General features: G+C 65.0%; 61 protein-coding genes and 3 pseudogenes (2 of these 64 cut by a window edge). 28 read left to right on the top strand and 36 right to left on the bottom strand.

The genetic code is table 11. From position 1 onward, the window contains the following. The 5 genes and pseudogenes from JKL45_RS11535 to JKL45_RS11515 all read right to left on the bottom strand — a co-directional run. Nucleotides 1–221 carry the 5' portion of a (2Fe-2S)-binding protein gene (locus JKL45_RS11535; RefSeq protein WP_201861277.1) on the bottom strand. 88 nt of this gene lie to the left of the window's left edge, so only the first 221 of its 309 coding nucleotides appear in the window; its start codon is at nucleotides 219–221; its stop codon lies off the left edge, out of view. A 219-nt stretch (nucleotides 222–440) separates the two neighbouring features. Next, entirely contained in the window at nucleotides 441–701 is a 261-nt protein-coding gene (locus JKL45_RS11530; RefSeq protein ID WP_201861276.1) for a hypothetical protein, read from the bottom strand. Between the two features lie 199 nt (nucleotides 702–900). Beyond that, nucleotides 901–1532 (bottom strand): annotated as a pseudogene (gene trhA / locus JKL45_RS11525) (PAQR family membrane homeostasis protein TrhA); the annotation flags it as partial. A 37-nt stretch (nucleotides 1533–1569) separates the two neighbouring features. Continuing rightward, nucleotides 1570–1992, bottom strand: coding sequence for a hypothetical protein (locus tag JKL45_RS11520; RefSeq protein WP_201861275.1), 423 nt, complete (start codon nucleotides 1990–1992; stop codon nucleotides 1570–1572). 7 nt (nucleotides 1993–1999) lie between these two features. Beyond that, nucleotides 2000–2824, bottom strand: coding sequence for a TIGR02587 family membrane protein (locus JKL45_RS11515; RefSeq protein WP_210345745.1), 825 nt, complete (start codon nucleotides 2822–2824; stop codon nucleotides 2000–2002). A 240-nt stretch (nucleotides 2825–3064) separates the two neighbouring features. Between JKL45_RS11515 and JKL45_RS11510 the strand changes: the two genes are divergently transcribed. Beyond that, nucleotides 3065–3679, top strand: a complete 615-nt coding sequence (locus JKL45_RS11510; protein ID WP_312896948.1) for a YitT family protein — start codon at nucleotides 3065–3067, stop codon at nucleotides 3677–3679. A gap of 12 nt (nucleotides 3680–3691) precedes the next feature. Here the strand turns inward: JKL45_RS11510 and JKL45_RS11505 are convergent. The 3 genes and pseudogenes from JKL45_RS11505 to JKL45_RS11495 all read right to left on the bottom strand — a co-directional run bounded on the left by JKL45_RS11505 (nucleotide 3692) and on the right by JKL45_RS11495 (nucleotide 5374). Continuing rightward, nucleotides 3692–4214 (bottom strand): annotated as a pseudogene (locus JKL45_RS11505) (DUF488 domain-containing protein). Nucleotides 4215–4220: 6 nt separating this feature from the next. Then, complete coding sequence (locus JKL45_RS11500; protein WP_201861273.1) at nucleotides 4221–4661, bottom strand: PAS domain-containing protein; 441 nt, start codon at nucleotides 4659–4661, stop codon at nucleotides 4221–4223. A 110-nt stretch (nucleotides 4662–4771) separates the two neighbouring features. After that, nucleotides 4772–5374, bottom strand: coding sequence for a DUF2231 domain-containing protein (locus JKL45_RS11495; RefSeq protein ID WP_201861272.1), 603 nt, complete (start codon nucleotides 5372–5374; stop codon nucleotides 4772–4774). 286 nt (nucleotides 5375–5660) lie between these two features. Here JKL45_RS11495 and JKL45_RS11490 point away from each other — a divergent pair, with 286 nt between their 5' ends. Then, the gene (locus JKL45_RS11490) at nucleotides 5661–7397 is read left to right on the top strand and encodes a hypothetical protein (RefSeq protein ID WP_201861271.1); all 1737 of its coding nucleotides are present in this window, start codon (nucleotides 5661–5663) and stop codon (nucleotides 7395–7397) included. A gap of 16 nt (nucleotides 7398–7413) precedes the next feature. Here the strand turns inward: JKL45_RS11490 and JKL45_RS11485 are convergent. Then, nucleotides 7414–7755, bottom strand: a pseudogene (locus JKL45_RS11485) (carbon starvation CstA family protein); the annotation flags it as partial. Nucleotides 7756–7926: 171 nt separating this feature from the next. Here JKL45_RS11485 and JKL45_RS11480 point away from each other — a divergent pair. Both JKL45_RS11480 and JKL45_RS11475 read left to right on the top strand, forming a co-directional pair. Next, entirely contained in the window at nucleotides 7927–8562 is a 636-nt protein-coding gene (locus JKL45_RS11480; RefSeq protein ID WP_201861269.1) for a hypothetical protein, read from the top strand. 45 nt (nucleotides 8563–8607) lie between these two features. Further along, nucleotides 8608–8898 (top strand): DUF6522 family protein, encoded by a 291-nt coding sequence (locus JKL45_RS11475; RefSeq protein ID WP_201861268.1) that lies wholly within the window; start codon nucleotides 8608–8610, stop codon nucleotides 8896–8898. A gap of 39 nt (nucleotides 8899–8937) precedes the next feature. Here JKL45_RS11475 and JKL45_RS11470 read toward each other — a convergent pair whose 3' ends face one another. Further along, nucleotides 8938–9336, bottom strand: a complete 399-nt coding sequence (locus JKL45_RS11470) for a hypothetical protein (RefSeq protein WP_201861267.1) — start codon at nucleotides 9334–9336, stop codon at nucleotides 8938–8940. 152 nt (nucleotides 9337–9488) lie between these two features. Continuing rightward, on the bottom strand, nucleotides 9489–10586 hold the full coding sequence (nirK, locus tag JKL45_RS11465) for a copper-containing nitrite reductase (protein ID WP_246498483.1): 1098 nt from the start codon (nucleotides 10584–10586) through the stop codon (nucleotides 9489–9491). Between the two features lie 313 nt (nucleotides 10587–10899). On the opposite strand from nirK, the gene hemN reads away from it, so the two are divergent. Continuing rightward, complete coding sequence (gene hemN, locus JKL45_RS11460) at nucleotides 10900–12252, top strand: oxygen-independent coproporphyrinogen III oxidase (RefSeq protein WP_201861265.1); 1353 nt, start codon at nucleotides 10900–10902, stop codon at nucleotides 12250–12252. A 104-nt stretch (nucleotides 12253–12356) separates the two neighbouring features. Here hemN and JKL45_RS11455 read toward each other — a convergent pair whose 3' ends face one another. Together JKL45_RS11455 and JKL45_RS11450 are read right to left on the bottom strand one after the other, a co-directional pair. Then, entirely contained in the window at nucleotides 12357–12596 is a 240-nt protein-coding gene (locus JKL45_RS11455; protein WP_201861264.1) for a hypothetical protein, read from the bottom strand. 33 nt (nucleotides 12597–12629) lie between these two features. Next, nucleotides 12630–13097: an RrF2 family transcriptional regulator gene (locus JKL45_RS11450; protein WP_201861263.1), complete on the bottom strand. Its 468-nt coding sequence runs from the start codon at nucleotides 13095–13097 to the stop codon at nucleotides 12630–12632. Between the two features lie 77 nt (nucleotides 13098–13174). Here JKL45_RS11450 and JKL45_RS11445 point away from each other — a divergent pair, with 77 nt between their 5' ends. Further along, entirely contained in the window at nucleotides 13175–13618 is a 444-nt protein-coding gene (locus JKL45_RS11445) for a group III truncated hemoglobin (RefSeq protein ID WP_201861262.1), read from the top strand. Nucleotides 13619–13658: 40 nt separating this feature from the next. Here the strand turns inward: JKL45_RS11445 and JKL45_RS11440 are convergent, their stop codons facing one another. The 6 genes from JKL45_RS11440 to JKL45_RS11415 form a co-directional block, all read right to left on the bottom strand. After that, nucleotides 13659–15572: a nitric oxide reductase activation protein NorD gene (locus tag JKL45_RS11440; RefSeq protein WP_201861261.1), complete on the bottom strand. Its 1914-nt coding sequence runs from the start codon at nucleotides 15570–15572 to the stop codon at nucleotides 13659–13661. 14 nt (nucleotides 15573–15586) lie between these two features. Beyond that, nucleotides 15587–16399 (bottom strand): CbbQ/NirQ/NorQ/GpvN family protein, encoded by an 813-nt coding sequence (locus JKL45_RS11435; protein ID WP_201861260.1) that lies wholly within the window; start codon nucleotides 16397–16399, stop codon nucleotides 15587–15589. A 64-nt stretch (nucleotides 16400–16463) separates the two neighbouring features. Beyond that, complete coding sequence (locus JKL45_RS11430; protein ID WP_201861259.1) at nucleotides 16464–17810, bottom strand: cbb3-type cytochrome c oxidase subunit I; 1347 nt, start codon at nucleotides 17808–17810, stop codon at nucleotides 16464–16466. A 14-nt stretch (nucleotides 17811–17824) separates the two neighbouring features. Beyond that, nucleotides 17825–18277, bottom strand: a complete 453-nt coding sequence (locus tag JKL45_RS11425; RefSeq protein ID WP_201861258.1) for a c-type cytochrome — start codon at nucleotides 18275–18277, stop codon at nucleotides 17825–17827. A gap of 223 nt (nucleotides 18278–18500) precedes the next feature. Beyond that, nucleotides 18501–18776 carry a cytochrome C oxidase subunit IV family protein gene (locus JKL45_RS11420; RefSeq protein WP_201861257.1) on the bottom strand — a complete coding sequence of 92 codons (276 nt, stop codon included), beginning with the start codon at nucleotides 18774–18776 and terminating at the stop codon, nucleotides 18501–18503. Nucleotides 18777–18780: 4 nt separating this feature from the next. Beyond that, nucleotides 18781–19347 carry a cytochrome c oxidase subunit 3 family protein gene (locus tag JKL45_RS11415; protein WP_201861256.1) on the bottom strand — a complete coding sequence of 189 codons (567 nt, stop codon included), beginning with the start codon at nucleotides 19345–19347 and terminating at the stop codon, nucleotides 18781–18783. 20 nt (nucleotides 19348–19367) lie between these two features. On the opposite strand from JKL45_RS11415, the gene JKL45_RS11410 reads away from it, so the two are divergent. Continuing rightward, nucleotides 19368–19637: a hypothetical protein gene (locus tag JKL45_RS11410; protein ID WP_201861320.1), complete on the top strand. Its 270-nt coding sequence runs from the start codon at nucleotides 19368–19370 to the stop codon at nucleotides 19635–19637. Between the two features lie 47 nt (nucleotides 19638–19684). Here the strand turns inward: JKL45_RS11410 and JKL45_RS11405 are convergent, their stop codons facing one another. The 3 genes from JKL45_RS11405 to JKL45_RS11395 all read right to left on the bottom strand — a co-directional run bounded on the left by JKL45_RS11405 (nucleotide 19685) and on the right by JKL45_RS11395 (nucleotide 21095). After that, nucleotides 19685–20377, bottom strand: a complete 693-nt coding sequence (locus tag JKL45_RS11405) for an NnrU family protein (protein WP_201861255.1) — start codon at nucleotides 20375–20377, stop codon at nucleotides 19685–19687. A 131-nt stretch (nucleotides 20378–20508) separates the two neighbouring features. Next, a complete protein-coding gene (locus JKL45_RS11400) occupies nucleotides 20509–20754 on the bottom strand; it encodes a DUF2249 domain-containing protein (RefSeq protein WP_201861254.1) in 246 nt (81 codons plus the stop codon). After that, entirely contained in the window at nucleotides 20754–21095 is a 342-nt protein-coding gene (locus tag JKL45_RS11395) for a metal-sulfur cluster assembly factor (protein ID WP_201861253.1), read from the bottom strand. The genes JKL45_RS11400 and JKL45_RS11395 overlap by 1 nt, the downstream gene beginning before the upstream one ends. A gap of 190 nt (nucleotides 21096–21285) precedes the next feature. Here JKL45_RS11395 and JKL45_RS11390 point away from each other — a divergent pair, with 190 nt between their 5' ends. Next, entirely contained in the window at nucleotides 21286–21546 is a 261-nt protein-coding gene (locus JKL45_RS11390; protein ID WP_201861252.1) for a DUF1858 domain-containing protein, read from the top strand. 44 nt (nucleotides 21547–21590) lie between these two features. On the opposite strand, the gene JKL45_RS11385 is transcribed toward JKL45_RS11390, so the two are convergent. From JKL45_RS11385 to JKL45_RS11375, 3 genes are all read right to left on the bottom strand, one after another. Next, on the bottom strand, nucleotides 21591–22280 hold the full coding sequence (locus JKL45_RS11385) for a Crp/Fnr family transcriptional regulator (protein ID WP_201861251.1): 690 nt from the start codon (nucleotides 22278–22280) through the stop codon (nucleotides 21591–21593). 508 nt (nucleotides 22281–22788) lie between these two features. After that, on the bottom strand, nucleotides 22789–23367 hold the full coding sequence (locus JKL45_RS11380) for a UbiX family flavin prenyltransferase (protein WP_201861250.1): 579 nt from the start codon (nucleotides 23365–23367) through the stop codon (nucleotides 22789–22791). Then, a complete protein-coding gene (locus tag JKL45_RS11375) occupies nucleotides 23364–24881 on the bottom strand; it encodes a UbiD family decarboxylase (RefSeq protein ID WP_201861249.1) in 1518 nt (505 codons plus the stop codon). Before JKL45_RS11375 ends, JKL45_RS11380 begins: the two co-directional genes overlap by 4 nt. 113 nt (nucleotides 24882–24994) lie before the next feature. Between JKL45_RS11375 and ubiT the strand changes: the two genes are divergently transcribed. The 11 genes from ubiT (at nucleotide 24995) to JKL45_RS11320 (ending at nucleotide 34065) form a co-directional block, all read left to right on the top strand. Further along, nucleotides 24995–25558: a ubiquinone anaerobic biosynthesis accessory factor UbiT gene (gene ubiT, locus JKL45_RS11370; protein ID WP_201861248.1), complete on the top strand. Its 564-nt coding sequence runs from the start codon at nucleotides 24995–24997 to the stop codon at nucleotides 25556–25558. Beyond that, nucleotides 25549–26526 (top strand): ubiquinone anaerobic biosynthesis protein UbiU, encoded by a 978-nt coding sequence (gene ubiU / locus JKL45_RS11365; protein WP_201861247.1) that lies wholly within the window; start codon nucleotides 25549–25551, stop codon nucleotides 26524–26526. The genes ubiT and ubiU overlap by 10 nt, the downstream gene beginning before the upstream one ends. Nucleotides 26527–26544: 18 nt before the next feature. Further along, entirely contained in the window at nucleotides 26545–27444 is a 900-nt protein-coding gene (gene ubiV / locus JKL45_RS11360; protein ID WP_201861246.1) for a ubiquinone anaerobic biosynthesis protein UbiV, read from the top strand. Nucleotides 27445–27608: 164 nt separating this feature from the next. Further along, nucleotides 27609–28745, top strand: a complete 1137-nt coding sequence (locus tag JKL45_RS11355; RefSeq protein ID WP_201861245.1) for an NnrS family protein — start codon at nucleotides 27609–27611, stop codon at nucleotides 28743–28745. A gap of 219 nt (nucleotides 28746–28964) precedes the next feature. Continuing rightward, the gene (locus JKL45_RS11350; RefSeq protein ID WP_201861244.1) at nucleotides 28965–29384 is read left to right on the top strand and encodes a hypothetical protein; all 420 of its coding nucleotides are present in this window, start codon (nucleotides 28965–28967) and stop codon (nucleotides 29382–29384) included. A 19-nt stretch (nucleotides 29385–29403) separates the two neighbouring features. Further along, nucleotides 29404–29799 carry a YbaN family protein gene (locus JKL45_RS11345; protein ID WP_201861243.1) on the top strand — a complete coding sequence of 132 codons (396 nt, stop codon included), beginning with the start codon at nucleotides 29404–29406 and terminating at the stop codon, nucleotides 29797–29799. A gap of 120 nt (nucleotides 29800–29919) precedes the next feature. After that, a complete protein-coding gene (ccmE, locus tag JKL45_RS11340) occupies nucleotides 29920–30378 on the top strand; it encodes a cytochrome c maturation protein CcmE (RefSeq protein WP_201861242.1) in 459 nt (152 codons plus the stop codon). Between the two features lie 40 nt (nucleotides 30379–30418). After that, nucleotides 30419–31699, top strand: coding sequence for a TCR/Tet family MFS transporter (locus JKL45_RS11335; protein ID WP_201861241.1), 1281 nt, complete (start codon nucleotides 30419–30421; stop codon nucleotides 31697–31699). A gap of 109 nt (nucleotides 31700–31808) precedes the next feature. After that, nucleotides 31809–32027: a hypothetical protein gene (locus JKL45_RS11330; protein ID WP_201861240.1), complete on the top strand. Its 219-nt coding sequence runs from the start codon at nucleotides 31809–31811 to the stop codon at nucleotides 32025–32027. 62 nt (nucleotides 32028–32089) lie between these two features. Then, nucleotides 32090–33262: a cytochrome P450 gene (locus tag JKL45_RS11325; protein ID WP_376771027.1), complete on the top strand. Its 1173-nt coding sequence runs from the start codon at nucleotides 32090–32092 to the stop codon at nucleotides 33260–33262. A gap of 74 nt (nucleotides 33263–33336) precedes the next feature. Further along, nucleotides 33337–34065 (top strand): Crp/Fnr family transcriptional regulator, encoded by a 729-nt coding sequence (locus JKL45_RS11320; protein WP_201861238.1) that lies wholly within the window; start codon nucleotides 33337–33339, stop codon nucleotides 34063–34065. A gap of 186 nt (nucleotides 34066–34251) precedes the next feature. Here the strand turns inward: JKL45_RS11320 and JKL45_RS11315 are convergent, their stop codons facing one another. From JKL45_RS11315 to JKL45_RS11270, 10 genes are all read right to left on the bottom strand, one after another. Continuing rightward, complete coding sequence (locus JKL45_RS11315; RefSeq protein ID WP_201861237.1) at nucleotides 34252–34482, bottom strand: hexameric tyrosine-coordinated heme protein; 231 nt, start codon at nucleotides 34480–34482, stop codon at nucleotides 34252–34254. Nucleotides 34483–34627: 145 nt separating this feature from the next. Further along, nucleotides 34628–35047 carry a c-type cytochrome gene (locus tag JKL45_RS11310; RefSeq protein ID WP_201861236.1) on the bottom strand — a complete coding sequence of 140 codons (420 nt, stop codon included), beginning with the start codon at nucleotides 35045–35047 and terminating at the stop codon, nucleotides 34628–34630. A gap of 99 nt (nucleotides 35048–35146) precedes the next feature. Beyond that, a complete protein-coding gene (locus tag JKL45_RS11305) occupies nucleotides 35147–35839 on the bottom strand; it encodes a DUF4142 domain-containing protein (RefSeq protein ID WP_201861235.1) in 693 nt (230 codons plus the stop codon). Nucleotides 35840–35911: 72 nt separating this feature from the next. Then, nucleotides 35912–36910 carry an FAD:protein FMN transferase gene (locus tag JKL45_RS11300; RefSeq protein WP_201861234.1) on the bottom strand — a complete coding sequence of 333 codons (999 nt, stop codon included), beginning with the start codon at nucleotides 36908–36910 and terminating at the stop codon, nucleotides 35912–35914. Nucleotides 36911–36920: 10 nt separating this feature from the next. Next, nucleotides 36921–37514: a nitrous oxide reductase accessory protein NosL gene (locus JKL45_RS11295; RefSeq protein WP_201861233.1), complete on the bottom strand. Its 594-nt coding sequence runs from the start codon at nucleotides 37512–37514 to the stop codon at nucleotides 36921–36923. Further along, the gene (locus JKL45_RS11290) at nucleotides 37511–38341 is read right to left on the bottom strand and encodes an ABC transporter permease (protein ID WP_201861232.1); all 831 of its coding nucleotides are present in this window, start codon (nucleotides 38339–38341) and stop codon (nucleotides 37511–37513) included. Before JKL45_RS11290 ends, JKL45_RS11295 begins: the two co-directional genes overlap by 4 nt. Continuing rightward, nucleotides 38338–39258, bottom strand: a complete 921-nt coding sequence (locus tag JKL45_RS11285; RefSeq protein ID WP_201861231.1) for an ABC transporter ATP-binding protein — start codon at nucleotides 39256–39258, stop codon at nucleotides 38338–38340. The genes JKL45_RS11290 and JKL45_RS11285 overlap by 4 nt, the downstream gene beginning before the upstream one ends. Next, nucleotides 39255–40649, bottom strand: coding sequence for a nitrous oxide reductase family maturation protein NosD (locus JKL45_RS11280; protein WP_201861230.1), 1395 nt, complete (start codon nucleotides 40647–40649; stop codon nucleotides 39255–39257). Before JKL45_RS11280 ends, JKL45_RS11285 begins: the two co-directional genes overlap by 4 nt. Before the next feature lie 4 nt (nucleotides 40650–40653). Beyond that, nucleotides 40654–42603, bottom strand: coding sequence for a TAT-dependent nitrous-oxide reductase (nosZ, locus tag JKL45_RS11275; protein WP_201861229.1), 1950 nt, complete (start codon nucleotides 42601–42603; stop codon nucleotides 40654–40656). A 17-nt stretch (nucleotides 42604–42620) separates the two neighbouring features. Next, nucleotides 42621–44927 carry a 4Fe-4S binding protein gene (locus tag JKL45_RS11270; RefSeq protein ID WP_376771026.1) on the bottom strand — a complete coding sequence of 769 codons (2307 nt, stop codon included), beginning with the start codon at nucleotides 44925–44927 and terminating at the stop codon, nucleotides 42621–42623. 332 nt (nucleotides 44928–45259) lie between these two features. Here JKL45_RS11270 and JKL45_RS11265 point away from each other — a divergent pair, with 332 nt between their 5' ends. From JKL45_RS11265 to JKL45_RS11225, 9 genes are all read left to right on the top strand, one after another. Then, nucleotides 45260–46147, top strand: coding sequence for a ferritin-like domain-containing protein (locus tag JKL45_RS11265; protein ID WP_201861227.1), 888 nt, complete (start codon nucleotides 45260–45262; stop codon nucleotides 46145–46147). A gap of 294 nt (nucleotides 46148–46441) precedes the next feature. Continuing rightward, nucleotides 46442–46606 carry a periplasmic nitrate reductase, NapE protein gene (locus JKL45_RS11260; RefSeq protein ID WP_201861226.1) on the top strand — a complete coding sequence of 55 codons (165 nt, stop codon included), beginning with the start codon at nucleotides 46442–46444 and terminating at the stop codon, nucleotides 46604–46606. 13 nt (nucleotides 46607–46619) lie between these two features. Then, nucleotides 46620–46913 carry a 4Fe-4S binding protein gene (locus JKL45_RS11255; RefSeq protein WP_201861225.1) on the top strand — a complete coding sequence of 98 codons (294 nt, stop codon included), beginning with the start codon at nucleotides 46620–46622 and terminating at the stop codon, nucleotides 46911–46913. Next, complete coding sequence (locus tag JKL45_RS11250) at nucleotides 46910–47167, top strand: chaperone NapD (RefSeq protein ID WP_201861224.1); 258 nt, start codon at nucleotides 46910–46912, stop codon at nucleotides 47165–47167. The genes JKL45_RS11255 and JKL45_RS11250 overlap by 4 nt, the downstream gene beginning before the upstream one ends. A gap of 4 nt (nucleotides 47168–47171) precedes the next feature. Continuing rightward, nucleotides 47172–49691 (top strand): nitrate reductase catalytic subunit NapA, encoded by a 2520-nt coding sequence (gene napA, locus JKL45_RS11245; RefSeq protein ID WP_201861223.1) that lies wholly within the window; start codon nucleotides 47172–47174, stop codon nucleotides 49689–49691. Continuing rightward, nucleotides 49688–50161, top strand: coding sequence for a nitrate reductase cytochrome c-type subunit (locus JKL45_RS11240; protein ID WP_201861222.1), 474 nt, complete (start codon nucleotides 49688–49690; stop codon nucleotides 50159–50161). The genes napA and JKL45_RS11240 overlap by 4 nt, the downstream gene beginning before the upstream one ends. Then, complete coding sequence (locus tag JKL45_RS11235) at nucleotides 50161–50778, top strand: NapC/NirT family cytochrome c (RefSeq protein WP_201861221.1); 618 nt, start codon at nucleotides 50161–50163, stop codon at nucleotides 50776–50778. The genes JKL45_RS11240 and JKL45_RS11235 overlap by 1 nt, the downstream gene beginning before the upstream one ends. Before the next feature lie 4 nt (nucleotides 50779–50782). Continuing rightward, a complete protein-coding gene (locus tag JKL45_RS11230) occupies nucleotides 50783–51331 on the top strand; it encodes a DUF4142 domain-containing protein (RefSeq protein WP_201861220.1) in 549 nt (182 codons plus the stop codon). Nucleotides 51332–51336: 5 nt separating this feature from the next. Next, the gene (locus JKL45_RS11225) at nucleotides 51337–52596 is read left to right on the top strand and encodes a molybdopterin molybdotransferase MoeA (RefSeq protein ID WP_201861219.1); all 1260 of its coding nucleotides are present in this window, start codon (nucleotides 51337–51339) and stop codon (nucleotides 52594–52596) included. 210 nt (nucleotides 52597–52806) lie between these two features. On the opposite strand, the gene JKL45_RS11220 is transcribed toward JKL45_RS11225, so the two are convergent. Next, nucleotides 52807–54006, bottom strand: partial view of a copper resistance CopC/CopD family protein gene (locus JKL45_RS11220; protein ID WP_201861218.1) — the 3' portion only. Its footprint extends 399 nt past the window's final position; only the last 1200 of its 1599 coding nucleotides appear in the window; the start codon falls outside the window, past its right edge; its stop codon occupies nucleotides 52807–52809.

Below are 54006 nucleotides of genomic sequence, written 5' to 3'. Positions count from 1 at the left end.
CGGGTCATCGGGCAGTCCGTTGCGCAGTCGGCCGTGCAGGCGTGCTTCTGGGCTAGTTCCTGATCCATGATTGCGCGGATCGTGGTGGCGCAGCGCCCGCATTGAGGGCCGCAGCCGAGATCGCGGTATACCTGGGCAGGCGTGCGGGGGCAGGCCGGGCCGGGGTTGAGGCAGGAGCGCACCTCACCATCCGAGAAGACATTGCACGAGCAGACGATCATGGGAAACCCCAGTTTGGACTTCTTCTAAATGACAGCTTCTATCAATGCCTCAGCCCGATCCGGCCCACCTTGGCCACTCCGGGATGTCACGGTGGGAGAGGCGGTAGGATGCGCCGCGCTGTATGCCGAGGTGGGTGTGCGTCACCGGGCGTGAGCCGGGATCCCCGGCTTGCCCGATGGTTCCTGATGGGGCTCAGTCCGAGGGATGTGTGTGCCCTGTCATGCGGCCAGCGCGTCCGGCCTGTCCGCAGCCTGGGCGGCGGAGGCCTCTTCGGGAGGGCCGAGCCGTCCGCTTCGGGCCGCTGCCATCCAGACGCGGAGCAGTCCGGCATCCGGCCGGATAAAGCCTGCGCGCCGCTTCAGAGCGTCGAAGGAGTCGTCCGGGTGGCAAGCCTCATAGGCCCGGCGGGCCAGGTTCTCGATGACGGCATCGCTTGCCGCTGGTTGGATCAGGGACTGGAGCTGGGTGGCAGGTGTCATCGTGAGGAACTCCGCTTCATGCCGCCGGAGAGTGCCGTGGAACGAGGCGGTTTTCCTTGCGCTAGCACAATCTTTCGATGACTGCCGCAGCCGCTCATGTGCTCCGGTGAGGCGCAAGGCGTGCCGGCCCCGATTGAGAGGCGCGGGTACGCGTTACGTCACGCCGCCTCAGGCACCACTGGAAATCAGCCCGCGCCATCACCATGCAGTCCAGCACTGCCCCGTAATGACAGGCGGCGGCGACAAGCACGAAGGCGTGCCAGATCGCTTTGTGGAAGCGCAGTCCCTCCCATAGGTGAAAGACCACGCCCGCCGTGTAGAGGATGCCGCCCAAGACCAGCAGGCCGCGGGTCGAACCGGGCAGGGCGCCGAACACCGCCTCGTAGGCCATGACGCCGCTCCACCCGATCAGCAGGTAGAGAAGGATCGCAAGCCGATCAAACCGGCCCGGCAGGCACAGCTTCAAAGTCATCCCCGCTATCGCCCCCGCCCAGACGCCGGACACCAGGAGCATCGCGGCGACGTCGTTCCTCATCTGCGTGATGAACGGCGTGTAGGTGCTGGCGATCAGAAGGTAGATGGCCGAGTGGTCGAACCGCCGCAGGATCCATTTAACTGGGGAGACCGGCCACAGATTGTAGACAGCGGAGATGACGAGCACCGCCAGCAGGCCGACGCATAGATCGCCACTGATGTCAGCTCCCAGGCGCCGACCGTGGGCGCGGCGAGGACCAATAGGGCGATCACGGCGACGAGACTGCCAACAACTCTCAGCGCGTGAACGACCCCGTCCGCCAGGATTTCATGCATGTCGTAGTCCCACCTGATCATCGCGTCTCCTGCCGATTGCGGCCTTGATGACGTCCGGTCAGGGCGTGGTGAAGCCTGTGGCGCGCACAGCGAGGGAGCCGGAGCGCGGTTCATAGGTAAAGAACAGCCCGCCCTGCCGCTCGGAGTGCCCGGGTATATAGTCGAGGACCACCCGGCTGGTTTCGGTATCCGCGCCTGCCTTGGACACTGTTCCTTCGATCTCCACCTGCGCGGCGGCCTCGCCGGCGGTGTTGCGCGCCAGGAAGAGAACCCGATAGCCACCCTCCACTGGCGCCACTGTGTCGACCTCGACGATGATCTCGGGCGGCGTGGTAGCACCGTTGAACACTTGCCATCCAATGACGCCGAAGATGCCGAGAACGAGGAACAGCCCGATGCCGGAGGCGGCCCATTCGAGCCATGGCACCTGTTGCTCTGCCTTCGCTGTCTGGATCTCGCCTGCCTTGTGTTCCCGGTTCACCACAGTCTCACACAACCAGCCGCGCCGTTGCGGCACCGAGGGAGGCCGGGAAGCCTAGCACCACCAGCATGTTTGCCGTCTCGGCCACAGAGACGCCATCGGTCCGTCCAAAGCTCCAGAGCACGTAGAGGCTCACCAGCAGGGCGACGCCGTAGCCGGTCAGGGTGAAGTGCAGGAAGGTCGACAGGAAGCTCCCGCCCTCGGGCCGGCCCTCCTGACCGGAGAACCCGATGCTGTAGACAAAGACGTGCAGAAGCAGGATGGACAGCACCCCCAGAGCCAAGGCGTGCCACGGCGTCATCTGGAAGGCGATCAGGATCATCTCTTCCGTCGGAGCCATGTTGAAGGCGAGAAACAGGGCGCCGGCCAACATGAGGAAGAGCTCACCGCCATAGCCCGCCTCCCGCTTGCGCTCCTCCTCGGCATCCATGTCCTGCTCATCCCCGAGCTGCTTGCGCCCGAGCATGGCGCCGATGCTCGCCGGCACGCTCTGCAGCGCCACCCGGCCGACGGTGTCGCCCCAGCTCATGTCGAAGGTGATCACCGCAAGCACCACCAGCAGCACCGCGGACGTGATCACGCCGACCCCGAGGGCGGCGAACGCGTCCATGGCGTCCTCCTTCAGGCTGAAGGTCTTCTCGAAGCCGGAGAAGTAGGAGAGGCCGACGAGCACCGCGAGGGTGAAGATCATGAGAAACAGCAGCCGGCCGCGGCCCATCGAGAAGCCGAGCGACCACATCTCCATGGTCATCAGCAGCGGGATGCCGAAGATGATGGCGCCGCCGAAGGCGCGCGCCAGGCCTATGGCGTAACGTTCGCTCGTCACTCGCATCGTGCTCCTTGTGTTAGCTCACACGTTCCATATTCCCGCCCAATCCAGCAGCGTAAGCTTGGCTAAAGGGGGAACCCGCCGTCCCGTGCCGAGTTCCCGGCGTCCGGCGCCGCTGACCTGAAATGCGCCCGACGGAGCAGACAATCGTGTCGGTCCTTGCTTCTCGTCAAAGAGACTTGGCGGAAAGCCGGATACGTCCTGAAACCCACCGGGCAAGAGGTCAGAAACAAGGGGAACACCGTGACGGATCTGGTCATGGCGAGCATGCATCGCCCTCACGAGGATGTGGCCGCCATCCTAACGGGCACCTTGATGGTGGCGCTCGGGGTCACTTTCTTGAGCACCGCCGGCCTGCTGACCGGAGGCACGGCAGGCCTCGCTCTTCTTCTGGGGCAGACAACCGGGTTCGGGTTTGGAGCTGCCTTCTTCACCGTCAATCTTCCGTTCTACTACCTCGCCGTCAAAAGAATGGGCTGGAAGCTCGCAGTGAGGACCTTTCTGGCCGTCCTCCTGGTTTCCCTGCTCTCAAAGCTGACGGCCTCCTCGGTCAGCATGGGCCATCTCGACCCGATCTTTGCCGCGGTCAGCGGCGGGGCACTCACCGGGATCGGACTTCTGATCCTCTTCCGCCACCAGGCCAGCCTGGGCGGCATCAACATCCTGGCGCTGTACCTGCAGGAGCGCCACAACCTGAGGGCTGGATACGTCCAGTTGGCCCTCGACGCGTTGATCCTTCTTTCGTCCGTGTTTGTCCTCGCGCCGGATAGGTTCGTGTTGTCGCTGCTCGGGACCTCCGTGCTCAACCTCGTGCTCGCGACGAACCACAGGCCCGGCCGTTACACCGGCGTCAGCTGAGGTTGCCCGGTCTCATTCCGAGGTGGGATAGGTGATCCGGCCGACGGACGGCCGGGCCCCGGGCATGAGCGCCGCCGGCCCGATCTTGCCGGGGCCGAGGATGTGAAACACGAGGTGCTCAGAGGCGAGCAGGTAGTCGGCGGCGGCAGCGCCACAACACCGCCTCGGCGCACATGATCGCCGTGACGCTCCGGCCGCCGAGGCCGGTCAGGCGGTCGAACCCCGTGCGGAACCGGCTCGTCAGGGCGTTGTCGGCATAGTTCCGGAAACTCGTGTTCTCCCAGAAGCCATTGGGGGATGGCTCAGCCTGGCGCTGCCTGCCGCGGAGCCCGCCGAGTTCGGCGATGTGCTCGTATCCTATCTGGTAGCCAGCGAGAGTCTCCGGCAGAGCGTCGCGGTTGAACTGTGGGTTTGTCCGGGAGCGCGGAACGGTCCGAACATCCACCACAAGATCCACTTTCGCCTCACGGAGGAGATCTGCGAATTCCGGAATGGTGCGGGTGGAGTGGCCGATGATGTAGAACGCGTTCGCCATGCCATTTCAGTGAGGGCTCGGTGGTACGCTTGCTTCCGCCAGCTTCTGCTTCAGAGCTCTGATTTCCTCGAACCGGCTGGTCACGTCCCGCATCACCGCGGCGAGGCCCTGCATTTGTCCCTCCTCATCCTTGAGCGGCACGATGGTGAATTCCAGTGAGATGCGTTGCCCGTCCTTGCGGATGCCCGGCACCGACAGCAGATCGCCTGCGCCGTAATGGCTCTCGCCGGTAGCCATGACGCGGTGGAAGCCCTCCCAATGGCGCGGGCGCAGGCGGTCCGGGATGATGAGGTCGAGTGATTGGCCCAACGCCTCGTCGGCGCGGTGGCCGAAGATACGCTCCGCGCCAGGGTTCCACACCTGGATGATCCCATCCCGGTCGGTTGCCACCACCGCGTCGGCGGCGGCCGTAAGGATCGCATCGGCAGCAAGTCGGGTCAGATCCATTCGGCAACCTTGGTTCTGCCCCCAGTCACATCGAACCGTGGGGCATGATCATTTCACTGGCGGCACCTCGGGCCCAGGTCTGGTCGGCCTGCTGCCACTTGGGACAGAGCCTAGCCTACGGCTGGCTCCCGGTAGGCGGGCGCATGCTCCTGAAATCTCGGGACGATCTCCCCTTGCGCCATTTCCTGGGCGGTGTGTCTGAGCGCATGGCCGACGTTGGACGCAGACGCGCGTGCGGCCCTCCCAAACCCGTCGTGAGGCATCTCGGGTGTCCGCTCCGGCTCGATCCCATCGGCAGGGGTCACGCCGACACCGTGCGCGTAAACCATCCGGCCGCCAAGATAGCCCGAGTACGTCACAAGGGCGGCGCCGGCGAGACCCGCAAGCAGGTACCCAGTGCTTGGCCGCCGGCTGCGCGAACGGATCGCTGCCAAACCCACTGACAGTGCCAGCAGGCCGATGTTGAGCGTGCGATGGGTGACCAAGAGATCATGGGAGACATCGCTGGTCTTGACGGCCTCTTGCGCGGCAAAGCCTGCTATCCCCGTTGCGGCGACACTGGCCGCCGCTACCGGCATCAGCTGGCGTCCCATGTCCATCAGCGAATCGTTGTTGGTGAGCCGGCCAATGAGATCGGCCGCCACGGCAGTGGGTAGCAGGGCCACCGGGAAATGGGCAAGGGCAGGATGAACTTCGTGAACGCGCATCGGCATCGCAAATCTCACCGTCAGTGAGAATGCCTCTTTGTCAGGAGAACGACCGTCGGTGTCTCTCCTCCAAAGTGGCGGATGTGGCATTGATCCAGAACCGTCTGTCTGAGGCCGCCTGCATCGTCAATTGCAGGCCGCAGCACAGGTTCCGACAGCACATGCAACGCGAGTGACCATCCCTCCGAATAGCGAAGCTGGAACAGTCGATGTGTCTTTCGATTGGACGTTAAAGCGCAAGGCCCACGGGTGGCCCTCGGCAACACCCGCACCGTCACGGTAAGGATTTGCCATGCCACAGCCCGCACGCGACAGAACCAACGCAACTTCCACCGGATCTGCGGCAGGGACCGGGAGGCGCTCTGGCCGGCATTCGCGGCATTCGTCCGCAGACATCGTTCTAGATGCCTTGGCGGGCGCGGCCGCAGGAGTGGCGGCTGTCTGGGTAATGGACCGCATCGACTGGTTCAACTTCCGGCGCGGTCTCGACAACAGGCGGACACGCCAGCAGACCCGGCAGGCTCGCCCCGGCGGCATGGATCCGGCCCAAGTTCTGGCCGCGGAAACGGCAGACCAGGCTGGACTTGTCCTGACCCGGCGCCAGCGCGATACGGCTGGTCTCATCGTGCATTACGGGCTGGGGATGGTGCCCGGGGCGCTGTATGGTACCCTGCGCGGGCGGGTCGCCTACCTCGATGCAGGCAGGGGCAGCCTCTTCGGGCTGGGCCTATTCCTGATCAAGGACGAGGGGATGAACGCCGCTCTGGGCCTGTCCGGCCGTCCGCAGGATTATCCTTGGACCGCCCATGCCCGCGGACTTGTCGCTCATTTGGCCTATGGGCTTGTGACCGACGTCCTCTGCCGGGCTGTCAGTGGACCCTCTGGCATTCACGACGCGCGGTCGCCCGCAGGAAAAGGCTTTGCCTCAGGTCAGCCCAAGGCAAAGCCCTCCTTCGTCCGCTACCGCGACGATGTGGAGGAGGTCGAGCCGGACGAGCAGGAGACCTTCGACAGGATCATCGAGGCGATGGCTGGCGGCGGCCGGATCACACGGGAGCGCTATGGACGCTCCGTGCGCACGTCCCATGCCAAAGCGCATGGCATCCTCAAGGGGGAACTGCGGGTTCTGGAGAATCTGCCTCCCGAGTTGCGCCAGGGGCTGTTTGCCGAGCTGCGGACCTACCCGGTCGTGGTGCGCCTTTCCCATGTGCCTGGCGAGTTCCTGGATGACCGCCGGGTGTCCACACCACGCGGCATGTCCCTCAAGATCGTCGGCGTTGAAGGCGAGATGCTCCCCGGTCACGAAGGTGAGGTCACCCAGGACTGGGTGCTCGACACCGGCAAAGTGTTCATTGCACCCACCGCCAAGGTGTTCCTGGCCCAGATCACCGCGACCGAGATGGCGATGCCGCTGCCGGAAGGGGTGAAGCAAGCCGTCTCGGCCTCATCACGCGCGGCCAATGCGGCGCTCAACGCCGTCGGACTGGACAGCGCCAACCTCGATTTCTACGGCCATCCGTTCAACCATCCCTTGGCGGAGGCCTATTACAGCCAATGCCCGTACCGTTATGGCGACTACATCGCTAAGCTGCGGGTCAGGCCTGCCATGCCCCGCCTGCATGAGCTGCGGCAAGCCGGCTTCACACCCGCCGATGAGGACGGCCTGCGCACGGCCGTCGTGGAATACTTTCGCGACAATCCGGCGGAGTATGAGGTCGGCATCCAGCTCTGCACCAACCTGGAGCGCATGCCGGTGGAAAATGCCAATGCCGAGTGGCCCGAGGACGAGAGTCCGTACTTGCCGGTCGCCCGCCTAATCCTGCCGCCGCAGGAGGCCTTCGATGCCGCACGCCGGGCTTTGGATGAAGATCTGCTCTTCTGCCCCTCGCACAGCCTGTCCGCTCACCGCCCGCTTGGTTCCATCATGCGTGCCCGGCTGAAGGCATATGAGGTCCGAGGCAATGCACGCCGCAAGGAGAATGGCCGCTCTGCAAAGGAGCCGCGGAGCATCGAGGAAATCTCGATCTAAAGGCGATCTGACGGTGGTATCCCATCTGGGCCGCGAGCACGAGACTGACGAGGGGGCCGGCGCCGATGATGGCGGCGAAGTGACGACCGAACAGCACGTAGCGGTTGGTGGGCACGTAATCGAGCCCGTCGTTGTGCCGGACCGCCGGGGTCTCGCACTCCGGGTCGAGCTGCATGACACGTCTGGCGATGAAGAGCGAGTAGTAGCGGCAGGTGATCAGGTAGGTGGCGATGGCCGCTACCACGATCCAGAGCGCGTTGACGTGCTCGCCGCGCTCGACGGCGATTAGCGCCAGGGCGAATGCGCCGAGAAGCCCGATGAGAACCCAAACAAGGTGAGAGCGAACGGAACCGACCATGGCCGCGTTCTCCGAGAGGCGCCGACGCGCTAGCCGTCTGCGATGATCTTCCCCAACGCCGGTGAGTGGGCGAAGTTCGGGAGCCGGCAATAGTCAGCCTGGTTGAGCCAGAGCAACGAGTAGGCCGCAGGACTGCGGTAACGACAAGGCTCAACTGATCAGGTGGTCCCGATGAATTATCCAAGCTTCTTCGACGAGGCGCCTCGCCTCACGCTGTACGATCCGTTGAGCGCCTTTCTCGGAGCCACCGAGGACGGACTGGTCGAGTACAGCTATCTCGATGCCGTCAAACTGGCCGGGCATTCCTGCCCGACCGTGGCCGGCGCCTATCTGATGACGTTGCGGGCGCTCAGGTGCCTGTACGGGAACGGGATTCCGGTGCGGGGCGAGATCGACGTCACGCTGAGCCAGGGCGCCTCCGAGGGTGTAGCCGGCGTGATGGCTTCGGTGGCCACCCTCCTGACCGGAGCGGCGGGCGAGGGCGGGTTCAAGGGGATCGCAGGACGGTTCGAGCGCCGTGACCGGCTCGCCTTCGGGAGCGATATCTGCGGGGAGATTCAGTTCACCCGTCGTGATACAAGCGAACGCATCATCGCGAGCCTGAACGCCGCCGCCGTGCCGCTTCATGCTAATGCCAGACCGCTGTTCCAACGGGTTCTTGGCGGAGAGGCCTCCCCGGCGGAGGCCCAGGAGTTCCGCCGGCTGTGGCAGGACCGCGTCCGGCAGCTGCTGCTCGACCACGCCGACGATCCGGATGTGGTCCTGCTGACGCCCGTACCGGGCACAGCCTCCGCGTCGGCGACCTGACGAGACGGTGGCCCATGTCCGGCAGCATCAATGAAGGGAACCCTCATGCCCGAGATTGAGATCCAGGACGGCACGATCCAGGTTGATGCCTCGGTGCTCGGTGAGGGACTGGGCCTGGAGCCGTCGCACGTGCCGGAGCTGCTCCGCAGCGGGGCGATCACCAGTCGCTGCGAGCGCGGCATCGGCGAGGACGAGGGCCGTTTCCGGCTCACGTTCTTCCATGCCGGACGGCGGCTGCGCCTTGTGGTCGACGCGGCCGGGTGCATCCTGCAGCGCTCCAGCATCGATTATGGCGACCAGCCGCTGCCAGAGGCTCTGCGCAGGCCGGGCCGGTGAACTCTCTCTGACAGGCGCAATCGGCGCATGGGTTGCAGGTCAGCCCGCTTGGCCGCCACGCAGGTCAAGTCTTGCCGCACGGACCATGTCTTCGGCCCCACGCATCGCCGCGGCCCTGATGTCCTCGAACAGCAGTGCGATTTCGTGGAAAACGCTTAGGTCCGCCTCGTCGGTCGACACGGTGTCCAACTCGCCGACGAGTTCGAGCAGCGCCCCGATGCGTTCCGCCTGGTGGCGGGCATCGAGGATCAGGCCGCGGAGCTGGCGCCGGCTCTCCAAGGCCTCGAACCGCTCCAGGGCTGCGTCGAGCTTACCGCGGCAGCGGCAGTCCAGGTCAAGGGTGTCCATGACAGCGCGCACGCGCGTCAGCAGCGGGGAGGGTTCGCATGGGGTGGCCGGGCCGGAAGCGCCGGCGATCTCGCGCAGGACAGGTTTCATCAACAGTCTCGGTTAGGTTCGGTGGAGGCGGTGTTTGCTTGTTCCCTCATGAAGACAGAGGACGGCCCTGGCTTCGTTGCCCTGGCGCAAAAACCCGAGATGCAAAAAGTCCGGGCCGGGCCCGGACTTTCCGTCGTTTAAAGCCGTTCCGGTCAATGACCGCCGGTCGACTGGGCCGACTTCTGCGGGTTGTAGTCCTTAAAGACCGTGGGGTTCTCGGGCCCCTCAACCTGCAGGATGCCGGCCAGACCGCGCTCGACGCGGCTCAGGGCATGGTCGACGAGGATGTAGTTGCCGGGAACCTCAACCTTGAAGTCCACCACGCTGGCGCCACCGGGAGGAGTAGTAATGGTCTGCACATCCTTCATCGGCGAGCTGAGCGAAGCCAATGGGTAAGCCTTGTCGAAGATCTCGCCGATCACGTGGAAGGACGAGGTGTAGTTCGGCCCACCTACGCCGAAGTAAATACGGACGGTCTCGCCGACCTTCGCCTTCAACGGGTTCTTCTTCAGGGCGTCCGCGCTGCCGTTGAAGATGAAGTACTCGGGACGTTCGCTGATCAGCTTCTCATAGCTTTCCCCTAAGTGCCCCTTCGTGCCGTGGGCTTGCTCGGTGTAGAGCTCACCCTGCATCACGTAGAACTCATGATCGACCTTCGGCAGACCTTCCTCCGGCTCCACCAGGATCAGGCCGTACATGCCGTTGGCAATGTGCTGGGCCACCATGGGAGTGGCGCAATGATAAACATACAGACCGGGGTTGAGCGCCTTGAACTCGAAGCCGCGGGTCTCGCCCGGAGCCGCCTCCGTGGCCTTGGCGCCACCGCCGGGGCCAGTGACCGCATGGAAGTCGACATTGTGCATCATGGCACTGTCTTCGGCGTTCTTCAGCTTGACCTCGACCGTGTCGCCGACCCGCACTCGGACGAAGGGACCGGGAACCTTGTTGTTGAAGGTCCAGTAGTGGTAGGTGGTGCCGTCATCGAGATGACCTGACACTTCGGTGGTCTCGAAGTCGACCTTGACCCGCTGCGGGCCACGCTTGCCGATGGGGCCAGGAAGATCGGAAGGCAGGCGCACCACGCTCACCGGGGCTGCCTCGGTCGCAACGTGGGCGTGCGTCGTGGCAGCCGCCACCTTGTCGCCTGCGTTGGCTGCGAGCGGGGCGCCGAGCCACGCCGCGGTGGCAAGGGCTAAAACAGCAGCGGTCGCAAGCAGCGGCCGGCGTCCCGGGATCTTCAGGGCCTTCATCTTCATCTCCTCTATGGGACCGCCTGGCGGATCGTTCTGGTCCGTCATCGGATGAAGACTTTGTACTCCTCAGCTTCCCAGCCTTATTTGCTGCAGCGCAAATATTTCGGCGAATACATTCGAAGGCACATTATTTTTGGCGAGCATCCCCAACGATTTGATGCAGATCAAATGATGTGTGCGCTGCGGTGGGAAAGCCGCCGGATCATATTGAGCAAGCGCAAGGAACCCCGGTGAGATTTCCTGTACGCCCCTTTGCATGAAGGGCGGACAGCCTCCCGGAGGATGGGCCGTCGATGTGAGGGTTTGCACCATGAAAGACGACCTGAGAGCGCGCTACGGCGAGGAGCGGCTTCCCCGCTACACGAGCTATCCGACGGCACCGCAGTTCTCCGACACCATCGGGCACGAGGCCTATGGGAACTGGCTGGCGTCCCTGCCGGCCGGGACGAGCACCTCGCTCTATCTCCACGTGCCGTTTTGCCGCTCCATGTGCTGGTACTGCGGGTGTCACACGACCATTACCCAGCGCGATGCGCCGATCGTGGATTATCTCGCTGTCCTGCGGCGTGAGATCGAACTCGTGACGGATCGCCTGAGTGGCCGTCTGACCGTGCGGCACTTACATTTCGGTGGCGGAACCCCAACCATTATGGAGCCCTCCGAGTTGCTCGACCTCATGGCCTTGATGCGGCAGGAATTTTCCCTTGATGAGGAAACCGAGGTCGCGGTGGAGATCGACCCACGCACCCTGACCAAGACGATGACGAAGACCCTGGGTGAGGCGGGCGTCACCCGCGCGAGCCTTGGCGTGCAGAGCTTCGACCCGGTGGTGCAGCGCGCTATCAACCGCATCCAGAGCGTCGAGCAAACGGCACGGGCCACGAACGGCTTGCGGGAGGCCGGCGTGCGCGGCATCAACTTCGACCTGATCTATGGCCTTCCGCACCAGACGGTGGAATCCTGTGTCGAGACCGTGCGCAAGAGCATTGAATTGCGCCCCGAGCGCTTTTCCGTCTTCGGCTATGCGCACATCCCGACGTTCAAGAAACATCAGCGCAGGATCGACGAGGCCGCATTGCCCGACGGCGCCGCCCGCTACGAGCAGGCGGAGGTCATCGCCGAGGCGCTCGTTGAAGCCGGTTACCGCCGAATCGGGCTCGACCACTATGCCTTGCCTGAGGACACGATGGTGAAGGCGCAAGTCGATGGCGTCCTGCATCGCAACTTCCAGGGCTACACGACCGATCCCAGCGACGTTCTGATTGGCTTCGGCGCCTCTGCCATCGGACGGCTGACGCAGGGCTATGCCCAGAACGAGGTGGTGCTGGGGCGCTATGCCGAGCGCATAGCGCGCGGGGAGCTAGCGACGGCGAAGGGGTATTCCCTCACGGCAGACGACCGCCTGAGGGCCGATCTAATCGAGCGGGTGATGTGCGACTTCAAGGTCGATGTGGCGGAGGTGTGCGGCCGGCACGGCGTGGCGCCTGAGACCATCCTGCAGGCGATCCCGCGGCTGAAGATGCTGGAGGGCGACGGTGTCATCCGGCTCGATGGCAACGTGCTGTCGGTGAATGATGACACCTGCTTCCTGGTGCGGAGCGTGGCGTCTGTATTCGATGCCTACCTCGGCCAGTCGGGCAGAACCCACAGCCGCGCGGTGTGATGGCAGCAACGAGCCCACAGGAGCCGAACCTCGGCCCGGCTCCTGTGGGCTCGTTTGTTTCGTTCCTGTCGGTGACGACCCTCAAGCCGCCACTGACGGGTTCGTCATGCGCAGGACCGCACCTGATAGACGTCCCCGGTCTTGGCATTCCGCTCTTCGTGAACCGGGCACTCATACCAGCTGCGGTACTTGGGCGTCTGGCTTGCCTTCACGGGAGGGCAGGAGACCGGAACGGTGACGTATTCGTTGGTCAGATGGTTATAGGCATTTCTGTAGACGCACTCGGCGGAGGCGGGCCCGGCCGCGACAAGGAGCAGAGTGGTCAAAAGGGTTTTCATCGGCATGACTGTTGTCTCCTTCCGTTTTGAACGTTGATCTCAAGCAATGGCGGCGATGCCGTGTTGAGTTCTTTCACTCACCCCAAGGCGCTGGCGCAGCAGGATGCGCGGGGCAACGAGGTCAGCCAGCGTCACCTCGTCGAGCGAGGCGAAGAAGGCTTCCCTCGCTCGACCCATCGTGTGGGTGAGCAAGCAGGCGCCGCTCAGGATGCAGGTGGTTGGACCATCGCCCAGGCACTCCACCAAGGCGGTGTCGTCCTCCAGGGCGCGAACGACCTCTCCCATGCGGATGCTGGCGGCAGGCCGGGCGAGCTTCAGGCCACCGGTCCGTCCGCGCACGCCCGTCACGTAGCCGAGGCTGACCAGGGTCTGCGCCACCTTCATCAGGTGGTTGCGCGACAGCCCGTGCCGCGTGGCAAGCTCCTCGATGGTGACAAGACGCTCCTCCACGACCGCGAGGCTCATCAGCAGGCGCAGCGCAAAGTCGGTGTGGGACGTCAGCCTCATTAGAACTCCTCAAACATGCATTGAAAATACATCTTTTTGCGTCTAAGCAAAGAGGAATTCGTGAGGGGTCTTTTGGCATGAGTTCAACTACCGCGATTCCCCTGATCGAGCCGGCAAAGGGCGTGACAGAGGACATGATCCGGCATTTGGTCGAGACCTTCTACGACCGGGTTCTGCAGGATGAGGAATTAGGGCCGATTTTTCGCCAGGCCCTGTCACACCGCTGGAGCGAGCATCTGGCGATCATGGTCGACTTCTGGTCGTCCATCGCCCTGCGGACAGGGCGGTATCAGGGCAAACCGCAGGTGGCCCACAGGGGCATGGCCCTGTTGGAGGGGCACTTTGAGCGCTGGCTTGCCCTATTCGAGGCAACGGCTCGTGAGGTCTGCGAGCCTGATGTTGCGCAATTCTTCATCGACCGCGCACACCGCATCGCCGACAGCCTGCAGATCGGCCTCAACATTGGCCCGAAAGCCCTGCATCTGCCCAGCCGCGCTGCTGGAGACGGCGATCGCGGCTGAGGCTAGGTTCGCTGGTGCTTCCGCTTTCTACTGGACCATTCTACTGGACCAGGTGCCGGTAGATCGACGGCAGGGCGGAGGGGAGCTTCGCCACCTGGCCGACAATGGCATAGCCGCCACGCCCGAAGAGAGTCGGGAAATAGGACTGCGCCTCACGGTCCACCGTCACGCCGAACACGGTGACGCCGGCGCGGCGCGCCTCCATGACGGCCTTGCGCGTGTCCTCGATGCCGAAGCGGCCCTCATAATAATCGATGTCGTTCGGCTTGCCGTCGGTGAGCACCAGCAGCAGCTTCTGCCGGTTTGGACGCTCCGCGAGTTTCGCCGTGGCGTGGCGGATACCTGCCCCGATGCGGGTGTAGTAGCCGGGCTTCAGCGCCGAGATGCGTCGTGCCACATTCTGGCTCATGGGCTCGTCGAAGTCCTTCACGGTCTCCACCCGCACCCAGGAGCGCCGCCGCGAGGTGAAGGTCAGGATGGAGTGCGAGTCGCCACAGGCAGCCATTCCATGCGCCAGCACCATCAGTGCCTCCTTTTCCACGTCGAGCACGCGCCTGTTGTCAATCCAGGCATCGGTGGAGAGCGACACATCGACCAACAGCGTCACGGCGAGATCATGAGCCTGGCGCTTGCTGGCGAGGTGGACACGCTCCGTGCCAGAGCCGCCGGACAGCAGATCGCTGCGGGCGCGCACCAGCGCATCGATGTCGAGCTCTTCGCCGTCCGGCTGCGCCCGCAGGATCTCGTGCTTTGGCCTGAGCGCCTCGAACTGGCGGCGCACGCGCCGGATCATCCGGCGGGCCTCGTCATCCGCCTCCCAGGCCTCGCCCTGTTCGGAGGCAGGGGCTGCCAACACGCGGCAGTGGTTCGGCAGATAGGCTTTGCGGGTGTAGTCCCATTCCGGATAGGCCAGATCGGCCGTCAGGCTCGTCGTATCTACGGCCTCGGGCGGCAGGTCGAGGTCGAACTTGAGCTTGGTCGCCGGCTTGCCCTTGTGCTTGGAGAGCGGGATCTCCTCCATCTCGTCCAGAGCCTTTTCGGCGTTCTCGTCCTCATCATCGTCAGAGGGCCGGTTGACATTGACCATCTCCGCCATCGCCAGGATCTTCTCGAAGCGGTTCAGGATGAACGGGTCGCTGCGCTGGGCCTGATCCGCTTCACGCCGCGCGGCAAAGCGCTTGCGTGTATCAGACGCCGCGAGGTCGCTTGGACCGGCAGGCTCGTCGCTGTTGCGGCTGGCTGCTCCGGCTTCGCGGGCCCAGGTGTCGCCCCAGAGCGGGACAGGCAGGAAGGGCTGATAGCCGGCAGGGGCTTGGCGCGGCAGGGCCGCGTCGCCGGCCACCGTGTCCAAAAGGGCAGGCGGCGTTGCACCGTCATCCCCAAGGAGCGAGAGCACGATCTGCTCGATCCTGCTTTCCGCGGCCGGCAGGGGGCGCCGCGGCCGCGCCTCGCGCATGGCGGTGCAGAGCTCCTTGTACTGTTGTGTCAGCCCGGGGCACTCCGCCAGGACCGCGGCGACCGTCGCCTGCACCCGCCGGAGCACCAGAAGATCTCGGCGCAGCGGATCGGCTTCGGTGATCGCGCTTGTCGGCACATGGGCAAAATAGGCCGCCAGCCACAGGTAGAGCGAGCGGTTGAGCACGCTTGATGGGAACAGCTCGATCCGCGGCGGCAGGAACAGGGTGGCCGCGTCCCGTCCGGGCTGCTCCACCCGCTCCTCGGTGACCCCGAGCCGCTGAAGAAAGTTCAGGCGGTGGGACGAGGCGCGCGCGGCGGTGCCCGCGAGCTGCACCCCGGGCTCGCCGCCAAGGCCGCGGAAGAATACGGCGAGATATCCGCGGACCTCATCAAGGGAGACGCCAAGCTCGGGGTAGCGTGGGTAGGTCGCCGCGCGGCCGACAAGCCGGTGCCAGAACTGGCCGACGGTTTCCTCAAGTTCCAGGAAGTCGAGCATGGCGTGTCTCCGGATCAGGCGAGCGTAGCGCAGGCTACCTCGGTCAGGGCTTGCTTGACGTCGAGGTCGTCAGTCAACGGCTCGATCATGGTGGCGAGCACGGCTTCTTCCGCCGGGACACCCGCCGCAATGAGGGACGCGCAGTAGACCAACAGGCGTGTGGACACACCTTCCTCCAAATCCTGCCCTTTGAGCGCGCGCAGGCGGCGGGCCAGCAGCAGAAGGGGACGCACCCGCTCCGCGGACAGGCCGCTTTCCGAGGCGACGACGGCGATCTCGTGGTCGAAGGGCAGAAAGGCGAATTCGATGGCCACGAAGCGTTGGCGCGTCGAGGGCTTCAGAGACTTGAGCAGGGTCTGGTAGCCCGGGTTGTAGGACACGACCAGCATGAAGGAGTCCGGCGCCTGCAGCTCCTCGCCCGTACGGTCGAGCGGCAGGATGCGGCGGTCGTCGGTGAGCGGGTGCAGCACCACGGTCACGTCCTTGCGCGCCTCCACGATCTCATCGAGATAGCAGATGCCGCCCTCGCGCACGGCGCGGGTGAGGGGGCCGTCCGCCCACACCGTGTCGCCGCCCTTGAGCAGGTAGCGGCCGGTAAGGTCGGCGGCGGTGAGATCGTCATGGCAGGAGACGGTATGAAGCGGCAGCCCGAGCTTTGATGCCATGTGGGCGACGAAGCGGGTCTTGCCGCAGCCGGTCGGACCCTTCAGGAGCAGCGGCAGGCGCTTGCTCCAGGCGAGCTCGAACAGGGAGCACTCATTTCCGGCCGGAACGTAGTAGGGCAGTTCGACCACAGGTTCGGGAACCGCTTGCAGGAGGGGTTTCATCGGTCAAATCCTTTGGGTGCAATGGGGAGGACGGGGCGGCCGTTCGGGGCCGCCCCGTCTATGCTCATTCGGCGGGCTGCAGGCCCTGCACCAGCCGCGGGGACTTCTCGCGTCCGGGGACGAACACCGCGTAGACGAACATCAGCGCCGAGATCAGCACGAACACGCCCGAGCCGAGGCGAATCCAGTAGAACAGGGCGAGCTGGTCCTGGACGTCCATGTACGACTGCCCGAGCACGCGTTGCAGGTGGACCTGGATGACGCCCGCGAAGGTGAGCGCGAAGGTCATCACCGACATGGCCGTGCACATGATCCAGAAGCTGACGATGCTGAGCATCTGGTTGTACGGAGCGCGACCGAGGATCTGCGGCATGGCGTAGGCCATGACGGCGAGGTTGAGCATCACATAGGCGCCGAAGAAGGCGAGGTGCCCGTGAGCAGCGGTCACCTGCGTGCCATGGGTGTAGTAGTTCACCGAGGACAGGGTGTGCAGGAAACCCCAGACACCAGCGCCAAAGAACGCCATCACCGAGCAGCCGATCGACCACAGCAGGGCCGCGCGGTTCGGGTGCTTGCGGCCGGCCTTCCAGGTCATCTGGAAGGTGAACACGACCATGGTGAAGAAGGGCGCGACTTCAAGGGTGGAGAACAGCGAGCCGATCCACTGCCAGTAGCCGGGCGCGCCGATCCAGTAGAAGTGGTGGCCCGTGCCGAGAATGCCGGAGAACAGGGCCATGCCAACGATGACATAAAGCCACTTCTCCACCACCTCGCGGTCGATGCCGTTGAGCTTGATCATCAGGAAGGCGAGCACGGAGGCCATGATCAGCTCCCACACGCCCTCGACCCAGAGATGCACGATGTACCACCAGTACATCTTGTCGACCGCAAGGTTGATCGGGTTGTAAAAGGCGAACAGGAAGAAGATCGCCACGCCCCACAACCCGAAGAGCAGGATATTGGTGACGACGGTCTTGCGCCCTTTAAGAGCCGTCATGGTGATGTTGAACAGGAACATCAGGCAGACGACGACAATGCCGACCTTGATGATGAAAGGCTGTTCGAGGAATTCGCGACCTTCGTGGATCTTGAACAGGTATCCCACCACCGCGACGCCGGCCGCGCCGAAAAACATCCAGAATTGGATCTTCGCGAGAAGCGGGCTGAAGAGCTCGGTCTCGGTTTCTTCCGGAACCAGGTAGTAGGTTGCTCCCATGAAGCCGATCAGCAGCCACACAATCAGCGCGTTGGTGTGGATCATCCTGACGACGTTGAACGGCAGCAGTTCGGAGAGCGTATTGGGCAGGACATAGATCGTGCCGGCGAGAACGCCGAACAGGACCTGGGCGATGAACAGGGCCAGGGCTCCATAGAAGTAGAGCAGGGCCACCTTTTGCGTTTGGTATTTCATGATATCGGTCCCCCTTAGCCGGCGTTGTTCGGCGGCCAGTTCTGGGTCTTGATGCGGCTGGTCCATTCCAAGAAATCAGCGAGGTCGTTGAGTTCCTGGTCGGTCAGGTTGAACTGCGGCATCTGCCGCCGTCCTTCGATGCCGGTCGGCTGTGCGGCCATCCAGGCCTTGAGCGTCTCGCGGGCGCCGGCCGGATCGTCCTTGCCGCCATAGCGAACCCAGACGTTGCCGAGCTCGGGGGCGAAGTAGGCTCCCTCGCCGAGGATGGAGTGGCAGTTAATGCAGGAGTGCTTCTCCCACACGTGCTTGCCGCGGGCGACGGAGGCATTCAGCGTCGACACATCGGTCGACGTGGTGTTCATGTAATAGTGACTGTGGGCGGTCAGGCCCACGAAGATGGCGAAGAAGAAGAACGAGCCCCCGTAGAACACGTTTCTCGCCGCCGATTTGGTGAGGACTTCAGCCATCACACGATCCTTTCTGTTGTGGCAGTGGAGAACAGGTGCGGCTCACGCCGCAGGCGCATGCCAATGGTGGCGGACTCCGCGAACGGATGGCCGAGTGATCGGTGCTGGACATGCCGATGGGCCTTGGGTTGCATCAGGCACCGGATGGTGCGCTCCCGTCCCTGATGACAGGAGCAGCAGCGCCGCTCTTTGCTCTGGAGCAAGCCCCGTAACGAAAGGTCGTTTATCCGCGCAGCAAGGACAGAGCGGTGGCGGCCCACGGGATGACAGTGACCAGCCCAAGCCAGCAGAGAAACAGGGTCTGCCAACCGGCCGGCACGCGACGGAGCTTGAGGAAGTCCATCAGCATCCAGCGCCCCTTGGCGAAGGCGGCAGTCAGGATCAGCGCGTTTGCCGCCAGTCCAGTCCAGCCGGAACCGCCTGCGCCGAGGCTGAGAAGGGTGAGCAGGACAAGGAGGCCCCAGGCGCGAGTGACCTGGCGCGCGGCGGTCTGTGTCATCGCGCTATCCAATCAGGTAAATAAGCGGGTACATGACGACCCAGACCAGATCGACCATGTGCCAGAAGGCGGTGCCGGTCTTCAGGTTCTCCAGGCTGTCCGAAAATGTGACGGCGACGAGGATGACGATGCCCAGCAGCACATGAAGGAGGTGGAAGCCGGTCAGCAGGAAGTAGAGCGTGAAGAAGGTGTCAGTCTCCAGGCCGATGCCTGCTTGGGCTTTCGTAATGTACTCGGTGATTTTAATGGCGATGAAGACGATGCCCAACGCCATGGCCCCTCCGAGAAGGAGCCGCGCCGCACCGCGGCGGCCGACGGACCGAGCCTCGACCGCCAGGGCAGCGAGCCAGCCGCTGGTGATCAGGACAAGGGTGTTGATGCCACCAAGAGTTGGGTCGAGTTGCGCCTGGCCCGCCGCGAAGAGATCATGGTGAACGGCTCCTGCGATGGCGAACGTCAGGAAGAGCAGCCCGAAGGTCACGACTTCGGTCAGGATGAGCACCCACATCATCGGGTGTCCGGGCAGGTCCGAGAGGGCGCCCCAGGAGCGATCTTCTTGCGCAAGGTTCATTGCTTGTCCACGATAACAAGTTGGCCGATGACGCCTCCTACCGCTCGCTGTCGCATTCTTCGTTGCGATGGCACAAACAACTCTCCCGCATTCTCGGCCATAGAGAGGCCACACGAATTCAGGAGATCCGTCACATGAGCGATGCCCAGGTTGGTTTGGTGATGGCGACGCCGCTGATCGTCATCTTCGCCGTCATGCTGTACCGGATGGGGGTGCTGCGCCCGACCGGGACGATCACGGCGGTGACCATGTCGGTCGTGATCGCGGCCGTCCTGTTCCTCACGCAGTAAAGTCCCCGCGGCGGCCAGCCGGGACCCGCTCCCGCCGTCTGGCAGGGCTATCCCATGGCCGCAAGGCCGGCGAGGGGATCCGCGCCGAACAGAAGCGCATGACCCTGCAGCACGAACCAGATATAGACAGCGGCAGCGATCAGCGCTGGCAGGATTAGAGAGCGCAGCGCGTGCCACCGGGCTCGCCCCGAGAGGACCGCCGCGAAGGGGAGGATGGAGGTTCCGGCCGCCAGCTCCCGCCAGCGCTCCGGACCAAGGCGCTTGCGTGCCTTGACGTCGAGCAGGACGAACCCGAGCAGGGAGAACAGAACCATCGCACTGAACAGCAGGAGCGCGACCACGGTACCATTCGGTGGGATGTGGGCCACCGCCCAGATCAGGAAGGCCCATAGGACTGGGTGCCGCGTGACGGCCGTGACCGGCCCAGGCTCCGCGCCGCTGCGAAGGGAAATTGAGAGGGGATTGGCTGCCATTAGGCCAGCGACGAACAGGAACGCCGCGACCGGCATGGCGATGAACGGGACGTGCCACTGCCACGGGGCCGGATCCCAGAGCCACACGGTGTCAGCGCGCTGGGCGGCCACGATCAGCCAGCCCAGAAGGACGAGAGACAGGATCGAGTACGCGATCAGATAGGTTGATCGCCCCATCGCGTCGATCAACCGCGCGCGCAAACCTGGGCTCGCCGGAATGACGTGGGCCGCCACGAAAACCGCCAATGCGCCATAGAACTCAATCATCGTGAATGCCGTCCGATGGATGCGCGGGCAACGGAGGGGAGGTTGTGCAGGTGCCAACTGGCGACAACGGCACCTTGCAAAGATGGGGGCGGAGCCGCCGCGGCCCCGCCTATGTCAGTCGCCGGGCTCCCTCAGGCGGCGCGGCTGATGCGGACCCGCCAGAGCTCGGGACCCTCCTCCTGGTAATCCCAGCCGAACTCGCCCGGCCGCTCGACATTGAACTGGTAGAACAGAGGCCGGGGATTGTGGTCGTTGACCAGCAGGAAGGCCTCGCCGGGGGCAAGCTGATCGAAGGTGTTGAAGATCAGGGGATGGCGCATCCGCGGCATGATCTGGCGGACGTCGATGACGGTTTCAGTGACGTTGCAGCTGCACATCAGGCTATGGTCCTTGGTGCGCGGCCGAGAAGCTCCTGGCCGCGGGCGGTGATGAAGTCGGGAGTCCAGACAGGATCCCAGACCAGACGAACGTCAATGCGGGGAGCGTCCTGAAACCGATGCGCCAGACGCTCGCGCGCCTCCTCCATGATCATTTCGCCCAAGGGACAGGCGCGGGTGGTGAGGGTGAGCGCGACCTCGACGGCCTCGGGCGTCCGGCGAGTCTGATAGACCAAGCCAAGATCCACGACGCTAAGGCCGATCTCCGGATCCAGAACATCCGTCAGACAATCCAGGACATCAGGATCCAGGGCGTGCTGCCGCTTGGAATTGTCGCTCATCGGCTCTCCTCTTCCGCTCGCATCGACGGCAGGACCTTGGCCGATTGAAGCCCCGTCATCTTTGCCCTGCAGCAAACAAAACAACGATTGTTGGGCCTCATCATTCGTCTCCTTGTCGTCGCGCAAAGAACGGCGAAGGGAACTCGGTAAGTTGAGGCATCTCAATTGCATCCTCACTTTGGAGGCCGTCATGCCTGTTGAAGTCACCCAGCTCGTCGACGATGTCATGCGACAGTGCCCTGCCACGATCCGGGTCTTTCTGAATCACAAGATGCGTTGCGTCGGCTGCCCGATTGCCTGCTTCCACACGGTTGACGATGCGTGCCGGGAGCATGGGGTCGACCGTGCGAAGTTCCTGGCGGATCTGCGCGCGGTTGCCACCAAGGAGTCGGCTTCCGCGTCAACGGTGGAGCCTGAGCTTGTCACGGCCCGCTGGCCTGCGGTTCCGTGACGGGGCGCCGCATTCCGTCACGGGGTGAGGTGTTTCCCGAACCGTCAGCTCTCCGCCAGCAGGAAGAGCTTGTGGGGATCGCGGACCGTGATGCGCTGGCGTCCGCCCGTGACGAGACCCTGCTCCTCCCAACTGCTCAGGATGCGGCTCACCGTGTGGAGCGTTGTTCCCGTCATCTCGGCGATGTCTTGCCGTGAGATCGGGAAATCGATCTGAACACCTTGCTCGACCTGCCGGCCCGCTTGACGGGCAAGACGCAGCAGCGCATGCGCGACGCGTTTTTCGACCTGCTCCGTCGAAATCTCGACGACACGTGTGTGCGCGTCCTGCAGCCGGCCCCCCATCGTCTGCAGCGTGTTGACCGCAAGCGACGGGTGCTTTGCGACGAGGCGTGGCCAGACAACCGCCGGCCAGACCAGCGCGATGCTGTCCACGATGGCCAGGGCCGTTGCGGGATAGGTTGCGCAGCCCATGGCCATGGCGATCCCGAAGATCTCACCGGGCGTCACAAACCGGACCACAACCTGCTGCCCGTCGGAGGTCACCTTGATGACGCGCAGATGCCCATGAAGAAGAATGAAGAAGGACTGCGCCTCCTCATCCTGCTGGAACACGGCCGTCCCTTTCGGATAGCGGATGGGCTGTGCCTCCCGCAGGATCTCATCGAGATCGCTCGCCGGGAAGCCTGCGAACATGGGCAGACCGGCCACCAGGGATTTATCCAAGCTCGGCATCAGAAAATTCCAGTTCTGCCCTAAGGGATGGAATGAGGGCGCATACGATTCATACAAGAACAGACAGCCAGACGTCATCCTCCAGACCGTAGCTTGTTGCCTCACCCGATGAAGGTTGTGTGCCAATGTTTGCGCCAAAAGGGGTGTAGACACTTCCACAGGTCGGGCCACAATTGCCCGTCTGCGAGCACAACAACAAAGCCCGACCTGTGGCCCATGGCGGAGCACGCCTGCCCTCGATCCGGGCTGGCAGAGGGCCGAGTTGATCTCAGTCTGTCTTTGAGGATGGCGGTTACCGAAGAGGGCGTGGAGACCCGCCGGCAGTTGAATCGCCTGCAGTTGAATCGCCTGCAGGCGCGAGGCCGTGACGAGGCCCAGAGCTATTTCTTCAGCAGGCCCGTTCCGGCCGGGGAGATCGACGTCTGCCTGGCACGTCTGGAAGCGGTTCGGATGTGGTGGTCCGAGCCGGTCTCCCGCCGGACTAGGTTGAGCTCGCCTCAGCGGGATATCACCCAAGCCCGCCCCACGGCTCGGCCAGAGCGTCGATGTTCAGGTTGAGCAGGTCGATGGCGCGGCGCGCCGTATGTTCAATGATGTCCATGACCGACTGGGGCCTGCGGTAGTAGGCGGGAACCGGGGGCGCGATGATGGCTCCAATCTCGGTTGCCGCAGCCATCATGCGGATGTGGCCAAGGTGCAGCGGGGTCTCGCGCGTCAGCAGGACAAGCTGGCGGCGTTCCTTCAGGTGAACGTCCGCCGCACGTGCAAGAAGGTTGTCTGCCGAACTGCTCGCAATCGCCGACAGGGTCCGCATTGAGCAGGGCGCCACGATCATGCCCGCTGTTCGGAATGAGCCGCTCGCAATGGTCGCGCCGACGTCATCGATGGAATGGCGAAAGGAGACGAGCGCCTCGACCCGACGGAGCGCATCAGGGCCGACTTCATGGCCTATCGTGCGTTCTCCACTGTGGGAGACGACCAGATGGGTCTCGCAGCCTGCCGCTGCGAGGAGCTCGACGATCCGGATCCCGAGTATGGCGCCCGATGCGCCGCTGATGCCGATCACGACCCGGGGCATTGTTCTCATGCGACGCTCCTCAAGGGGGCTCGATCAAGCCCGAGTTTGCTCCAGATCGTGTCGAGCCGGGCCTCAACGGTGGGATCCATCTGGAGAACCACCCCCCATTCGCGGTCAGTCTCGGATCCGATCTTGTTTGTGGCATCAATGCCGAGCTTGCCGCCCAGACCAGCGCGAGGCGACGCAAAGTCCAAATAATCGATGGGCGTGTCGCTGATCGTGACGAGATCGCGGGAAGGGTCCGAGCGGGTCGCGACGGCCCACATCACATCGTCCCAGGAGCGCACGTCGATGTCCTCGTTCACCAGGATGAGGAGCTTCGTATAGGTGAACTGCGGAAGAAGCGACCACAGACCCAGCATCACACGGCGGGCTTGCCCCGCGTAGCGCTTTGCGATGGACACAACCGCAATCCGGTACGAGCAGGCCTCCGGCGGCAGCCAGACATCCCGAACCTCCGGAAACTGGCGCTTCAGAAGCGGAACGAACAGCTCGTTGAGCGCCTCGCCGATGCGCGACGGCTCGTCCGGCGCGCGCCCAGTGAAGGTCGAAAGATAGATCGGGTTCGGGCGCATGGTGATCGCCGTCACGTGCATGACCGGAAAGGGCTCGACGGCGTTGTAGTAGCCGGTGTGATCGCCGAAGGGGCCTTCGGGTGCGGTTTCGTCGGCGGACACGAATCCTTCGATGACGATCTCCGCCTCCGCAGGCACGACGAGGGGCACGCTTGCGCACGGCATAAGCTTGGGGCGCTGACCCCTCAGGAGGCCCGAGAAGCGCAGCTCGGACAGGGTCTCCGGGAGAGGCAGGACAGCCGAGAGGATGGTGGACGGGTCTGCGCCGATCACGACCGCCACTGGCATTGGCTTGCCAAGGGCTTTCCAGCAGTGATGATGGCGGGCTCCGCCGCGGTGCGCGAGCCAGCGCATGATGGCCCGGTCACGCCCGAGCACCTGCATGCGGTAGACGCCGACATTGTAGTCGTCCACGCTTGTGCTATCCGGCGGGCACGTGACCACCAGCGGCCACGTGATGAGCGGCGCCGGCTCGCCTGGCCAGCAGATCTGGACGGGAAGCCGTCCCAGATCGACGGCATCTCCCAACAGCACGGTCCGCCCTCCGGCGCCGGTCGCCTTAGGGCGCATGGAAAGGGCCGCCCGTGCCAGGGGGAGCTTGCTCCAGGCATCTGTCAGGCTCTGCGGCGGACGGGGCTCGCGCAGTTCGGCCAGCGCTTCGCCAAGCTCCCGCAGGCCATTGGGTTGCACGCCGAGGCCCCAAGCGACACGCTCGACGGTTCCAAACAGGTTCACCAGGATTGGCATGTCCGCTACCTGTCCATCCGGCTGCAACGGCTGCTCAAACAGAAGGGCCGGACCACCTTCCTGAAGCACCCGCCGGTGGATCTCGGTGATCTCGTGCGCCACCGAGACAGGTTCCCGAATCCGCACGAGCTGGCCTCTTGCCTCAAGGAAGGCGACGAAGTCCCAAAGGTCGGAGAAGAAGGGCAGGTCACGGCGCGGCATGGATATCCTCAATGCGGGAGCCACGTCATTCAAGCAGGGGAGTGCGCCTGTCTTTGTTCCAGCGCAAACACAAGCTTGGCAGCTCGTGGTAGGGCGGCTTCAAGGATGCTTCCATGACGCCATCGCACACCTCTACGGCGGCCTTCCCGGCCTTTGTTTCCGCTGCCCTGCGGCCTCTTCCCTTAGGGCCACTCCAGCTGTTCCTATCGGCTGTGCTGCGCCGGATCGTGCGCCACCACCCGCGCATCTTTGACCGCCTCGGTGCGCATGCAGGAAAACGCTACGGCCTCGCCCCATCCGATCTGCCGTTCGCCTTCGTACTGCACACGGCGCCGCACGCCCCGCGGATCGTTGTCGTGCGCTCCCTGCCGGAGCGACTCGATGCCAGGATCGCCGGCCCGCTTCGTGCCCTGATCGGCATGGCCGACGGCTCCTTTGACGGCGACGCGCTGTTCTTCTCCCGGACCATCGCGGTTGAGGGAAACATCGAGGCCGTGCTGGCGCTCCGGAATGCCGTCGACGATGCCGGCGTCGACGTCCTGAGGGAGGGAGCGGCCGTGCTCGGCCCACTGGGCCAATTCGGCGAAGCCCTGATGCGGCATCAGCGAAACCGGAGCACCGCCGACCGTCCTGGCAGCACGGCTTCGGGATCAGGTGAGGCTTCGTCATGGAACTGATTTGCCCGGCCGGCACGCCGTCCTCGTTGCGCACAGCCGTCGATGCTGGAGCGGATGCCGTCTATTGCGGCTTCCGCAACGAGACCAATGCCCGAAACTTTCCTGGGCTAAACTTCAGCCCGGAGGAACTCGCGGAAGGGGTGACCTATGCGCATCGGCGCGGCGCGAAGGTGCTAGTGGCGATCAATACGTTTCCCCGCGCTGGAGCCATCGGCCTCTGGCATCAGGCTGTCGATGATGCCGTCAAAGCCGGCGCCGCTGCGCTCATCCTCTGTGACATTGGATTGATGGCTTACACGGCGGAGCACTATCCTGGCACACGCCTGCATGTCTCTGTCCAAGCGGCGGCGGCCAACGTCGACGCGATCCGCTTCTATGTGGAGCGGTTCAATGCCAAGCGGGTTGTGCTGCCGCGCGTGCTGAGCGTGCCGGAGATTGCTGCGATCACGCGCGGCACGGCCTGCGAGGTCGAGGTCTTCGTATTCGGAGGCTTGTGCGCGATGGCGGAGGGACGCTGCTCCCTCTCATCCTACGCGACCGGCCTGTCGCCGAACATGAACGGCGTCTGCTCGCCGGCCAGCCATGTCGCCTATGAGGAGCAGCACGGCACGATCACGTCCCGTCTCGGCGGCTTCACCATCAACAAGTTCGGGAGTGGCGAGCCGGCGGCGTACCCTACCCTGTGCAAGGGACGCTTCAGGACAGATTTGTCGACTGGCTACATCTTTGAGGACCCGGTCAGCCTCGATGCCGCGACGCTCCTGCCGGGCCTGCGGGACGCGGGCGTGACGGCGCTGAAGATCGAGGGGCGGCAGCGCAGCCGCGCCTACATTGAGAACGTGGTGCGCTCCTTCCGTGAGGCCTTGTCTGCGCTGGACGAGGGGCGCCCCATCCCGGCCGGCATGCTCCGGCCGCTAAGCGAAGGGCAGAGCAACACGTTGGGCGCCTATCGCAAGACCTGGCGATGACCCGGCAAGGAGAACGACATGAAGCTGACACTCGGGCCGGTCCTGTACAACTGGGAGCCTTCCGTCTGGCGCGACTTCTATTTCCGCATTGCCGACGAGGCTCCGGTCGACGTCGTCTGTGTCGGTGAGGTTGTGTGCTCGAAGCGGCTTCCGTTCTTCCAAGACTTGGTGCCGGAGGTGGTGGAGCGCCTCGCAGCGGCGGGCAAGGAGGTGCTGCTGAGCTCGCAGGCCCTGATCACCCTGGAACGGGAACGCCGTCAAACGGCCTCCCTCGCGCGCGAGGCGGATCTCCTCGTCGAGGCCAATGACGTCACTGCCCTTGCCCATCTCGTCGGCCGTCCGCACGCGGTCGGGCCCTACGTCAACGTCTACAACGAATCGACGCTGGCTTGGCTGGCGCGCAACGGCGCGTCGCGCGTCTGCCTGCCTCCCGAACTGCCCGCAAGCTCCATAGTAGCCCTGGCGAAGGCGTGCTCCGATGTTGAGCTGGAAGTCTGGTCATTCGGACGCGTGCCGCTCGCAATCTCCGCCCGCTGCTATCACGCCCGCCTTCACAAGCTCACGAAGGACAATTGCCAGTTCGTCTGCGGCAAGGATCCTGACGGGCTGCCGACCGACACCCTGGACGGGCAGGCTTTCCTGTCCGTGAACGGCGTTCAGACGCTCTCCTCGACCTACGCCAATCTAATCGGGAGTCTTCCGGATCTGGCGGCGATGGGCGTCGCTGCCTGTCGCCTCTCGCCGCAGACATGCGACATGATCGCTGTTGCCAGCGCGTTCCGCGGCGTCGCCAATGGAATGCTCGATCCTGCGGAGGGCCAACATGCTCTCGACCTGATCTGCGCAGAAGCATCCTTCTCCAATGGGTTCTTCAGTGGCACGGCCGGTGCGCACCACAAGGCAGCCGCTGCTGTTTGATGGCCTCCTCTTCCAAACGCTACGGGGCGTGATCAACATGCGGAAGGTATGGAAACCTGAACGGATCCATCAACCCTCCGGGTGAACCCACCGTCCCCTGAGCCCGAGTCCTGAGAAGCCTCCATTTGGGGCAGTTGCTGACAAGAACCTCCAGCGAGGGATCTGTGGGACGCGAGAGCGAAAAAGAAGGACCGGAAGTGTGGGGCGGCCAAACGTCTCGAGCCGCCTTTGTGCTTGCATGCATGTCAGCCATCAGGGCCATGGCAGCAGGTGCCGGTGATCCAAGCTGGCATCTTCGAGAGTTGTTGGTGATCTTCGTTCCGATCCTTCTGATCGGCTTCTTGTCTGTGGCGCTTCCGCGCTGGACCAAGCGCACCATTGCACCTCGTGGAAGCCTTGAAGTCCTGCTCGCCTGCCACGCAGCAGCCTTCATCTTTGGGTTTTTCGCCCCGGAAGCCAGTCTTCTGCTCCACGCCATTGGCGCCTGCTCGGCAGTGGCAATCGTTATGCATCACTCAAGAGGTTCGAGAGCCGCCAGCACCACGTACATCACCGCCTTGATCGGCATCCACGCTGTTGCCGGATTCGTGCTGGCATGCGTACCGGGCTGGAATCCTGCGTTCACCAGAATCTGCCTTTCTGCCGTTGTACTGCTCTGCCTGGAGGTGGGGGGCAGGATTGCGGCAGCCCTCATGGGTGCAGCCTTCCAACGCGGGGGATTGGAGCCTCCAAAGTCGACCGTTGCAGGCCTCTTGCTGAGCCACCGACTTTCTGCCATCGCTGCGGTCACGCTGTGGTCGGTGGGCTTGCCATCCTCGATTCCGGCGTGCATCGCAGGGTTACTAGGGATTATCCGCCTGATGCTGCTCCGACCCTGGAAGGTCCATCCGGTGGCAGGGGTAATCGCAGTTCTTGCGGGAGTTGCCTGTCTGAATGCCGGGTTCCTGGGCCTGGCTGTATCCCTGGTGACGGGTTACCCATTGCCTGATGCTGCGGTCATCCACGTATGGTCTGTTGGCGGTCTCGGAATGACGGCAGTAGCCGTTATGACCAGCGTCACACGCAAACGTGCCAAGATACCGTTCCGGCCAGCACTGCTGGCCAGCCTTGCTTATGCTTGGATTGCAGCAGCAGTGGTCTTGCGGCTTTTTGCCATCACGCTGGACGGGAGCAGCCAAGAGATCCTGCTTGCTGCGCGGCTTGGCTGGATTTGTGCGTTTTCATGCTGCGCGATCTTTGTCGAGGTCGGCTCACGCAGGGGCCAGTGGAGGAACGCGAGAGAGCGGTTCCAGACTCCGTAGAGATCGGCTGCACGGATGGAGTCGAAAACCAGTTGATGTCGTTGTCTCTGGCCTTGTCACACCACACGCCCATTGTCACACGATTGCTGGGCAACCGGTTCCCCGCGCCGCCTTCGTTTCCACCGTTCGACGCTGATCCAGAGGGTGCCGGGATTTCAGCTGCTCTGCTGAAACTAATGCCGCCGAGTTTGTTCCAGAGCAAAGTCGTGGCGCCAGCCTGTGGCACCATCGTCGAACAGCATGGAGGCTCTCATGGGTTTGATGACCACGATCACACGCTGGCGGTCCGACCGAAAGGCCGGCCACGAACTGACCTCTCTTGATGCGGATGAGCTTGGGGCGCTGGCCCGGGACGTCGGGCTTTCCCCGGACCTATTGACCCGTCTGACCGCGCGCGGCGCCGGTGGTGGCGGGGAATTGCCGCGGCTCCTGCGCGCCGGCGGCATCGTCCCCGAGAGGATCGGGCGCACGCATCCCGACGTCATGCGCGACATGAGCATCGTCTGTGCCGGCTGCTTGGTTGCCCGGCGCTGCCGGCGCGATCTCGACCGCGGGTGGGCGCCCGTGGTGCAGCGCTACTGCCCCAACACCGAGACCATTAAGGCCCTACAGGCGGAACGGTGCCACGTCGTCTCCTGATGCAGCCGCTTTAGATCCTGTGCGCAAGCTTCATCATTGTCTCGGGTATGGGAGCATCACGCTGGCCGTGCTCGGCCTGGTCCTGCCGCTCCTGCCCACGACGCCGTTCCTGCTGCTCGCCGTCTGGTGCTTTGCCCGCTCCGATCCGGAGCGGGCCGAGCGGCTCTACCGCCACCCGAGGTTCGGATCCCTGCTCCTGAACTGGCGCGACGAGGGAGCCATCCCGCTTCCCGCGAAGGCGGCGGCCGTCGGCGCGCTTGGCCTCTCCTACGCAACGATCCTGTGGTCCACGGACAGCAGGCCCCTGCACCTGATCCTGGCTCTCATTATGGGCGGTGTCGCGCTCTACCGGTCACGCGCCCACGGCCCAGCCGGGCATGACGGGGTGCGGCCCGGGCCCATCGGCTGCGGTTGAATGTCATAGCCTCTCCGCCTCCCCAAAGCCTTCGAGGGCAAAGTGCTTGCGCTCGGTCAAATTCAGGTCGCCGCGCCGGTGCTACAGAAGGGCGCGACTGCAAGCCTGGAGACCTAACGCATGACCCGCAAGCAAAGGCGCCTGACCCTGATCGGGACTGGATTGGCCACGATTGCCGCCGCGCTCGGCCTCGTGTCTTTTGCAATGCGCGACACCATCGTGTTCTTCCACACGCCGACGGAGGTTCAGGCCAAGGGCGTTGCGCCCGGCGTCCGCTTCCGCCTCGGCGGCCTGGTGCAGGAGGCCTCAGTCCAACGGGGCAGGGATCAGGTCATCGCCTTCAGGATCGAGGATGCCAACGGAGCGGTGGGCGTGCAGTATCGGGGCCTCCTGCCCGACCTGTTCCGCGAGGGGCAGGGTGTCGTCGCCGAGGGCATGCTCGATCCGGCCGGGACCTTCAAGGCCGACACCGTGCTCGCCAAGCATGACGAGAACTACATGCCGCGCGAGGTGGCGGACGCCTTGAAGAGCCAGGGCCATTGGCAGGGAGAGGATCCGGGCGGGACCGGATCGCCCTAGCGCGCTATTTCCCTGTGAACCCGCCATCCTCGGACACCTGATGAAACATCTGCCCATGCGATTCCGTCGTCCCCGCCGCGCAACCTTGGCTTTCCTGGTGATCACGGTCGCCCTCGACCTGTTGGCGTTCGGCATCATCATCCCGGTCCTGCCGCGCCTGGTGCAGGACTTCCTTGGCGGCGAGGCCGTCAGCGCTGCGCAGGTCTACGGACTGTTCGGCCTAACCTGGGCCGTAATGCAGTTCTTCGGCGCACCGGTCCTGGGGGCGCTCTCCGACGCCGTCGGTCGTCGCCCCGTCATCCTGCTGTCCAACCTGGCGCTCGGCTTGGATTACCTGCTCATGGCCGTCGCTCCCGGCGTGGGCTGGCTTCTGGCGGGGCGCGCCGTCGGCGGCCTGGCCTCGTCGAGCTTCACCGCCGCCTTCGCCTATGTGGCCGACATCACCGACGCGGACCGCCGCGCCGCCGGATTCGGCGTGATCGGCGCGGCCTTCGCCTTCGGCTTCATCGCCGGGCCGGCCCTTGGCGGCATGCTCGGCGCCGTAGACCTGCGGCTTCCGTTCTGGATCGCGGCGGGGCTGTGTCTGGCTAACGCGCTGTACGGCGTCTTCGTCCTGCCGGAGTCGCTGCCACAGAAGCGGCGCACGCCGTTCACCTGGAGCAAGGCGAATCCCGTGGCCGCCCTGCGGCTGCTGCGCTCGAACACAGAGGTGTTCCGGGTTTCCGCAGTGCTGTTCCTCTCCAACCTGGCGCACGAGGTCTTCCCGGCGGTGTTCGTGCTCTACGCCGGCCACCGCTACGGCTGGGACCAGGTCACCATCGGCCTCGCGCTGGCGACCGTCGGCGTCGCCTCGGCCGCGGTGCAGGGCGGGCTCGTACGCCGGATTGTGCCGCGGCTGGGCGAGCGGCCGACCATGGTGGCCGGCCTCGCCTGCGGCGCCGCCGGCTCCCTGCTCTTCGGCCTTGCCCCGAGCGGGGGCTGGATCTGGCTGGCCATCCCCGTGACGGCGCTGTGGGGCCTGTTCGGCCCCGCGGCCCAAAGCCAGATGACCCAGCGGATCGCGGCCTCGGAGCAGGGGCGGCTGCAGGGCGCCCTCAACAGCCTGCGCGGGGTGAGCGGCCTTGTCGGTCCGGTTCTGTTCACCACGAGCTTCGCCATGGGGGCGTCCCACCCCGGTCCGTCGTTCGCCTGGGGCGCCCCGTTCTTCGTGGCCGCGATCCTTCTCCTGCTGGCTCTCGCCGCCGTTGCGCCGGTCATCCTTGGCCGAGGGCTTCCAGAACTGAAGGCCGCTCCGCGGGTGGCTGGCCATTTCGGCGAGTGACCACCGCTCGCCCGGCACCACACGTAAACGCACGCTTGTTTGTCGTGGAGCAAAGCAGCGCGCCACCGGCGGTGCGACAAGCGTGCATTGTTCGCTTCGGAGCCTGCCGATGATCGCTTCGTTCCACCGTTCCCTTCTGCGCGCTCTCGGTCAGGGACTCGCCTCCCTGACGCTGCTGGCCGGGATGGCCCTGATGGCCCTTGCTGCGGGCCTGGCGCTCCTCGGGGCCATGATCGGGCTTTCGATTGCTATCGGCCTCATGGCGGTGCGGCAGCGCATTCGGGGCGGGTCCGAACCTCCCATCGCGGGTACCTTGCACGGGGCGTGACGCCGCCAGGACAAGCACCCGCTTCAGCGGGCAACCAGCACCCGCACCCTTCCTGCCATCAGATACATTCCATGAGCAACAGCCCACAGCCTGACTGGGATCCGCGGTCCCCGTCCGTGCTTGATGACCAGATCGCCGCCTACGACCGCATGCGCAGCCGCTGTCCGGTCGCCCACAGCGACTATCTGCACTGGTCCCTGTTCCGGCACGCCGACGTGCTTCGGGTGCTGGAGGACCACGATACCTTCAGCAACACCGGCTCCCGTCACCCCTCTGTGCCCAACGGCATGGACCCGCCTGAGCACACGGAGTACCGGGCACTTATCGAGCCGTATTTCGCGCCGGAGCGGGTGCGGGCATTCGAGCCGGTCTGCCGAGGCGTCGCCATCGACCTGGTGGACCGCCTCCCGGCCGGCGGCGAGGTCGAGCTGATGGGCGGATTCGCCCGGGACTTCGCTCTGCGGATCCAATGCGCCTTCATGGGCTGGCCGGCGGAGCTGCAGGAGCCGCTGCGGCAATGGACCCGCCGCAACCATGAGGCGACGCTCTCCGGCGACCGGGCCGCCACCGCCGCTGTGGCGTTGGGGTTCGATGGCTTTGTCCGGGCTCTGCTGGACGAGCATCGCAGGGCCGGAGATGCAGCGCCCGACGACGTCACCACCCGCCTGCTTGCTGAGCGGATTGGGGATCGGCCGCTGACCGCCGAGGAGATCGTCAGCATCGTGCGTAACTGGACCGTGGGCGAGCTGGGAACCATCGCGGCCAGCGTCGGGATCCTGGCGCACTACCTGGCCACCCATCCCGACCTGCAGAGGCGCCTACGAGAGGACTTGTCGCTGCTGCCTGCCGCGATTGCCGAGATCCTGCGCATCCATGCCCCGCTGATCGCCAACCGCCGGATCACCACCCGGGCGGTGGAGATTGGCGGCCGCCGGCTGGAGGCCGGCGCGCGCCTCAGCCTGATCTGGGCCTCGGCCAACCGCGACGAGGCCGTCTTCGGCGATCCGGACGAGTTCCGGCTCGACCGGGATCCCGCGCAGAACCTGCTCTACGGCGCCGGCATCCATGTCTGCCCGGGAGCGGCCCTAGCCCGGCTGGAGCTGCGCGTCGTCATGGAGGAGCTCCTGGCCCGCACGGGCCAGATCGCGCTCGTGCCGGACAGGCCGCCGGTACGGGCGACGTACCCGGCGAGCGGTTTCACCGCGTTGCCTTTGCGGGTTGTGCGATGCTCCTGACCGAACGACCCGGGTCCGAAGTGGCGCGTTGGTCCAGCGATGAACTAACAGATGCCGGAGATTGGGACGAGCGCATGCGTGATGGTATGGAGCCCATAGGTCTCCTTGCGGGGCTTGCGCCGGAGGTTGCGGCCGACCTGCTGCGGCACGCGCAGCGGCGGACGGTGCGCACCGACGAGGTGCTCTTCACGGCAGGGCAGCCCGCCCGCACAGTGCACGTGCTCGCCTCCGGCGCGGCCAAGTTGATGCAGACCACACCCAAGGGGGCTCGGGTCATCGTCAAGTATGTCAGACCCGGCGAGGTCTTCGGCAGCCCCGCCTTGCTGGACAAGTTCTATCCCGTGGATGCCGTGGTGGTCATGGACGGTGTGGAGCTGCAGTGGCCCTCAGAGCTGCTCAGGACCTTCATCGACCGGCAGCCGCGCGTGGCGATCAACGTCATCCAGGACTTGGAGACACGCCTGCGCGAGATGGAGGGCCGGCTGCGGGATCTCTCGAACGACCCGGTCGAGCACCGTTTGGCGCGCGCGATCCTCAAGCTCGTCGACACCTTCGGCCTTCAGAGCGACGATGGCGTCGAGATCCCGTTCCCGGTTGGCCGCCAGGACTTAGCGGACCTCATCGGCAGCACCCTGCCCACTGTGAGCCGGACGCTGCGCGCCTGGGAGACGCAGCGGCAGATCCGGCGCTCCCGGCGCCGGTTGGTCATCGCCGATGTCGAGGCCGTGGCCCGGGTCCTGTACCAAGAGACATCGCCGGAGCCCAAGCCCCGGCGAAGCCACCGGCGGGCCGCGCGGCGCTAGTGCGCATCCAAGGCAGGACAGGGCGGAACCCCGAAAGGTTCAGCACGGCTGCAAGGCGATGGTATGCATGTCTCCTGCAGCCGTCAGCAGGCGAGCTTCACCTCGTTGCCCAGGCCGGCCAGACTACCGTTGACGCCGCCCGCGCAGGAGGCTTGTCGGCATGGGCCGCAAGGACATCGCTGCCCCTCACGACCGCCAATGGTTGTTTGCCGCGGCTATCGTCTGAAAGTGGATGGCGATTACCTGAGAGATCGCGATGAGTTGAGCGGAGTCCTGCTCATAAGCCGCCCGCAGCTTGTCCCGGACCTGATCGGAAGGTTGGGTTAGCTTGACGCCCATCCGTGAGAGCTTGACGGCGAGGTCGAACCCCTCCTGGGGTGTCCCTGTGACCAGCGAAGAAAGCCAAGAATCGGTCATTGGATGTCTCTCCTGGATGCTGTGGAACGCAACCGGGATGGCTGCACTTGGCGGGGTGATCGGGGGAGTATGCAGAAGCCGGGCGAGAAACGGGATATGGCTCGCTCCCGTTCGCCTGGAACCTCCATACCTGCCGTTGGGGATCTTACCGGGCGGCGAGCTGCTGGACCCCTGAAAGCCCTGCGGACTTCTGCCCCGCGGCATCGAACTGCTTGAGGTAGGCGATCAGGTCCTTGATGCGCTGCTCGTCCTTGAGGCCCGCATAGACCATCTTCGTGCCTGGCACCTTGGCCTTGGGATCCTTGATGTATTCGGCAAATACTGCCTCGTCCCAGGTGATGCCTGAGTTCTTGTTGGCAGGGGAGTAGTTATAGCCCTCGACCGTTCCCGCGTTGCGCCCAAAGAGACCATTGAGCACGGGGCCGACCGCGTTCTTGGCAGTCGGGCCGACTTGGTGACAGGCACGACACTGGGCGAATACTTTCTCGCCGTTGGCCGCATCTTGTGCTTGGGCGAGCGTAGGGCCCAAGGCCAGGAAAACGGACACGATCAGAGTTTTGCGCATGGAGGGCTCCTTGCAGGTTGTCGGGCAGTCGGGAGCAGATGTGCGGACCTAGCGGGCTAACTCAAGTAATCGAGCCGGTCCGCTAGCCCCTTTAGCCGATCAGTCGGACTTCTTCTTCGGTTCCGTGATGGTGCCTGTTGAGGCGGGCTGCCCATTCGGTGCCGCGCTGGCAGACTGGAGTATCCGTTGCGCTTCCGAAAGCTGAGACTTCATCTCGGGCACAGCTGCGTTCGCCAACTCGCTGAACTGGCCCTGCTGACCCAGCTTCTCCAGGTCGCTGATCGCCTGCGGATATGACTGCACAACCCACTGGGCGACATTGACGCCGAACTGCGTCTCGTCGGCGTCGCGGGCCAAGCTGTCGAAGGTGCCACGCTCCTTCTCCGGGATTTGGACGTCCCTCAGGTCAGGGGCCGCGGCGGTCAGGGCCCGGTTGATCCGGCTGTTGGTGAGAATCATCTTGTCGCCGAGATTGTGCACCGCACCGCTCGTGTGGCGCTTCGAGGCGAGATTGCCGTATTGCTGGGCCGTGATCGCATTCCTGGCAAGGCTTTCGGCGGTTGGCTTCATTTCGGCCGGCAAGGGAGCGGCGGCATTGACCTGGGGCGCATGCACCGTGCCGCCGTGGCTCTCGGGACGACCGCCGTCTTTGTGCGGATCGGCCATCGGGCTGCTCGTCGGGTTCTGCTCGGCCCGAGAGGGCGTCATCGAACGTGGCTGGTCCTGCTGGGCCGCTGCGGGAAGGGCCAAGAGCAGGGCGCAGAGCGCGGTTGCTCCAAGATGTGCCTTCATCGTCAATCTCCTGCCGTTGGATGGTGGGTCAATGATCCGCACTTGGTACAGTTCCTGGCGCCGTCGCTGGACTCAGGCGTGTAGGATGGTGGTTTCTCCCGATGCTGTGAGCAGGTGGACCCGCCCCTTTCCAAGCCGCTGGACCGCCTGCCGGATGTCCTCAGGCGGGAGCAGGCTGAACGCGGTCGACAGCGCGTCCGCCGCCGCTGCCGTTGGCATGATGGTCGTGACGCTCCGGTATCGATGGGCTGATGTCCCCGTGCGCGGATCGAGCAGGTGGTTGAAGCGGCCTTCGGAATCGAAGCGGAAGCCATAGCTGCCGGAGGTGGCGACCGCCTGGTCGATGGCGTGGACCGTATCACGGACTTGCTCCGGGCGGTCGGGATCTGCCACGCCAATACGCCATGGCTCGCCCGACGGGCGTGGCCCGATGGCCCGCGGCTCGCCCATGTCGACGAGACTGCTCTCAATGCCCCCAGCACGCAGGATGTCTACGACCCGGTCGGTGACGTAGCCTTGGGCAATGCCGTTCAGGGTCAGGCCCATGCCGCGCCGGGGCAGGGCGATCCGGTTCACGTCGAACCTCACCTGATCGAAGCCCACACGCTCCAGGGCTGCCTCGACCGCGGAGGCGGACGGCCCCTGCGGGTCAGCGTCGGGGCTGGAGAAGTGGTCCCAATAAAGCGCCCATAGGGCCTGCACGGTCGGATCGAACGCGCCGCCGGTCAGTTCCCAGCAGCGGCGGCACTCCGACAGGAGCTCCACGAACTCCACAGGTGGCGCGACCAGGAAGCCCTGGCGGTTGAGAGTGGAGAGCGTCGAGTCCTCCCGGTAGAGGCTGAACACGGCCTCGAGGCGGCGTACCTCCGCGAGCGAGCGTTCGACAAGGCGCTCGGCGACGGTGCGGTCGTGATGATGCACTTGCAGGGTTGCCACCGCACCCATCGCCTGACCACGCCAGGTCACGAGGTGGGCCTCGGCCCTCGCCCCATGGGCGAATGGCATGAGGCTGAGACCTGCTGCGGCAGCCGTGACCCCGATGAAGCGTCGGCGGGAGAGGTGAGGGGACATGGGGGCCTTCCTAGTGGTGGGCGTGGCTGCCCTTTGGCGCGGCTGGAGCGTCGTGGCCGGCATGACCAGCATGCCCCTCCTCGACGGAGCTCGTCGTCTCGGACGAGGCGCCAAGGACGTAGTCCTTCGGCACGTCGGCGAAGGCCATCACGCGCCCGCCGTTCTCGGTCGCGAATTTTTCGGCAGCGCTCTTGTCGGAGAATGGCACCGCCTCGTCGGCTCCCATGCCGCCCTTCATCCGGCTGCCGACCACGAAGAAGGCTTTGCGCGCATCGACCCAGTTGCTCGTGCCGGGCTTGTCCCAGTTCGGGGCCTTGGCCATGTCCGACACGTAGATCGCGCTGATGTCCTTCGGCTCTTCCGGCAGCATGGTGAAGGAGATCGCATCCCGCGCCGACGAGAACCATACCGGCTCCTTGCGGCTGGCCAGGATGATCTGCCCTTTCGGGCCCGTATGCTCCAGGACGTTCATGCCGCAGTAATGGCCGATGGCGGTCGCCGTCAGTTCCACTGGCGGCGGCGGAGCCACAGCGGTTTTCTGGTCGTTGCACCCGGCGAGGGCCAGCGCACCGGCAAAGGCCGCGAGGAGAATTGTCTTTCTCATAGTTCTCTCCTGGAGAAGGCAAGCGCTGCGAGGCCGAGCGGAACGAGAGCCCAGGCGGCGAGCGCTGCAAGGAGGGTGGAAGGGTTCAAGGTGGCGTTCTGCGCCACCCCGGCCATGCCGGAGAACGCGCTGACGCCGGCGGAGCCTGTCAGGTTGAACAGGCGATAGGCGTCGGCCGGATTGAGCAGGAGGAGGGCATTGAGGACCCCGCCCGAGAGGATCTGCCCCTGATCGACAACGAGCATCCCGAGCAAGGCCATATCGTAGATCAGAACGAAGAGCAGCCAGATGCCGATGGCGATGCCGCCCGCCGTGCCGCGCTCCCGCACCAGCGCGCTGACCAGATACCCGACGGCAATGAACGCGGCACCGAGCAGGATCGACGAGCCGATCATGGAAGCGAACGCCCTCCAGCTCTCCGCGTCGATCTCCGCGCCTGTTGCGGCGAGGGCACCGGCGGCTGCGCTGTAGCCCAGCAGGGTCGCGAAGGCCAGGATCGACAGGTGGCCGACGAACTTGCCGAGCAGCACCTGCCAGCGCGCCACCGGGTAGCTCAGCAGCAGCAGCATGGTGCCGCGCTCCATCTCGCCCACGATGGCGTCGTGCGAGATCAGGAGGGCGATCAGCGGCAGCAGGAAGATCGTGAGGCTGGACAGGCTCACAATCACCACATCGAGGGCTCGCACGCCCACCGTGCCGGTGGGGGCGCTGCCGAGGAAGGTGAGCGAAAGCGCAAGGCCCGCGAGCAGCAGGGTCGTGGCGAGGACCCAGCGGTTGCGCAGCCCCTCCTGGATCTCCTTGCGCGCGACGATCAGGATGTTTCTCATCGCGCTGTCTCCTGCGACAGAAGGAAATGGGCATAGAGTTCGTCGAGGGTCGGAGGAAAGACGTCCAGGTCCTCGACGGGAGCGCCCTCGTCGGTCGCGCGCCGCAGCAATTCGATCTTGCGCTCAGGCGAGGCGTCGATCTCGACCATGTGGCCGTTGATGCGGCGCCATCCCTCCACGGGACCGAGCCAGTTCGGCACGTTGGCCAGTCCGGTGTCGGTGACCTTGAGGCGGATCCGGGTCGGCAGACGGGCGATGCGGCGCAACTCGTCGAGGGTACCATCCGCGACCTTGATCCCGCGGTTCATGATGATGACGCGCCCGGCTCGCTCCTCCAGCTCCGTCAGCGCGTGCGACGACAGCAGGACCGTCGCGCCGCGCCCGCGCAACTCCTCGACAATCTCGTAGAAGCTGTGGCGCAACGCTGGATCAAGCCCAGTCGTCGGCTCGTCGAGCAGCAGCACTCGCGGTTCACCGAGAAGCGCCTGGGCAAGGCCGAGGCGCTGGCGCATACCCTTGGAATAGGTGCCGACACGCCGGCCGGCGGCATGGGTGAGGCCGACCCGCTCGAGGAGCGGCGCGACGGACTTCGCCGGCTCGCGCTTGAGGCGGGCATAGAACGCCAGCGTCTCCTGCCCGGTGAGGGCCGCGTTGAAGGAGACATTCTCGGGCAGGTAGCCCAGCCTGCGCCGCGCCTCGAACTGTCCCGCGGCCGGATCGTCGCCCAGCACGGTGATGCTGCCGCTGGTGGGCCTGATCAGTCCGAGCATCAGCTTCATCAGGGTCGTCTTGCCGGCGCCGTTGTGGCCGACGAGCGCCACCGTCTCGCCTTCAGGCAGGCTGAACGAGACATCGCGCACTGCCTCGACCTTGCCGAAGCGCTTCACGACGTTCCTGATCTCGACCGTTCCGGTCATGGTCGTGCTCCTTCGGCAAGCTTCGGGCGCGCGGGCGGCGCCATGAGTGGCTTGCTGTCGACGACTCCGCCCGGCAGCAATGCCGGGAACTGCGCCTGCGCCCAGCGGATCACCTGCACGGCCGGGCTGTTCATCAGCACCTTGGCCTGCGGCGCGGTCCAGAGCACCTTGTCGACGAGGTCGTTCGGGCGATAGGCGCTGTCACCCAGCCCGTCGCCGTTGAGGTCGAAGGCCGGGTTGTCCGACCAGTAGTTGCCGCGCCCGTCCCTGGACCAGTCGAGATAGCGCGTGCTGACGTACTTCACCTGATTGCGGTTCCTGATGAAGGCGTTGCCGACCATCTCGTTGCGCTCGGAGCCGGCGGTGAAGTGGATGCCGATCTCGCAGCCCTCGAACCAGTTGTCGCGGAACCTGTTCTGGTTGGCGTTGTAGATGAACACGCACTTGGTGGGGCCGGGACGGGCATCGGAACCCAGCGCCTTCTCGCTGACGTCGGATGCGGGGAGGCCGTGCTCCTTGTCGTCCTTGCCGCGGGTACCCGCGGTCGTCCACCGCTCGGCGGGCTGAAGACGTCCCATCACGGTGTTGCCCGTGATCTGAGAGCCGTTTGCGTAGTTGAACAAGAAGCCGTGATCGCGGTCACCGTCCGAGACGTTGCCGGTGATCTTCAGGCGGCTCGAGAACATCATCGCAAAGCCGACGGCGTTGTTGATTGAGATGTTGTCCGAAATCTCGCTGTCGTTGGTGTACATGTAGTGGATCGCAAACCGCAGGTCGCGGAAGCGGTTGCCCGAGAACACGTTGCGCTTGCTGGTGATCACGTAGATGCCGTCACGTCCGAAGCGCACATCGTTGTCGAGGACCTTGGCACCGGTGGCGTTCCAGACCGAGATGCCGTTGCCGGCTTCGTTCAGGCGTCCCTCCTCGATCCCGACGATGGTGTTGCCGCGTGCGACGGAGTTCTCCGCCCCGTGCAGGTAGATGCCGTAGAGGTTGCCCTCGATCCGGTTGCCTTCGACGACGGCTCCCGTGGCCGTCTTCTCGACGAAGACACCGGCGTCCATCTTCTCCAGGTCCGTGCCTGAGCCGCGGATGGTCAGGCCGCGCACGACTGCTCCAGATGCGCTGACGGTGACGACGCTTCCCCGGCCAGGTCCGACCAGGACAGCGCCCGGCTCTCCCTCGACCGTCAGCCGACGGGTGACGCGGAGCGGTCCGCGGTGCTGGCCGCGTCCCAGGACGATGACGTCGCCGTCCGCCGCCATCTCGACGATTTCCTGCGGATTGTCGGAAGGTCCGACTGCGATCCGTTCCGCCCGGGCGGGCAGTGAGAGACCGGCAGCGAAGATCGCCGCCAGTCCCATCCGTATCATGCTACGAAGATGCATCATCTCGTCAGGTTGCCTGCGGCTCGACGAACATGCGGCCCTTCATCTCCATGTGCATCGCATGGCAGAACCAGGTGCAGAAGTACCAGTACACGCCGGGCCTGTCGGCCTTGAACGTGACGGATGCCGTCGCCTGGGGCGCCACTTCCATGTTGATGCCGTAGTTGATGATCGCGAAGCCGTGGGTCAGGTCCTCGACCTCGTCGACGTTGGTCACGAAGACCGTCACCTCGTCACCCTGCTTGACCTGGAAGCTCTCCAGGCCGAAGGCCGGCGCGGACGAAGTCATGTAGACCCGCACCTTGTTGCCGTCGCGGATCACCTCCGAGTCCGTCTCCAGGGTGATGCCGTCGGCCTTGGCCTGCTGCACCGCGTCGGCGAAGAACGGGTCGTCGCGCTTCCAGGCATGGATCGGGTTGATCTTGGAGCGGTGCACGATGGTGGCGTCATGCGGCTCGGCGTAGCTCGGGCTGTCGTGCACGAGCACCATGCGGTCGCCCGAGATGTCGATGAGCTGGTCGTTCTCGGGCTTGAGCGGGCCGACATTGAGGTAGCGGTCCTTCGAGAACTTGTTCAGCGAGATCAGCCATTTGCCGTCCGCCTCCTTGGTCTGGCCCATGGAGGTGTGGTTGTGGCCCGGCTGGTAGTGCACGTCGAGCTTCTGGATCACCGGGTTGACCTTCTCGCCCTTGAACGCCCGTATCGCCATGTCGATGTTCCACTTGCAGACTTGGCTGTCGAGGAACAGCGTCGTGTAGGCGTTGCCCTTGTTGTCATAAGCCGTGTGCAGGGGCCCCAGACCCACCTCCGGCTCCGCCACGATCACGTCGCGCGGCTGGATCTTGTCGTCGAACAGGTCGTCGAACTTGCGCACGTCGAACACCGAGACGGTCGGCGACAGCTTGCCATTGACCACGAAGTGGATGCCGTCCGGCGCCGTGTTGATGCCGTGCGGACTGTTCGCCACCGGAACGTAGCGCGTGTAGGGCGAGCCCTTGCGGCCGTCGAGGACGGGCACGCCGCCGATCATCTCGGCCTTGCCGGCCTTCACCGCCTCCTCGATCCGCTTGAGGTTAAAGATGACGACCCAGTCCTGCTCCTTGGCCATCATCTCGGCCAGCGTGACGCCTTCCTCCGAGTTGTAGCAGGTGGCGAAGGAATACTTGCCCTGGTAGTCGGCATCGGTGTTGTCGAGGTTGCCGTCGACCTTGATCTGCCAGGCGACCTTCATGGTGTCGCCGTCGACCGCCGTGTAGATTGACGAGTACTGCTTCGGATCGTCCAGGATCTTGCCGTCGTTGGGGATCGGCACTCGGTCCTCGCCGTTGCAGAACACATAGCCGGTGCGCGGGTACTTCTGCACGCGCAGGCCGTGCACCGTGTGCTGGTTGGGCAACTGGATGATCTTGTCGCACTTCATCACATCGAGGCGGATGCGCGCGACGCGGGTGTTCAGCTTGTCGTTCACGAACAGGTAGCGCCCGTCATAGGTGCCGTCCGTGAAGGACAGGTGCGGGTGATGGGTGTCGCCGGCGGTGTAGACCCCGCCCTTGTCCTTGAGGTACTCGACGCTCTGCGGCGTCAGGCCCTCGGTGAGGATCTTGCGGCTCTGGTCGGTCTGGCCCCAGCCGGTGGCGCTGTCCCGGTTGAACACTGGAATGCGCATCAGCTCGCGCATGGACGGCAGGCCGACGATGCGGATCTCGCCGGACTGGCCGCCGGAGAAGAACACGTAGTACTCGTCGAGCTCACCCGGCTTGACCTCGTACTTGTTGGCGACCGCGGGGCGCGCGGCCGGCGCGCCGGGTGCCGTCTGGGCCTCGGCGGGCGTGATCACGCCCGCATCCTTCAGGGAGACTCCCCCTGCTATCCCTGTCGCTCCGGCAGCCGCCACCGCGGCAGTCGTTCCGAGCAACTGACGTCTGCTGAGACCGTTCTTGTTTTCTTCCTGTGACACGTGAGTCTCCTTCTTGCTCATGAAGCGGTGGTCGGAAAATCTGCGGCGGTCGGTTCGTCCGTGGGCGTTCCGATGGCCTTGCCCTTGTGGGTGATGATGGGTTTAGCAGGTCCCGTGCCGCCGTCTTTGTTCTGGCGCATGGACGGCGACGAAAGGGCCTCGCGCTTCTCGCGCTTGAGCCGGACCTGGATCATGTGCGGGCAGCGGTGGTCGTCGTGGTACAGCTCCTGGCAATGCATGCAGTAGATGCACTCGTTGACGTTGATCTGTCCCTCGGGGTGGATCGACTGCACCGGGCATTCCTTGGCGCAGCGCTGGCAGGGCGAGCCGCATTCGGGCCAGCGCTTGAGCCACTCGAAGGTACGGATCCTCCCCGGGATGGCGAGCGCCGCGCCGAGGGGGCACAGGTAGCGGCAGAAGAAGCGTTCGATGAACAGGCCGGCCGCCAGCAGGGTCAGGGCATAGATGACGAAGGGCCAGTCGCGAACGAACTTCAGGATGATGGCCGTCTTGAATGGCTCGACCTCGGCGAAGACCTCGGCCAGGGCGACGGAATAGAACGACAGTCCGAACAGGCCGAGGAAGATGATGTACTTGATCGGCCACAGGCGCTCGTGCAGGCCCCACGGCACGATGACCTGCGGCACCTTCAGCCATTGCGCGATGTTGTTGGTCAGCTCCTGAAGCGCCCCGAACGGGCAGAGCCAGCCGCAGAAGGGGCCGCGACCCCAGAACAGAAGCCCGGCCGCGACCGCGGCCCACAGGATGAAGATCAGCGGAGCGGCGAGGAAGAACTCCCAGTTGAAGTCCGTGATGAGGGAGTTGGTGAAGGTCAGGACGTTGACCACCGAGAGCTGGGCGTTGGCGTACCAGCCGAGCCAGATCAGCGTGAACGTCAGGTAGGCGCGCCGCACCCAGACATAGACCTTCGGGCGCTTCACCAGTGCATCCTGGAAGAAGAAGATCGCGGTGAGGACCAGAAGCGCGAAGGCGGTGATGCCGATGGAAACGGTGTTGGTCTTCCAAATCTTGAGCCAGAGCGGCTCCTCGATCTCCCCGGCTGCGAGCGCGTCGGCATCGTTCAGCGACGGCTCGGCGGGGGGCGGTGCCTGGGCAGGAGTCTGCCCTTGCGCCTGCGCCTGCTGCTGCGGTTGGGCTGGTGCCGCGGCAGGAGCAGGAGGCTGCTCGATGCGGAAATACTGGTCCGGCAGCGTGTATTCGAGATTGTAGGTCAAGAAGGCCCTATCCCGGGCGCCGATATTGCGTTGAACGAGCAACTGGATCTGCCAGGGCTCCGTCAGGTCGAGACTGAAGTCCTCAGGCACCACGAACAGAGCAATTTCGCGCAGGGATGGCGCTCCCGCTGCGGCGAGATCGCCGAGGCGTGTGTGGTTGCGATCACGGAAGCGGATGCCCTGGCCGTCCTGGAGCAGTTCGATCCGGTCGAAGATGCCGCCGCGGACGTAGCCGGAACCCTTGAAAGAGTATACGCCATCGCCCGCGACCACGATGGCCTGCTGGTTCGGCTTGAGCCGTGCCTTGAGTTGCTCGTACGCCTGATCGCCAAGCAGGCTGCGCCCGATTGTGGGCACGCTCACGGGTGCGACGTACATGTCGATGAACGTGTCGTTCGGGTCGTTTGTTTCCGTGTTGCTGGCTGCCTCCTGGTTGCCTGCCTGGACGTAGGCCTGGTTGACCTCGCCGACGGTCAGCGACAGGCGTCGGACCGAACCGTCTCCGAGGAGGGTCTGCCAGTCGCGGATCTCACTCTTCGTCAGGTCGACCGTCCTCACCGCCGGGGGAGCCATGGCAGCCGCAGGAGCGCCCTGGGCGCCGCCGAGGCGGCCGCTGCGGATGAGGCGCACGGCGGAGCGCACGACGCTGTCGCCCATCACGAGCACCGTCACGGTCGCGCCGCTGACGATGTCGACCTGGGGCGGGCGCTCGGCGCCGGTTGAGACCGGCCTCATGTCGCGCCCGATGAGCGCGTTCATGGCATCGACGATGCGCCGCTCCGGGATGCCGATTAGGACGATAGGTTCCTTGTGGTCGACCAGCTTGATTCCGGTGATGACACCGTTCGGATCGATGCCGACGAGGAGGTTGATCGGCTTGCCGGAATAGCCTGTGGCGCCCGTGACGTCGGAATTCAGGTAGACGTAGCCGAGCAGGCGGTCACCCTGTTGGACAGGGACGAGCGGCGGATCGCCCTGCGGCGTGCCGAAGCGGTCGGCTCCAGGGAAGAATTCCGCAGGCTGCGCCTTGGGGAGGAATTCCTGCACGCGCCCTGCCGCCTTGCCGGGAGAAACCCAGAGGAGAAGCATCATGACCCCGAGCAGGGCCGCAATCCAGGGAAGCGTAAAACGAGTATTCGCAAGATGTCGGGTGGGACCGGGCGAAGAGGTTCTTGCCAACAGGGGACCGTCCAGAGTTGCGTTTGTGCTTCTGAACAGAAAAACGCTAACGGCTTTCAGATCGGATTGGTTCCGATGGAAGGTCGCGATCTTTCCGGGGCTGTTGAAATCGATCTCGCGAGGCCCAGAACGATCATGGTATCGGGTGTTCGGGGGCGCATTGATCTGCGTCAAACTGGACGCAGGGAAGATGCCCTGTCAACCCTTGACGCCGACTTCCTGCGTCGTGCGGAGAGTAACCAATGTCGTTTCTGAAATCCGAGCCGGCCGACTCCGTGAAGTCCCTGGAGGAGTTGTTCGCCATCGCCGCCGCCATGGAGCAGGAGGCGGCAACCCGCTATGCCGAGATCGCCGCGCGCATGCGGCGGGAGGGTGATCCCGCGCTGGCGGAGGTGTTCGAGCGCCTGTCGGCCGACGAGCAGGGCCACCTCGACAGCGTCGTGCACTGGTCGCAGAAGACCAAGGGCCAGGCGCCCGATCCCGCCCGCATCCGTTGGGTGGCTCCCGAGACGTTCGACGACGAAGGCGTGGCGACGGCGCACCCGCGGCTCCTGAGCGCCTACCGGGCGCTCTCGATGGCGGTGCGCAACGAGGAGCGGGCCTTTGCCTTCTGGAGCTATGTCGCCGCCCATGCGAAAACCGCCGAGGTCCGCCAGGCGGCGGAAACCATGGCGCACGAGGAGCTGGGACACGTGGCGACCCTGCGACGGGAGCGCAGGCAGGCTTTCCATGCTGGACGCAGGCACGCGGACGGCAACCCAGAGAACCGGGGGCGTGAGGTGGGCCAGCCTGCCCTCGAGCGGCGTCTTGCCGACCTCCTCGAGGCCGTCGCCGCAGGGGCGCCGCCGCCGGAGCGCTCCCACCTCGAGCAACTGGCTGGGGAGGCGCGGCGGCTTGCCGACGAGCTGGACGGGTATCCCGTCGCCTTGGGCGGAGCCCTGTCCCTGGAGGCGATCCCGGATGATCCGGTGGCCCTGGCCGAGCTTCTCACCGAGCGGTACCTCGAGGCGGGTGACACCCTGCAAGACGAGGAGGCGCTGCACCGGGTGCAGATCATGGCCGGAAGCGCCATCGCCCGCCTCGCTTGGCTGAGGAACGACCTTCCGGAACTGCAACGCGGCGCAGGATGACATGAACCGTATCGACGCCTTGGCGCCCTACGCCCGAAGCCTGGGCGGCAGATGGGCGTCGATCCGGACAGGGTGTACATCGGAACTCCCGGTCGGCGACCGGAACGCGGGTTCCCTCGCCTCGTACCAGACCATGCGATGCGCGGCAGGGCTGTTCCCCGATGTCGCGCAAGGAGGACCAAGATCCGCGTCAAAGGACTTTTCCATTGCGGCGCCGGAACTTTCCAGGCAGCTTGACAGTTTAGAGGAATTCCAGGTTTCCGACCGCTAGCGTCAATCCAAAAGCCGCCGACAATGAAATCAGAACCACTGGAAGCGGGCACCAAGAAGCGCGAGACGATCACGTTCCTCGTCCTTGCCGTCCTGATATGGCCCTTCATCGCCGTCGGCATCGTCTCCGGGTGGGGGTTCCTCGTCTGGATGTACTACATGTTCACCGGACCGCCCGGTCCGGTCTGACGGGAAACTGGCGATGGCCGAGACCCCGGACCTCAACAGGCGCAACTTCCTGCTCGGCAGGCTTGCCGAAGCGCATCACCCCATCGCGGCTCCGGTGGCCGAGATAAGTCAGTCCTGTTTCGCTTTCCGGGGCGTGGCCTGCATGGGTTGCCGGGATGCCTGTCCCACGGGGGCCGTGAGGTTCGAGCTTGCTGTCGGCGGCGCCCGCCCCAGGATCATGACCGATGTCTGCACCGGCTGTGGTGCCTGCGCCCATGCGTGTCCAGCGGACGCCATTCGCCTGGAACAACCCGGGGAGGCAGCATGACCGCCGAGTGCCACATCTCCAGCCTCGTCGTCCACAGTCACCCCGACCGGGTCCAGTCGATCATCGAGAGCATCGGCTCGATCGAGGGAGCCGAAGTCCACGGTGGTGCGGACACCGGCAAGTTGATCGTCACCTTGGAAACGGAGACGGAAAGCCAGGTCGTCGAGCGCATCAATACCATCCAGCTCCTCCAAGGTGTCCTCGCGGCCACCCTCGTCTTCCATCATTTTGAATCTGTTCAAGAGCGGGAGTAGACCCATGGACCTCACGCGCCGCACCATCCTCAAGACACAGGCCGCTGCCGCTGCGGCGGCCGCCGCCGGCGTTTCTATTCCTGCCGAGGCCCAGAACATCCCGACAGGCGAGGACATCAAGCTTCAATGGTCCAAGGCTCCCTGCCGCTTCTGCGGCACCGGCTGCGGGGTGATGGTCGGCGTAAAGGACGGTCGGGTCGTCGCAACCCACGGCGACATGCAGGCGGAGGTCAATCGCGGCCTCAACTGCGTGAAGGGCTACTTCCTGTCCAAGATCATGTACGGCAGCGACCGGCTGACCCAGCCGCTCATGCGCATGAGGAACGGGCAGTTCGCAAAGGACGGCGAGTTCCAGCCCGTCTCCTGGGACCGTGCCTTCGACGAGATGGCCGCGCAGTGGAAGAAGGTTCTCAAGGAGAAGGGGCCCGAGGCCGTAGGCATGTTCGGCTCGGGCCAGTGGACCATCTGGGAAGGGTACGCAGCCTCCAAGCTGATGCGCGCCGGCTTCCGCACCAACAACCTCGACCCGAATGCCCGCCACTGCATGGCGTCCGCTGCCGTCACCTTCATCCGTACCTTCGGCATGGACGAGCCGATGGGCTGCTATGACGACTTCGAGCATGCCGACGCCTTCGTGCTCTGGGGCTCGAACATGGCCGAGATGCACCCGATCCTCTGGACCCGGATCACGGACCGACGCCTCAGCCATCCGCATGTGAGGATCGCGACGCTCTCCACCTACGAGCACCGCACGACGGACTTGTCCGACATGGCGATGATCTTCAAGCCGAACTCGGACTTGGCGATCCTGAACTACATCGCGAACTACATCATCCAGAACGGCGCGGTGAACCGGGAGTTCGTGGAGAAGCACTGCAACTTCCGGCTGGCGAACACCGACATCGGCTATGGATTGCGGCCCGACAACGTGCTTGAGCAGCGGGCGCAGCACGCCAACGATGCCCAGGTGTCGAACCCATCGAGCTTCGAGGACTATGCGCAGCTGATGAGCCAGTACACGGTCGAGAAGGCCTCGGAACTGTCCGGTGTTCCGAAGGAGCGGCTCGAGGCCCTCGCGAAGCTCTATGCCGATCCGAAGGTCAAGGTGATGTCGCTCTGGACCATGGGGTTCAACCAGCACGTCCGCGGGGTCTGGGCCAATCACATGGTCTACAACCTGCACCTGCTCACTGGAAAGATCTCCGAGCCTGGCAACTCTCCCTTCTCGCTCACGGGCCAGCCCTCGGCCTGCGGCACGGCACGCGAGGTCGGAACTTTCGCTCACCGCCTGCCTGCCGACATGCAGGTGGCGAACCCCGAGCACCGCAAGCACGCGGAGGAGATCTGGAAGCTGCCGCACGGCCTGCTGCCTGGCAAGGTCGGCTACCATGCCGTGCAGCAGGACCGGATGCTGAAGGACGGCAAGCTCAACGCCTACTGGATCATGTGCAACAACAACCTCCAGACGGCGCCGAACACCAACAACGAGACCTATCCCGGCTATCGCAATCCGGCGAACTTCGTCGTGGTCTCGGATCCCTATCCCACGGTGACCACGATGGCGGCGGACCTGATCTTGCCGACCGCCATGTGGGTGGAGAAGGAGGGCGCCTACGGCAACGCGGAACGCCGCACCCATTTCTGGCACCAGCTCGTCAATGCCCCCGGCGATGCCCGCTCCGACCTGTGGCAGTTGATGGAGTTCTCGAAACGCTTCACCACCGACGAGGTCTGGCCCAAGGAGATCCTCGATGCCAGCCCCGATCACAAGGGCAAGAGCCTGTTCGACGTGCTCTTCGCCAATGGCGAGGTGAACAAGTTCCCCGTGTCCGAGGTCGATCCTGCCTACGAGAACCGCGAGTCGAAGGCCTTCGGCTTCTACGTTCAGAAAGGCCTGTTCGAGGAGTACGCCGCGTTCGGCCGCGGGCACGGGCACGACCTTGCCCCGTTCGACACCTACCATCAGGTGAGGGGGCTGCGCTGGCCCGTCGTGGACGGCAAGGAGACGCTCTGGCGCTACCGCGAAGGGCTTGATCCCTATGTCGAGAAGGGCAGCGGGGTGCAGTTCTACGGCAATCCCGACAAGAAGGCCAACATCATGGGGGCTCCCTACGAGCCACCGGCCGAGTCCCCGGATGCAGAGTACGACATGTGGCTCGTGACGGGCCGCGTGCTGGAGCACTGGCATTCGGGCTCCATGACCCTGCGCGTTCCCGAGCTCTACAAGGCCTTCTCGGGTGCCGTCGTGTTCATGCATCCGGACGATGCCGCCAAACGCAACCTGCGGAGGGGGCAGGAGGTCAAGGTCGTTTCACGAAGAGGAGAAATCCGCAGCCGCATCGAGACGCGCGGGCGCAACAAGGTGCCCCCAGGACTGATCTTCGTCCCGTTTTTCGACGCGAGCCAGCTCATCAACAAGGTCACGTTGGACGCGACGGACCCGATCTCCAAGCAGACCGACTTCAAGAAATGCGCGGTCAAAGTGGTGGCGGTATCGGCTGCCGATGCGGGAGGTCAGCAATGAGGCGTGGGGTCTTCCTCTTTTTGGTCAGTGTCGTGCCCTGCCTGGCGGCGGGGGCGATCCTCGCACAGGACGCGCCGCGCCTGCGCGGACCCGACCCGTTCACGAGGGAAGTTCCGGCTCCGCCCATGCAGCGGCAGATCACCGATGACGTGCGCGTGGGCCGCAACTATCCAGACCAGCCTCCTGTGATCCCGCATTCGATCGAGGGATATGCCGTCGATCTGAATGCCAATAAGTGCATGTCGTGCCATGCCCGCAAGTTCACGGAGCAGAGCCAGGCGCCGATGATCAGCGTCACGCATTACCAGGACCGGAGCGGCAATACCCTCGGAGGACTCGCACCGCGGCGCTATGTCTGCGTGGCCTGCCACGTGCCGCAGACCAATGCGAAGCCTCTCGTCGAAAACGTGTTCACCGACATGGACGCCATCACGGAGCCTGAACGGCAGCCGGCGCGGGGGAGGCACTGATGGCGGCGGGGATCACCCGGGCCTGGGGCTGGTTCAGAGGAAACCGCTGGGTCAGGACGGCGCTGAGCCCGCCCGCCTATCTCAGTCTTGCCTTCCTTACGCTCGGAGGATTCGTGGCCGGCGTGGTCTTCTGGGGCGGGTTCAACACCGCGCTCGAATACACCAACACGGAAAAGTTCTGCGTGGGCTGCCATGAGATGCAGGCCAACGTCTTCGAGGAACTCAAGGGCACGATCCACTTCACGAACCGGTCCGGCGTACGGGCCGGATGCCCCGACTGCCATGTCCCCCACGAGTGGACCAACAAGATCGCCCGCAAGATGCAGGCTTCGAAGGAGGTTTGGGGCCATATCTTCGGGTCCATCGATACGCGGGACAAGTTCCTGGCCATGCGCAAGCATCTCGCCGAGCGTGAGTGGGAGCGGATGAAGGCCAACGACTCGCTCGAATGCCGCAACTGCCACAGCTCGGAATCCATGGACCTCGTGAAGCAGAACCCACGCGCCGCGTCCGCGCACGAGCGCTTCCTGTTCTCCGGCGAGAAGACCTGCATCGACTGCCACAAGGGCATCGCGCACAAACTTCCCGACATGTCTGGTGTCCCGGGATGGCAGTAAGCACATGGCAATCTGGAAGCCACTCATCATTGCCCTAGCCGTCGGTATGGTGCTTTCCGGCGCGGCTCCGGCCGCTTGGGCACAAGGGCAGGGACCATCCGGAGCTCCTGCCCAAAACCGCCCCATCGAGCCGCAGGAGTTCCTGCGCCTCGCGTACAGCTCCGCTACTCTCCAAGGTCAGGCCGCCAAGCTGGCAGCCAGCCGAGAGACGAGGCCGGAAGTCAGGAGCTTCGCGGCCTCGGCTGCTGATTTCCGCTTCGGACTCCTGCAAAGGCTCGAGGCCCTCGCCAGGGAACGCAGCCTGCCGCTCCCGTCCGTAAAGGAGTTCGAGCACCAGGTCGTCATCGAGAACCTGGAGCCGCTCGATTATCTCGCGCTGAGCCGACGCTACGCGGAGATCCAGGTCCAAGCGCTCGGGCAGGAGATCGGGATCTACCAGGCGGCCTCTCGCAGCCCCTCCACGGAGATCAAGACCTTCGCCGAGCAGGTTCTCCCGGAGTTGCAGCGGCAACAGGAAGGCGCGCAGAAGATGTACGAGGCGGTCAGGCCTTGAGCGGGATGGTGACGAAACCCGAGGAAGCCTTTTCCTGCGACTCCCCTGACGGTCTGATCTCGATCGAGCAGGCCTGCTCCCGGGCAGCGGCCTATGCCTCGGTCATCAAGGAGCATGAGGAGGTCTCCCTCGGAGAAGCCCTCGGCCGGACCTTGGCTCTGCCGGTGACGTCGGTTCTCCCGCTGCCGCCATTCGATCAGTCGGCTATGGACGGCTACGCCTTGACGGCAGGCGAAGGGTTGGCATCAGGCACTGCCCTGGCCGTCGCCGGGCGCATGGCGGCGGGCGACGAGGCACTGCCCCTGCCGCATGGAAGGGCCTTGCGCATTCTCACGGGCGCGAGGATCCCTGGTGGCGCTGATGCCGTGGTGATGCAGGAGCACGCCGCCTGGAACGGCGGCGGGATCGTCCTGACCCGCATGGTTCGGCCGGGGGACAATATCCGGCGGTGCGGTGAGGACGTCCAGGCCGGGGAGGTGCTGCTCCAGCCGGGCGATCGCATCGATGCGCGTCATGTCGCGCTGCTCGCCGCGCAAGGCTTCGAACGAACGTGCGTACGGCGCAAGGTGCGGATCGGCGTTCTGTCGACGGGCACCGAGTTGCGCACCCAAGGGGAGCGGTTGACCGAAGCCTCGTTCTTCGATTCCAACCGCCCCATGATACTCGCTCTTGCCCGTCAGTCAGGCGCCGATGTCGTGGACGGGGGAATCGTGCGGGATGACCCGCACCTGATTGCCGGCGCCCTCTCCGAGCTTGCCCACCGCTGCGACCTGATCGTCACGACGGGCGGCGTCTCGGTCGGCGACGAGGACCATTCCATGGTTGCGCTCGTCGGAGCAAGGGGAAGAGGCGAAACCCTCAAGGTCGCGCTCAAGCCCGGCAAGCCCGCCGTGGTCGGGTCCATCGAGTCGACGGCCTACCTTGGTCTTCCAGGAAACCCGGTGGCTGCGCTCGTGTCATGGCTGCTCCTCGGTGGTGCCGTATTGGCCGCCTTGGACGGACGCCGGGCACGTCCTCTCTCCGGCATGCGCCTTCCGCTGATGCACGCCTTCAACCGACGGCCGGGTCGGACTGAGTTCGCACCTGCCCGCATCGTCCAGGTCAACGGCGGCTCGGCGGTCGAGATCCTCGGCCGCGGCGGCTCGGCCCGCCTCAAGCCTCTCGTCGCAGCGGATGGACTCGTGAGCATCGAGCCGCTTCATGCCCCAGTCGCCGACGGTGATGAAGTCATGTTCCATCCGTTCCGGGACGGCTTCTCCGTGTGACCTATACCGGGAACCGACCCAGGCCGGGAATGTGGCCGCTCCTCATCGTCTGTTCCGGTGGCCCCGTCGGCCGGGCCGACTTCTGCGGTCTGGAGTACGTGAAGACCGCCTCGCACTCTGATGGTTCTCGACCTGGAAAATGTCGCCAGCCAAGCTCGGCGCGGCCCAGGACAGGCTGACCAAGATGTCGAGGCTTGGCCTCGATGGGCGTCAAGGCCTTATGCTGATGCTCCCTTCGAGGCTGGATTTCTCGAAGTCGTCGACGAGGATGTCGACCCTGACCTGCCAAGCACCGGCCTGCGGCAGGACGAGGCCCTCCACGAGCCATCCCTGCCGGCCGTCCCGCCGTGCCGGACGCGCGATGGCCTCGATCCCGGCCTCGGGCCTGGCCAGGACGAGGATCACCTCCTTCGGGCTGGTTGGCTCGGCGCGTCCCGAGGCGATGACGATCCTCGCCCGCGTCACTCCCGCCCGTCCGGGCGAGAGGGTAACCTGCGCCATGATCCGTGGCGAATGCAGGTGGACGCTCGCGGACGCGGTAGCCTCGGCAGACGCTGCCAGCGCCCGCGGCGGCGGGGTGAACCGCCACAGCCCCACCAGTGCCAGGATGGCGACGGACAGGACGATCTCGACCGCAACCGACCGGACCAGCCACCTGCCGTCGGTGCCACCCGGGGACGCCAATGCGGGCGTCAGCCGCATGCGGTTCAGGGCGGCCAGGCCAAGCAGCGTGATGACGAGGATCGTCTTGGCGATGAGGACGCGCCCGTAATCCGTGCCCGTCAGGTTCGCGGGCGCCTCGACCTGGATCGCCGCGAGTACGAGTCCGGCCAGCGTCAGCATCGCGACCGCCATGAGGGCGCCTGTGGAGAACCGGCGGACGACCGGAAGTGCCACTGCGGGAGCTTGCCGTATGGCGAAGACGAGGGGGATCAACGCTCCGATCCAGTAGGCGACGCCCACCGCGTGGAGGAACACAGCCGGGCGCGTGAGCCATTGCGGGGCGGCGGCGCTGGCATGGCCGCTCCATGCCAGGGACAGTCCGACTCCGGCCATGGCAGAAATGGTGCAAACCCGCCGCCATCCCATCTGCCCACGCAGTCCCATTCCGGCGAGCAGGAGGGCGACTGCCCCGATCGCGGACGTCGGTCCGAACGAGGTCCGCCATCCGGCAGCCCACGCGGCGACGGTGCCGAGGGAAGCGGGTGTCTCTCCCAGGGCGTCGACGCCCTGAAGGCCCAGGGACATCGTGGCCGCTACGATGCCGAGGACGACGAAGCCAGTCAGAATGCGCTCAACCCGACCTGCCTTGCGGCCGGGCGCGAGCCAGGCCTGGAAGAATGTGCCTCCCACACCTGCGAACAGCCCCAGGTACAGGGCAACGCGCGCCAGCCAGAGGCTGCGGCGGAC

The organism is Microvirga soli (assembly GCF_016734765.1).
In the GTDB taxonomy this organism is placed as follows: Bacteria; Pseudomonadota; Alphaproteobacteria; order Rhizobiales; family Beijerinckiaceae; genus Microvirga; species Microvirga soli.
The sequence above is the reverse complement of the archived record's forward strand: the minus strand, read 5'-3'. Positions and strand labels throughout refer to the sequence as shown.

Coding starts and splice junctions, on each gene's coding strand:
- JKL45_RS11530 (WP_201861276.1), bottom strand. CDS start 701: ATGACACCTGCCACCCAGCTCCAGTCCCTGATCCAACCAGCGGCAAGC.
- JKL45_RS11515 (WP_210345745.1), bottom strand. CDS start 2,824: ATGCGAGTGACGAGCGAACGTTACGCCATAGGCCTGGCGCGCGCCTTC.
- JKL45_RS11500 (WP_201861273.1), bottom strand. CDS start 4,661: ATGGATCTGACCCGACTTGCTGCCGATGCGATCCTTACGGCCGCCGCC.
- JKL45_RS11495 (WP_201861272.1), bottom strand. CDS start 5,374: ATGCCGATGCGCGTTCACGAAGTTCATCCTGCCCTTGCCCATTTCCCG.
- JKL45_RS11490 (WP_201861271.1), top strand. CDS start 5,661: ATGCCACAGCCCGCACGCGACAGAACCAACGCAACTTCCACCGGATCT.
- JKL45_RS11480 (WP_201861269.1), top strand. CDS start 7,927: ATGAATTATCCAAGCTTCTTCGACGAGGCGCCTCGCCTCACGCTGTAC.
- JKL45_RS11475 (WP_201861268.1), top strand. CDS start 8,608: ATGCCCGAGATTGAGATCCAGGACGGCACGATCCAGGTTGATGCCTCG.
- JKL45_RS11470 (WP_201861267.1), bottom strand. CDS start 9,336: ATGAAACCTGTCCTGCGCGAGATCGCCGGCGCTTCCGGCCCGGCCACC.
- nirK (WP_246498483.1), bottom strand. CDS start 10,586: ATGAAGGCCCTGAAGATCCCGGGACGCCGGCCGCTGCTTGCGACCGCT.
- hemN (WP_201861265.1), top strand. CDS start 10,900: ATGAAAGACGACCTGAGAGCGCGCTACGGCGAGGAGCGGCTTCCCCGC.
- JKL45_RS11455 (WP_201861264.1), bottom strand. CDS start 12,596: ATGCCGATGAAAACCCTTTTGACCACTCTGCTCCTTGTCGCGGCCGGG.
- JKL45_RS11450 (WP_201861263.1), bottom strand. CDS start 13,097: ATGAGGCTGACGTCCCACACCGACTTTGCGCTGCGCCTGCTGATGAGC.
- JKL45_RS11445 (WP_201861262.1), top strand. CDS start 13,175: ATGAGTTCAACTACCGCGATTCCCCTGATCGAGCCGGCAAAGGGCGTG.
- JKL45_RS11440 (WP_201861261.1), bottom strand. CDS start 15,572: ATGCTCGACTTCCTGGAACTTGAGGAAACCGTCGGCCAGTTCTGGCAC.
- JKL45_RS11435 (WP_201861260.1), bottom strand. CDS start 16,399: ATGAAACCCCTCCTGCAAGCGGTTCCCGAACCTGTGGTCGAACTGCCC.
- JKL45_RS11430 (WP_201861259.1), bottom strand. CDS start 17,810: ATGAAATACCAAACGCAAAAGGTGGCCCTGCTCTACTTCTATGGAGCC.
- JKL45_RS11425 (WP_201861258.1), bottom strand. CDS start 18,277: ATGGCTGAAGTCCTCACCAAATCGGCGGCGAGAAACGTGTTCTACGGG.
- JKL45_RS11420 (WP_201861257.1), bottom strand. CDS start 18,776: ATGACACAGACCGCCGCGCGCCAGGTCACTCGCGCCTGGGGCCTCCTT.
- JKL45_RS11415 (WP_201861256.1), bottom strand. CDS start 19,347: ATGAACCTTGCGCAAGAAGATCGCTCCTGGGGCGCCCTCTCGGACCTG.
- JKL45_RS11405 (WP_201861255.1), bottom strand. CDS start 20,377: ATGATTGAGTTCTATGGCGCATTGGCGGTTTTCGTGGCGGCCCACGTC.
- JKL45_RS11400 (WP_201861254.1), bottom strand. CDS start 20,754: ATGTGCAGCTGCAACGTCACTGAAACCGTCATCGACGTCCGCCAGATC.
- JKL45_RS11395 (WP_201861253.1), bottom strand. CDS start 21,095: ATGAGCGACAATTCCAAGCGGCAGCACGCCCTGGATCCTGATGTCCTG.
- JKL45_RS11390 (WP_201861252.1), top strand. CDS start 21,286: ATGCCTGTTGAAGTCACCCAGCTCGTCGACGATGTCATGCGACAGTGC.
- JKL45_RS11385 (WP_201861251.1), bottom strand. CDS start 22,280: ATGCCGAGCTTGGATAAATCCCTGGTGGCCGGTCTGCCCATGTTCGCA.
- JKL45_RS11380 (WP_201861250.1), bottom strand. CDS start 23,367: ATGAGAACAATGCCCCGGGTCGTGATCGGCATCAGCGGCGCATCGGGC.
- JKL45_RS11375 (WP_201861249.1), bottom strand. CDS start 24,881: ATGCCGCGCCGTGACCTGCCCTTCTTCTCCGACCTTTGGGACTTCGTC.
- ubiT (WP_201861248.1), top strand. CDS start 24,995: ATGACGCCATCGCACACCTCTACGGCGGCCTTCCCGGCCTTTGTTTCC.
- ubiU (WP_201861247.1), top strand. CDS start 25,549: ATGGAACTGATTTGCCCGGCCGGCACGCCGTCCTCGTTGCGCACAGCC.
- ubiV (WP_201861246.1), top strand. CDS start 26,545: ATGAAGCTGACACTCGGGCCGGTCCTGTACAACTGGGAGCCTTCCGTC.
- ccmE (WP_201861242.1), top strand. CDS start 29,920: ATGACCCGCAAGCAAAGGCGCCTGACCCTGATCGGGACTGGATTGGCC.
- JKL45_RS11335 (WP_201861241.1), top strand. CDS start 30,419: ATGAAACATCTGCCCATGCGATTCCGTCGTCCCCGCCGCGCAACCTTG.
- JKL45_RS11330 (WP_201861240.1), top strand. CDS start 31,809: ATGATCGCTTCGTTCCACCGTTCCCTTCTGCGCGCTCTCGGTCAGGGA.
- JKL45_RS11320 (WP_201861238.1), top strand. CDS start 33,337: ATGCGTGATGGTATGGAGCCCATAGGTCTCCTTGCGGGGCTTGCGCCG.
- JKL45_RS11315 (WP_201861237.1), bottom strand. CDS start 34,482: ATGACCGATTCTTGGCTTTCTTCGCTGGTCACAGGGACACCCCAGGAG.
- JKL45_RS11310 (WP_201861236.1), bottom strand. CDS start 35,047: ATGCGCAAAACTCTGATCGTGTCCGTTTTCCTGGCCTTGGGCCCTACG.
- JKL45_RS11305 (WP_201861235.1), bottom strand. CDS start 35,839: ATGAAGGCACATCTTGGAGCAACCGCGCTCTGCGCCCTGCTCTTGGCC.
- JKL45_RS11300 (WP_201861234.1), bottom strand. CDS start 36,910: ATGTCCCCTCACCTCTCCCGCCGACGCTTCATCGGGGTCACGGCTGCC.
- JKL45_RS11295 (WP_201861233.1), bottom strand. CDS start 37,514: ATGAGAAAGACAATTCTCCTCGCGGCCTTTGCCGGTGCGCTGGCCCTC.
- JKL45_RS11290 (WP_201861232.1), bottom strand. CDS start 38,341: ATGAGAAACATCCTGATCGTCGCGCGCAAGGAGATCCAGGAGGGGCTG.
- JKL45_RS11285 (WP_201861231.1), bottom strand. CDS start 39,258: ATGACCGGAACGGTCGAGATCAGGAACGTCGTGAAGCGCTTCGGCAAG.
- JKL45_RS11280 (WP_201861230.1), bottom strand. CDS start 40,649: ATGATGCATCTTCGTAGCATGATACGGATGGGACTGGCGGCGATCTTC.
- JKL45_RS11270 (WP_376771026.1), bottom strand. CDS start 44,927: ATGCTTCTCCTCTGGGTTTCTCCCGGCAAGGCGGCAGGGCGCGTGCAG.
- JKL45_RS11265 (WP_201861227.1), top strand. CDS start 45,260: ATGTCGTTTCTGAAATCCGAGCCGGCCGACTCCGTGAAGTCCCTGGAG.
- JKL45_RS11260 (WP_201861226.1), top strand. CDS start 46,442: ATGAAATCAGAACCACTGGAAGCGGGCACCAAGAAGCGCGAGACGATC.
- JKL45_RS11255 (WP_201861225.1), top strand. CDS start 46,620: ATGGCCGAGACCCCGGACCTCAACAGGCGCAACTTCCTGCTCGGCAGG.
- JKL45_RS11250 (WP_201861224.1), top strand. CDS start 46,910: ATGACCGCCGAGTGCCACATCTCCAGCCTCGTCGTCCACAGTCACCCC.
- napA (WP_201861223.1), top strand. CDS start 47,172: ATGGACCTCACGCGCCGCACCATCCTCAAGACACAGGCCGCTGCCGCT.
- JKL45_RS11240 (WP_201861222.1), top strand. CDS start 49,688: ATGAGGCGTGGGGTCTTCCTCTTTTTGGTCAGTGTCGTGCCCTGCCTG.
- JKL45_RS11235 (WP_201861221.1), top strand. CDS start 50,161: ATGGCGGCGGGGATCACCCGGGCCTGGGGCTGGTTCAGAGGAAACCGC.
- JKL45_RS11230 (WP_201861220.1), top strand. CDS start 50,783: ATGGCAATCTGGAAGCCACTCATCATTGCCCTAGCCGTCGGTATGGTG.
- JKL45_RS11225 (WP_201861219.1), top strand. CDS start 51,337: ATGGTGACGAAACCCGAGGAAGCCTTTTCCTGCGACTCCCCTGACGGT.